Origin of the sequence: Nonomuraea composti, from assembly GCF_012034275.1 — a bacterium.
Taxonomy (GTDB): domain Bacteria; phylum Actinomycetota; class Actinomycetes; order Streptosporangiales; family Streptosporangiaceae; genus Nonomuraea; species Nonomuraea composti.
Genome location: NZ_JAATEP010000021.1, coordinates 114,151 through 170,339 on the forward strand (window position 1 = coordinate 114,151; position 56,189 = coordinate 170,339).

The following is a 56,189-nucleotide window of genomic DNA, read 5'->3' on the forward strand; positions in this document are numbered from 1 at the left end:
CGTCATCAAGATCAACGACCCGCTCACGGACAGCGCCAGGTTCGTGCGTACCGACCGGCTGAACACCCAGACCCAGGAGTCGTACCGCGGCCGGGGCCACGGGCACGGCTGACCTGGGCCGTCACTGAGGCGGCGCGAACCCGCCCGGAGTCGCCTTCGGCGGCTCCGGCGCGGGCGCGGGCGGAGCCGGCGGCATGGTGTACGGCCCCGGCTGCGCGTACGTCGGGGGCGGCGGCGGGAGCGGCACCGGCTGCCCGGACGGCGCCGGCTGCGCATACGGCCCCTGTGCGGTGTACGGCCCCTGTGCGGGGTACGGGCCTTGCGGGGCGTACGGGCCCTGGGCGGCGTACGGGCCCTGCTGGGGTTGACCGTTGCCCAGGCGTTGCGCGAAGCGGGCCTGCTCGCGGCGCCGCCGCTCCGCCAGCACGGCGCTCAGGTACGCGTGCGCCGGCACCCCGCCGGGGGCGGCGGGCGAGACGAAGGCCGCCATCTGGGTGGCGATCCGCACCCCCATCTCGTGCTGCACCTGCGGCGTCAGGTCATGCCAGCGCGTCAGGTATTGACGGGCCGCCTGCGCCACCTCGTCGGGCAGCTGGGAGAGCTCCAGCGTGGCCGCCCAGCTCGCCAGCTGCGGCGGCATGACGATGACCTGCCCGGAGTCGCGCGGCGCCCGCTCGGAGATCACGATCGTGCCCGCGAACACGTCACCGAGCCGCTTGCCCCGCTGCGAGACCAGCGACGCGATCAACGCCGGCGCCCCCGAGAACATCCAGAACTCCACGACCCCGGCCAGCCCCCGGAACAGCGCCTGGCGGAAACGCTCGGGGCTGCCGTCGTCGCCGACCACCCGCAGCCCCAGCGCGAGCTTGCCGAGGGTGCGGCCCCTGCTGAGAGTCTCGAAGATCACCGGATAGCCGACCAGCACCAGCACGACCAGGACCACCATCACGGCCCCGAACATCGCGACGTCGGTGACGGCGGCGAACGCCCCTAACAGCGCGTAGGCGGCGATCAACACCGTGAGCTGCACGGCCATGTCGATGATGATCGCCAGGGCCCGGGAGGGCATCTGGGCCACCCGCACTTCGACGACGACCGCGTCGCCGGTCACAACCTCCGACATATGTGGAGCCTAACGGCAATGTCCAGGTGAACGAGCGGCCAGAATGTTCGGGTGGACATCGATGCGTTCGTCACAGCACACCGCCCCGTGTGGGACCGGCTCGACCACCTGGTCAAGAACCGCTCCTCGCTGACCGGCACCGAGGTGGACGAGCTGGTGGAGCTCTACCAGCGGGTGGCCACGCACCTGTCCATGGTGCGCTCGTCGTCGAAGGACCCTTTGCTGGTGGGCCGGCTGTCGGCACTGGTGGCCAGGGCCAGGTCCGCCGTCACCGGCGCGCACACGCCGGCCTGGCGCGAGGTGACGCGCTTCTTCACCGTGTCGTTCCCCGTCGTGGCCTACCGGGCGCGGTGGTGGTGGCTGGCCGTCACGGCGGCGTTCCTGGTGGTGTCGTGGGTGATGGGCGCCTGGGTCGCGGCCAACCCCGACGTGCAGGCCACGATCGCCAGCCCCGACGAGATCACCCAGCTCGTCAACGAGGACTTCGCCGACTACTACTCCGAGAACCCGGCCGCCTCCTTCGCCGGCCGCGTCTGGACGAACAACGCGTGGGTGGCGGCCCAGATGATCATGTACGCCGTCCTGCTCGGGCTGCCGATCCCGTACGCGCTCTACGCCAACGCCGAGAACGTCGCCGTCTCCGGCGGCCTCATGGCCTCCAGGGACAAGCTCGACATCTTCTTCGGCCTGATCCTGCCCCACGGGCTGCTGGAGCTGACCGCCATCTTCCTCGCGGCCGCCGTGGGCCTGCGCCTCGGCTGGACCGTCATCGACCCGGGGCCGCGCCGCCGCATCGAGGCGCTGGCCGAGCAGGGGCGGGCGGTGATGAGCGTGGCGATGGGGCTGGTCGTGGTGCTGTTCGTGTCGGGCCTGATCGAGGCGTTCGTCACCCCGTCGGGGCTGCCCACGTGGGCGCGCGTCGGTATCGGGGTGCTGGCCGAGGTGGTCTTCATCGCGTACGTCATCGTCTTCGGACGGCGGGCCCTGCGCGAGAACGAGACCGGCGACATCGAACGCGCCCCAGACGTCGCCCCGACCGCCTGACCCCGCCCCTCCCCGGCGAGGTCTCACGCCCCCTCCGCCGTACTCCGGCGAGGTCCCACGCCCCCTCCGCCGTACTCCGGTGCGGTCCTTCAGGGAAAGGGGGCGGCGGAGGCGCGGCCGGGAGAGGGCGGCCGGCCAGAGGCGCCGAGCTGGAGGCACCTTGGGCGGCGGCACCTCGGGCGGCGGCGCCTCGCGCGGAGGCAGCGAGCCCGGCGCGTCAGGGCGGCGGCGGTGAGCCGGACGCGTCGGGGCGGCGGCGAGCGGGCCCCCGGACGGGGACGGGGCGGAGGCCCCGGGGCCGGGGCGGGTCAGAGGCGGCCGGCGGCCTTCAGGGCGAGGTAGGCGTCCGCGAGCGCGGGCGCGATGTCGTCCGGGGGCGCGTCCACGACCTCGACCCCGTGCCGTCGCAGCCGGGCCGTGATGCGGCGGCGCCCGAGCTGGGCCTGTTCGGCCGCCGCCGCGTCGTACACCTCGTCGGCCGATCCGCGCCGTCCCGACATGGCGGCCACGGACGGGTCGGACACGCCGGCCACCAGGACGAGGTGGCGGGAGGAGAGCCGCGGCAGGACGGGCATGAGGCCCTCGTCCATGGCGGCCGGGTTGAGGTCTGTGAGCAGCACGACGAGGCAGCGGCGCTTGGCCCGCGACAGGATGGCGGCCACCATGCCCTGGGAGTCGGCCTCGACCAGCTCCGCCTCGATCGGCGCCATCACGTTGACCAGCGACGACAGCAGCTCGGTGCGGGAGGCGCCGCTCACCCAGGCGCGTACGGCGCGGTCGTGGGCGAGGAAGTCGACCTGGTCGCCGGCCCGGGCGGCCAGGGCGGCGAGCAGCAGGGCGGCGTCCATGGACCAGTCGAGGCGCGGCCAGCCGGGCGCGGGCCGGGGGTCGGGCCGCACGAACAGGCCGCCGCCGCCCGCCTCGGCGCCCGCCATGGGGATCGGCGCGGCGCCCACGCGTCCGGCGGAGGTGCGGCCGGTGTCGAGGACGATCAGGACGCGGCGGTCGCGTTCGGGCCGCCAGGTGCGGACGACGACGTCGTGGCGGCGCGCGGTGGCCCGCCAGTCGATGGAGCGCACGTCGTCGCCCACCACGTACTCGCGCAGGGAGTCGAACTCGGTGCCCTGGCCGCGCACGAGCGCCGGGTGCTGCCCGTCGAGCTCGCGCAGCCGGGCCAGCCGGGAGGGCAGGTGCTTGCGCGACAGGAACGGCGGCAGCACGCGCACGGTCCACGGGGCCTGGTGGTTGCCCTGGCGGGCGGCCAGGCCGAGCGGGCCGCGCGAGCGTACGGTGATGGCCACGGAGGAGCGGTCGCCGCGCCTGGTCGGCGTGAGCGTGACGATGATCTTGCGGCGCTCGCCGGCGAGCACGTCGAGTTCGGCGACCCGGGGGTGCACGCCGGCCGAGGGCGGCCAGGCGTCCCTGAGCAGGCCGCGTACGCGCCGGCGGCCCGGGTTCTCGACCACGAGCTCGATCGTGGCCTGCTGGCCGAGGCGTACCAGCGTGTCGCCGGAGCGGTGGAAGCGCAGCGGCTGCACGGCGCCCGCGAACACCAGGTCCACCACGATCGCGGCGGCCAGTAGCAGGCAGACCCCGGCCAGCGCGGCGCCGGGCTGGGGCGCGAACAGCACCACCACGATCCCGACGGCCGCGACCAGCCCGGCCCGTCCGGTCAGAGCCATCCCCGTACCCCGCTTCCCGAGAAGCCTCCCGCGCCCACCGCCAGATCTTCCAGGACGGACATCAGCGGGGGACCGGGACCGAGGCCAGGATGCCGTCGAGCAGGCCGTCGGCGGTCGCCCCCTCCAGCTCGGCCTCGGGCCGGAGCTGCACGCGGTGCCGCAACGCGGGCCGGGCCAGCGCCTTCACGTCGTCGGGCGTGACGTACGGCCGCCCGGACAGCCACGCCCACGCCCGCGAGGCCGCCAGCAGCGCCGTGGCGCCCCGCGGTGAGACGCCGAGCTGCAGCGACGGGGAACTTCGGGTGGCGCGGGCGACGTCCACGATGTAGCCGAGCACCTCGGGCGCCACGTGCACCTTCGCCGCCGCCTCCCGGCCCGCCGCGAGGTCCTCCGCCGAGGCGACGGCCTTGATCTCGGACAGGTCGCGCGGGTCGAAGCCGCGCGCGTGCCGGTCGAGCACGGAGATCTCCTGCTCGCGCGGCGGCAGCGGCACGGTCAGCTTGAGCAGGAACCGGTCGAGCTGGGCTTCGGGGAGCTGGTAGGTGCCTTCGTACTCGACGGGGTTCTGGGTGGCGCACACGACGAACGGGTCGGGCAGCTCGCGGGCCGCGCCCTCGACGCTGACCTGCCGCTCCTCCATGGCCTCCAGCAGCGCCGCCTGCGTCTTCGGGGGCGTGCGGTTGATCTCGTCGGCGAGCAGCAGGTTCGTGAAGACGGGGCCCTCGCGGAACTCGAACTCCGCGGTCTTCGCGTCGTAGATCAGCGACCCGGTGACGTCGCCCGGCATCAGGTCGGGGGTGAACTGCACCCGCTTGAAGTCGAGCGACAGCGCCGATGCCAGCGTGCGGACCATCAGGGTCTTGGCCACGCCCGGGACGCCCTCAAGCAGCACGTGCCCCCGGCACAGCAGCGCGATGACCAGCCCGGTCACGACGGCGTCCTGCCCGACGACGGCCTTGGCCACCTCGGCGCGCAGCGCGCCCAGCGCCTCCCGCGCGGAGTCGCCGTTGCCCACGGGGCCGCCGGTCGGCACCCGGTATGTCTCATCAGAGTTCACTGATCTGCCTCTCCATGAAGTCCAGATATCCGGCCAGCCCGACGAGCTCCGCGTCGTCCGCCGGTGGCGGGCCGTAGAGCGCGGCGCCGACCTGCTGCGCGTCCTGTCCGGTACGGGCGGCGAGCGCCGCGACGATCTCGTGGCGGCCCGCGCCGGACGCCAGCCCCAGCCTGGGGGTGAGCCGGTCGATCGTGCCGGCGCGCAGCGCGTCGGCCGCGCGTTCCCTGGCGCGCCTGGCCCGGTAGAGCCGGCCGCGCCCTTCGACGGTCTCGGAGGCCCTGACGATGACCGGCAGCTTCTCGGTCACGACGGGGCCGAGCCGCCGGCCGCGCCAGAACGCGGTGACGATCACGGCGATGATCGCCATGTAGACGGCCCAGCGGATGTTGCCGGGCATCAGGTCGTACATCGACTTTCCGCGCTCGCCCGGCAGGTCGAGCGGGGGCGGCGTGGCGGGGCGGACGAGCCAGGTGACGGGCTTGCCGGTGCCGATGAGGTTGAGGGCGAGCGCGGCGTTGCCGTCCTCGGCCAGGCGCTGGTTCGTCATGAAGCCGCCGTCGCCGATGACGGTGATGACGCCGCTCGCGTACGGGAAGCTGACCAGCGTGTGCCCGTCGCCGGCCGGGTAGCAGGCGGTGGCGCCCGACGGGCCGCGCAGCGAGAGGCCGCCCAGGTAGGCGCTGCCGGCGGCGGTGGCGGCGGGCAGCGCGCACTCGGGCTCGCGGGAGCGCGTCCTGGCCTGTTCGGGCTCGGTGCGCACGCCGGGGGCGAGCGCCTCCAGGCCCAGGACGCCGCCGACGATCACGCGGTCGCCGGGGATCCTGGCCAGGGCGAGCTCGTCGACGTACGTGGTGTCGGTGACCAGCAGCAGCCGGTTGCCCGTGGCGGCCTTGGCGGCGGCGGCCTCGACGGAGTCGACCCGGTCGACGGTGACGCCGCGGTCGCGCAGCAGCTCGGCCAGCGCTTTCGAGCCGGACAGCGAGGTGTCGTCGGGGTCGAGGTAGCGGGCCGGGGCCGGCGCGGGGCCGAGTAGCACGCCCAGGACGGCGATGAGCACGACGAGCCCGCCCAGGAGCACGATCATCCGGCTGGAGCGCCACGCGGAGCGGGCGGTGGGGGAGGTCGGGTAGGACTGCCCGGGCGGCGACGGGGGGGCGGCGACGCTCATGCGCGGCCCTCTCCCGCCGCGGTCGCGAGCGGCACCGGGCGGGCCTGGCGCAGGCGCTCGTCGAGGCCGGTCATCGTCTCGTACGCCTCCCGCGTCCCTTCCACACCGCCGTAGGTCACGTCGTCGAACGAGCGGGCGGCGGCCGCGAGTTCCTGGGCGAACGCGGGCAGCGCTCTGGCCGCCTCGGCGGCGAGCTCGTCGGCGGTGCGTCCGGGCATGCCGTCCACCAGCGCGCGCTCCTCAAGGTCGCGGGCGATGGCGCGGAGCCGTTCCTGGACGGCCTGGGTCCAGCGGCCCTCCTGGGCCAGCCGCTCGGCCGCCTGCCGGTGCTCGGCCGCGCTGAGCGCCCGCGCGCCGAACAGCCCGCCGGGCGCCGCCGCGTTCCTGCGGGCCGTCTTGCGCAGCCGCCACACGATCAGCGCGATGATCCCGACGAGGATCAGCGTGATCACGATGGCCGCGATGACGCCGCCCGCCGAGCCGCCGCCGGTGGCCACGTCGATGAGGTCGCCGAGGAACTGCTCGATGTACCGGTAGATCCGGTCGAACAGCGCTTCCTTCGCGTATTCGGGTTTGAGGAGCTCTTCCGCGGCCTTGCGCGCGGCCTCCTCCCGGTCGATCGGGCTCACGACCTGGCGGAGTTGGACGGGTGCCACAGCTCGTCGGCGGAGGCGTGCACCCAGCCCTGGCGCTGCTGCTCGATGGCCGCCGTCTGCAGCACGAGGTCGAACGCCTCGCTGCGCATGCGGCGGTCGGCGTACAGGAGGCCGGAGACGCCCGCCTCGAACGGGTAGGTGAACATCGACCCGAGCGTGCCGCCGATCGCGATCAGCACGGCCGACACGATGGGCGTGGCCGCGCCCGCCCCGAACATCCCGAACATCGTGCCCGCCAGCGTGAACGGCAGCGTCAGCAGGCCCGCGACGAGGCCGACGAGGACGGAGGTGAGCAGCAGGATGCCGAACACCCGCCAGAAGTCGCCGCTGACCAGGTGCCACGAGCGGCGCATCGCGTCGACCGGGCCGCGCCCCTCAAGGACCACGGCCGGCGAGGCGAACGCGAAGCGCGTCCTGAAGAACAGGTAGTAGGCGAGGTAGACGACGATGAACACCAGCGTCAGCCCGAGCAGCCAGAGGCCGGCCTCGGGGCCGGAGGCGTTCATGGCGATCGCCACCAGGAGCAGCACGAAGACGACCAGCGGCACGATCATGATGGCGGCCATCATGCCCACCACCCCGAACAGCGCGGGGACCCGCCCCTTGACGAGCCGCCACGCCTCGCCGGCGCTGATGTTGCCGCCGAAGACGGCCCGGCCGAGTATGCGGGTCAGCACGCCGGTCAGCAGCGTGACGACGACGAACGAGATCGCGGAGGAGATGATCGTGGGGGCGTACTGGCCGAGGATGCCGGAGACGCTGTAGAGCTCGCTCTCGGCGGCGGCGACGGTCTCGGGGTCGTCGAGCGGGCTGGGCAGGGCGTCGAGGAGGAACGCCTGCCCGATGGCCACCGGCACGGAGGCGAGCAGGGCGGCCACGGCCGACAGGCCGAGCACGGCCTTCGGGTTGCTGCGGATCAGCTTGATCGTGCCGTCGAGAATGTCGCCGAGGCCCAGCGGGCGCAGCGGGATGATGCCGGGGCGCAGCGCGGGCGGCGGCATATGGCCATATCCGGGCTGTTGCTGTTGATAGGGCGGATACGGTGTTTGTGGCCCGGGTCCGTAAGGCGCCTGCTGGGGCTGAGGCGGCGGGGGTGGTTGCTGCCCGTACGGCTGGCCGTAAGGCACCTGCTGTTGCGCGCCGGGCGCGGTCCACGGGGAGGCCGGCGGGGCGCTGTAGGGCGGGGGCTGCTCGGCCGACCAGCCTGATGGCGTCTCGGGCGTGGGACCGTGACCGTCTGACATATCCCAATCCTGGCACGGTGGGCGGGGCATTGGTGTCACAGAGAGGATTCGCCGCATCATCTTGCCCGCATTCACGGAGGAATCCGGGCAAGGTTCGCGTCCGGGGATGGCCGAAAGTCGCTCCGTTACCGCAGACTGAGATTGCGGTCGCGGGGGCGGACCTAAAATTCGCCTTTTGCAGGGCTCAGGTCACACTCATGGGGCAACCAAGGGTAACCTTCAGCGATCGTGCGGGTATGTCCCACAATGCGTAGAACGAATGAGGGGCCATGAAAGGTCGCGTGCTGGTCGTCGACGACGACGCCGCTCTCGCCGAGATGCTGGGGATCGTGCTGCGAGGGGAAGGCTTCGAGCCGTCATTTGTCTCCGACGGCGACAAGGCCCTCGACGCGTTCCGGGATACACGCCCGGACCTGGTGCTGCTCGACCTGATGCTGCCGGGGGCCGACGGCATCGACGTCGCGCGCAGGATCAGGGCGGAGTCGGGGGTTCCCATCGTCATGCTCACCGCCAAGAGCGACACGATCGACGTCGTGCTCGGTCTGGAGTCGGGCGCCGACGACTACATCGTCAAGCCGTTCAAGCCGAAGGAGCTGGTGGCCAGGGTGCGGGCGCGGCTGCGCCGTACCGACGAGCCCACCCCCGAGATCCTGCAGATCGGCGACATCACCATCGACGTGGCCGGCCACTCGGTCAAGCGCGGCGAGGAGACGATCAACCTCACGCCGCTCGAGTTCGACCTGCTGGTGGCGCTGGCCCGCAAGCCGCGCCAGGTGTTCACCCGCGAGGTCCTGCTGGAGCAGGTGTGGGGCTACCGGCACGCGGCCGACACGCGGCTGGTCAACGTGCACGTGCAGCGGCTCCGCGCCAAGATCGAGAAGGACCCCGAGCACCCCGAGATCGTCGTGACGGTGCGCGGCGTGGGCTACAAAGCCGGTCCCGCCTAACCCTCGCCCCACCCGGCCGTGCCCCCGACGAAGAAGAAGAGAACCCGCAGACGGACGCTCCGCCAGATTCTCGGCGGCGTCCGCCGGCGGCTTCGCCGTGCCGCCGGCCGCACCCGCAGCGTCTGGCGGCGCTCGCTCCAGCTCCAGGTGGTCACCAGCACGCTGGTGATCTCCGTGATCGTCGTCGTGGTGCTCGGCACGTTCCTGTTCCAGCAGATCAACAAGTCGGTCGTGGAGAGCAGCCAGCGCTCGGCCGCCAGCGAGGCGTTCGCCGACCGGCTGCAGATCGCCGACGCGCTGGCCCCCGAGACCGACGACCCCGCCAAGCAGGCCGACGGCGGCAAGCAGGGCTCGGGCAACGCGCTCGACGAGGTCATGGACACCGTCACCGGCTCCGGCGAGAACGGCTCCGAGAAGCGCTACGAGGTGCTGGTGCTCAACCGCACCACCCCCGGCCAGTCGCGGGCGTCGGGCAGCGTCGTGGCCGACAACGTGCCGCAGTCGCTGCGGCTGACGCTCAAGCGCAACATCGACGCGTACAAGTTCGACGACGTCAGCGGCACGATCCAGGCGATCAGGTTCCGTGGCGAGAGCCAGCCCAGGCTGACGTACGTGATCGGCGGCATCGTGCACCTGACCACCAACGGCCGCACGTACGAGGTGTACCACTTCTTCCCCTTCGACGACGAAGAGGAACTGCTGTCCAACGTCCGGCTGGCCATCGTCGTCGTCGGCCTCGGGCTCGTGCTGCTGCTGGCCGCCATCGCGTACCTGGTCGCCCGGCAGGTCGTCACCCCCGTCCGGCTGGCGCGCCAGGCCGCCGAGCGCCTCGCCTCCGGCAAGCTCGACGAGCGGCTCAAGGTACGCGGCGAGGACGACCTCGCCCGGCTGGCGAACTCGTTCAACGAGATGGCCGCCAACCTCGCACTCAAGATCCACCAGCTTGAGGAGCTCTCCCAGGTGCAGCGGCAGTTCGTCTCCGACGTCTCCCACGAGCTGCGCACGCCGCTCACCACCGTCCGCATGGCCGCCGACCTGCTCTACGACGCCCGCGAGGACTTCGAGCCGATGGCCGCCCGATCGGCCGAGCTCATGCAGGCCCAGCTCGAACGGTTCGAGTCGATGCTGGCCGACCTGCTGGAGATCAGCCGCTACGACGCCGGCGCCGCCACGCTCGACCTGGAGCCCGTCGACATCCGCGACGTCGTGCTGCGCGCCATCGGCGACTCCGAGGCGCTGGCCGAGCGGCACTCCACCCGCTTCGAGCTGCGCCTGCCCAACGAGCCGTGCATGGCCGAGATCGACAACCGGCGGGTCGAGCGGATCCTGCGCAACCTGCTGTTCAACGCCATCGAGCACGGGGAGGGCCGCGACATCGTGGTCACCGTCGGCGCCGACCGCGACGCCGTGGCCGTCGCCGTCCGCGACCACGGCATCGGGCTCAAGCCCGGCGAGGACACCATGGTCTTCGACCGCTTCTGGCGGGCCGACCCGTCGCGGGCGCGCACCATCGGCGGCACCGGCCTGGGCCTGGCCATCTCCCGCGAGGACGCCGCCCTGCACGGCGGCTGGCTCCAGGCGTGGGGGCAGCCGGGCGAAGGCTCCCAGTTCAGGCTCACGCTGCCGCGCAACGCCGGCGTCGACCTGAAGGGCTCGCCGCTGTCGCTGGTGCCGCCCGAGATCGAGATGCGCCGCACCTGGCGCAGCGCCATGACGCCCGTGCTGCTGCCCGCCTCCGCCGACGGGGCCGACCATGACGAGGACTAGACGTAGGAGGCGGCTCGGCGTCGTGCTCGCCGTCGTGGCCGCGACGGTCCTGGCCGGCTCCGGGTGCAGCGTCATCCAGGTGACCGGCCCGTACACCGTCAACGACAACCAGGGCGGCGGCGACCCGCTCAACAAGCCGTTCCAGCGCATGATCGCCATCGCGCCGCAGCCCGGCTGGGGCCCCGAGGACACCATCAGGGGGCTGCAGGCCGCCATGGCCGCCTACGCCGACGACCCGTCCGTCCTGGCCGGGTACCTGACGCCCGAGGCGCGCGCCAAGTGGACGGCCGCGGGGCCCGTCACGGTGATCCAGGACGCGTACGAGGTCGCGGTGCCGCCGCCGCGGGAGTCCGAGACGACCGTGAAGGTCTCGCTCAAGGGGCACTACGTGGCCCTCATCAACGAGGACGACTCGTACAAGCCGACGGCCGGGCCGTGGGAGCGCCCCTTCGAGCTGGTCAAGATGCCCGAGGGCTACCGCGTCAGCAACCTGCCCCAAGGGCTGCTGCTCACCGAGTCCGACGTCGCGCGCGCGTACCGGCCGACGAACCTCTACTACGTCAACCGCAGCACCCAGGACCGGCTCGTCGTCGACCGCGTCCGCCTGCGGCTCAAGACCACCGAGACGTTCGCCCAGACCGTGCTCGAACGCCTGCTCCAGCCGCCGACCGAGGCCCTGCGCGGCGCGGTCACCTCCAGCTTCCCCGCCGGCACGAAGATCGAGTCGATCAGGTCCGGCGAGGACCGCGTGATCATCAGCCTCTCGGGGCCGCTCAGCAGCCTCGACCTGACCGCCACCACGACCCTCACCGGCCAGATCAGGAACAGCCTCAGCACGAACGAGATCGCCAAGGGCCGCACCATCGAGATCGTCGTGGACGGCGAGACGTACACCACCGACCGGCCCGACTCCGACGACCGCTGGCTCGACGACGACGTCGGCGACAGCGCCTACTACGTCAGCAAGGGCGCCGTCCACTACCTGACCAAGGAGGGCCGGGGCGGCGCCGTCGCGGGCGCGGCCGGCGAGCAACGCGACGGTTACGACCACTTCGCCGTCTCCGCCGGCCCCAACCCGCTCATCGCCGCCCGTACCTCCACCGGCATCTCCGTCGCCGGGATCGCCCCCGAAGGGGTCTGGCAGGAGGTCATCAGGGGCGACGACCTCACGCCGCCCACCTGGAACCGCGACGGGTCCCTGTGGACCTACGACGGCAAGAACGGCGTCCTGCTGAAGTACGACCCGAGCAGGAACCGCGTGGAGCCCGTCGAAGTGCCCGAAGAGCTGGACAAACTGGACGTCAACCAGTTCAGGATCGCCAGGGACGGCGTGCGCGTGGCTGTGACCACCGGCGAGGAGACCGTCCAGATCGGCGCCCTCACCGGTGAGGGCGCCGGCACCAAGCTCGGCAACCTCCAGTTCCTGACCACCACCGACACCGGCAACGAGATCCGTGACATCGCCTGGCGCGACGACGAGCACCTGCTCGTCCTGGTGGAGGGCACCGCCGGGCAGACGCTCAACGAGATCAACGTGGGCGACGGCGAGACCACCGGGGTGCCGCTGAAGGACCGGCTGCAGTCGGTGGCGGCGTTCAAGGACCAGGTGCTGGCCGAGGTGGCCACGGACAACGGGAACAAGCTGATGGTGCTCAACCAGGACCAGCAGACGTGGACCGCGAAGATCGACAGCGACGCGGGCACCCCCTTGTTCCCGTTGGGGTGACCCGGTCACGCCGCTCGTTGTTCGTTCGTTCCTGCGTGCCTGCGTTCCTGCGTTCCTGCGTGCGTAGCGTCAGCGGGGCGAAACTGTCGGTGGCGACCGGCATGCTGGGCGCGTGCTGAAAGCCGTACTGGACCTGGTCCTTCCCTCCGCCTGCGCGGGCTGTGGCGCCGCGGGCGCGTCGTGCTGCCCGAGGTGCTTCGGCGCCCTGACCGCCGCGCCCGCCGAGCGCGGCCCGGTGCCGCGGCCGCCCGGGCTGCCCGCGTGCTGGGCGGCGGCGCCCTATGAGGGGGCGGTGCGCAGGATGATCGTGGCGTACAAGGAGCGTGGCGCGGTCGCCTTGGCCGGGGTGCTGGCCGAGGCGGTGACGCGCACGCTGCTGGTGGCGCTGGGGCAGGCGGGGGAGTGGGTGGGCGGCCGGTTCGCCGTCGTGCCGGTGCCGAGCGCGCGGGCGAGCGTGCGGGGCAGAGGTCATGATCCCGTCGGGCGGCTGGCGGTGCTGGTGGCGGGGCGGCTGCGGGCGCTCGGGTGGGGCGCCGAGGCGTGGGCGGGGCTGGGGCAGGTCCGGAGGGTGGCCGACCAGGCGGGCCTGAGTCGCTCTGAGAGAGCCGCCAACCTCGGAGGGTCACTCCAGGTCCTGCCCCTCGCAAAAGGCCCGCCAGCGCCGCTTGCGCTGCTCCTGGACGACATCGTGACGACCGGCGCCACCCTCGCCGAGGCCGCCAGGGCCCTCCGAGCTGCGGGGATCGCCGTGCCGCTGGCCGTGACCGTGGGCGCGACACGCCGAAGATCTTGAATTCTCATGGTCACGTTCGGTAAAGAAAGATCCAAATCGGGAGCCTAGCCCGGAGGTTAGATGTCACTTCCCCTAGACCGGCACCGGGGCTGCTCAGCGGACCGGAGACCCGTAGGCATAAGGGTTGCCGATCGGTTAAACAGGGCATCGGAAGGCGCTTTCCCGCCTGGTCAAGGTCACGCAGGGTGATCCACCGGTCGAGGGTCAGGCTGACATTCGTGCTGGATGCGGATAGCGTTCCTACATGGCACCCGTTCGGGTCCGTGGTTGCGCAGAGTCGGGGGTCCCGGCTCTGCTAGCCGATGCCAGCCGCAGGCAAAACGGTCCACGTAAGGCGACTCTTTGTCGACCGATCACGGTGCGGCTTAGGGGTAAGTCCTGCCTTCCCGGGGGTCCAGATGTCCCCCGTCAGGAGAGAAGGGCAGTAGTGGCAACAGAGCTGCGAAACCCTCAGCAGGCGGATGTGGGGTCGAAGACCAGGTCGGCCGGGCGGGTGCCTTCCGAGTTCCCGGTGACGCAACGTCGGAAGAGGGTAACGGTGACAGGAAGGCAGACAGAAGACCCCGTCCGACGTGCACGTCGTCGGGCGCTCTTGCTCAGTCGTTAGACCGAAAGGGGGGCTGTTGCATGGACATCATCGTCAAGGGCCGGCACACAGGAGTTAGTGATCGGTTCCGAGACCACGTGACGACCAAGCTGGCCAGGATCGAACGTCTGGACAACAAACTCATCCGAGTCGATGTGGAGGTGTCCAAGGAGCGTAATCCGCGCCTCGCCGACCAGCGCGAGCGCGTCGAGCTCACCATTCACTCCCGAGGGCCGGCCATCCGGGCCGAGGCCTCGGCCGACGACCGATTCGCAGCCCTCGATCTAGCCCTCGACAAGCTGGAAGGCCGCCTCAGGCGACTGGCCGACCGGCGCAAGGTCCACCACGGCAACCACTGCCCGCCCTCGGTGGCGGAGATCACCGCGACGCTTCCCGCCGCCACCGATCTGGCGCCCCGTACCCAGCCCGACGTCCCCAAGCAGGCCGAACCCGACGAAGACGAGCTGCAGCAGAAGAGCGACCAGCTCTACGACGACATCGTCCCGATCGAGATGGACGGCGACGGCCCGCTCATCGTCCGCGAGAAGTTCCACAGAGCCGAGCCGATGACCATCGACCAGGCCCTGCTCGAAATGGAGCTGGTCGGACACGACTTCTACCTGTTCCGTGACAAGGAGAGCGGCCAGCCGTGCGTCGTCTACAACAGACGCGGCTACAACTACGGCGTGTTGCGGCTCGTAGAGCCCTGATCGCGCGCTAAAAGATCTTCTCGACCACCCGAGAACCGCGGGTACGTGCCATCATGGCGGTGCAACGGCTCTGGCCCCCCGACGAGGAGGAGACGTGAGCGAGCTCAGTCAGGTAGGGATGAGCGAGCGAAGCGAGGCAATGGCAGGCGCGAAGCCGATCGTCATGAGGCTGGTCGTCACGAGGTCCGTCAAGGAGGCTTCGTGACCGAGTCTGGCGAGGCCCGCGCTCAGGCGAGCGAGCCGATCCGCGTGCTGATCGTCGACGATCACGAGCTGATCCGGCGGAGCCTGGCGTTGGCGCTGGCTGCCGAGCCCGACATCGAGGTGGTCGGTGAGGCGAGCGACGGGCAGGAGGCGGTCGAACTGGCCGATCGCCTCATGCCTGACGTCGCCCTCATGGACGTACGCATGCCCCGGCAGGACGGGATCGAGGCGACGAAGGGCATCAAGGCCTCCGTCCCCAGCACCCGCATCATCATGCTGACGGTCAGCGACGAGGAAGAGGACCTCTTCGAGGCCATCAAGGCAGGAGCCACCGGCTACCTGCTCAAGGACGTCCAGATCAACGACGTCCCCGCCGCGGTGCGCGGCGTGCACGAAGGCCAGTCGTTAATCAACCCGGCGATGGCGGCCAAGCTCATCAGCGAGTTCGCCAACATGAGCCGCAAGGAGGCCGAACGCCCGCCCCAGCTCCCCGTCCCCCGGCTGACCGACCGGGAGATGGAGGTGCTGCGGCTCGTCGCCAAGGGCATGAACAACCGGGAGATCGCCAAACAGCTCTTCATCTCCGAGAACACCGTGAAGAACCACGTCCGCAACATCCTCGACAAGCTACAGCTGCACTCGCGGATGGAGGCCGTGGTTTACGCGGTGCGGGAGCGCATGCTCGAGATCACCTGATCCCTCCACGCGCTCCCGCCTTCCCTCAAGGCGAACCCCGGCGTCGTGGGTGCGCGCCTTTGAAGTGGTCGCAGGCGCGCGTCACTCCGGTGGCGCCAGCACGCCATGATGCGCATCCCGCGCGGCCGGCCCCGTCACCGGGGCGCCTGTGCCTTCGAGACGGCCCGTGCTGTGGCCTTCACATGACGCGAGACGAGCCCTGCCCAGGCGCCTGTGTCTTCCCCAGGCGTGCCTGCGCCTCACTCCGGCCCCCGCTCGCGTGCACGACCCGGGACACGCCCCTGCACCAGGTGTGGCGAGCCCCCGCGTAGACTCCTGCGCCTTCTCCAAGACTTACCGGCGCCCTACTGCCGCGTAGGTCTCCGGCTCGGCCGTGCGGGTATCGAGCCCGGGCCGCCGCCTTGCGATCCCGCTGCCTTCGAGCACGTCGCGCGGCACGCACCGTACCTCGTGCGCAAGGACCTGCCCCGTGCCCGCGCACGCGAACGGGCCGCCCGCAACCGAGGGCGTGCGGCCCCTCGCCAAGCGTGTGCGTGCGACCCCAGCCAGGCGTGCGCCCGGCCCGAGCCGGCGCGTGTGAGGCTCGGGCACGAGCACGTGAGGTGGCTCGGCCACGTGAAGTGGCTCAGTCGCGTGACGTGACTCGGCCACTGTGAGGTGGCTCAGGTGCCGTTCAGGATGGGGAGCAGCTCCGGAGGGTCGGTGCGTTCGACGCGGACGGTGTCGCAGCCCACCCACTCGGCCGCCGACCACAGAGCCTCGCTCAGCGCGTCGGCCCACTTGGCGGGGGACAGGCCGGGCTCCAGGTGGACCTGCCTGGCCACCAGCGTGGAGCCCTCGCGGGCCGGGTCGACGCGGCCGATCAGGCGCCCGCCCGCCAGCACCGGCATCGTGAAGTAGCCGTGCACGCGCTTGTGCTTGGGGACGTAGAGCTCGAGCGTGTAGGTGAAGCCGAAGACGCGCTTCGTGCGCTCCCGGTGCCAGATCAGGGAGTCGAACGGTGACACGAGCGTGGTGCGGTGGCGGCCGCGCGGCTCGGATTCCAGACCGGCGGGGTCGGCCCAGGCGTTGCCCTGGCCCTTCTTGCCCGGCCAGCCGGCGACGGTCACGGGCACCAGGCCCGCCGCGCCGCTGAGCAGGACCTCGTCGAGGATCGCGGCGTGCCGGCCTCTGAGGCGAAGGAAGTCGAGCAGGTCGGTGCGGTTGGCCACGCCCAGGGAGCGGCCGGCGATGCCGGCCAGGCGTACGATGCACTCCTCGTCGGACAGGTCCTCGGCCAGGAGGTCGGCGGGGACCACACGCTCGGCCAGGTCGTAGACGCGGCGCCAGCCGACGCGGCGGCTGCACACCAGCTCGCCGATGTCGAGCAGCCACTCTAGGCCGATCTTGGAATCGGACCAGTCCCACCACGGGCCGCCGTTCTTGGCGCCGCCCACGTCGGACGTCGTCAGCGGGCCCGACTCGCGGACCTGGTCGAGCAGCTTGTCCACGTTGTCGGGCACCTCGTGCCAGCGGAACTTCCGCTCCCGGTAAGCCCGGCGGCGGAACGAGTAGAGCGGCCAGTGCTCGATGGGCAGGATGCAGGCGGCGTGACACCAGTACTCGAAACTTTGGGCCGGATCGTGCCAGTAGGCGCGCTCGACCTTCGACCGGCCCACCGCGCCCAGCCGGGCGTAGGCGACCAGCTCGTGCGACCGGGCCAGGACCGAGATCGTGTCGAGCTGCACGGCGCCCAGCCTGCGGAGCATGGCATGCACTCCGCCCTTACGCGCGTCGGCGCCGATGAGACCCTGGGCACGCAGGATGATCCGGCGGGCTTCGTCGGCGGACAACTCAGTCACACCGGTCATGCCCGCGCCTCCATATGGCGATGCATGCGAGCAATCTAGCGACGAGCACCGACAAATTCGGCCCCCACCCACCCCCGCCCCCCTCACACCGGGGGCGGGTGGGTGATGCCGGGCCATGCGAGGCGCGGCTGGAAGGGCGAGAGCGTGAGGCATGGGGCCCGAGACATGAGGTCGCGAACGGTGCCGGAGAGAGGTGCCATCGCGCGAATGGGGGCGACCGGCACCGGAGCACGAAGGGGCGGGGCACGAACGAGCAGCGTCCGGGCGCGGGGAAGGGGGCCCCGGGCGTGAATGGCGCGGCGCGCGGTGGCGCGGCGCGAAGCGCGAGGGGGCAAGTCGTGGGGGAACGCGCAGGGCGGGCGCGGGAGGCTGGGGACTGAGGTGCGTGGGCGCGAAAGGTGCCCGAGCGAGGTGCATGCGCGAGGGGGCGGGCATGGAAACGGCGGGCGGCCCGTCAGAGGGGCGCCCGCCGTAAGAAGCGTGTGCTAGCGGTGATCCTCAGCGCGCATGCCCACCCGCGGTGCGTCGATCACGACGTCGGTGAAGATGTCGAAGACGAGGGCGAGGATGCCGCCGACGACGAACAGACCGGCGCCGATCCAGACGAGCGTCCAGTTGGCGGCCGTCAGGCCGAAGCCGGCCACGACGGTGCCCACGAGCATCACCGTCACCGCGAGCCAGGAGGACGCGCGCCCGCCGTGGCTGCCGAGATTCTCCGTATGCTCCGACTTCTTCCCCTCAACCATGACAAATCCTTCCTTTGCCGGATATCCCGCTATTGGTGCGAGCCGGCTCTCCACCGGCATACCCTCTGCCTTGTCCCCATTCTCCCAGACGGGTTCTGCGCCCTCGTCGTCACGGTGGCTGTGTCTGGTTGCGGAACCGCCTACGATGGCTAACGGGGAAGTTTGTCTCGGCCTCTCCTCCTGGCGGCGCCGCCGGGGTAGACCTGCGAGGAGCTTTACATAAAGTGGCAGCCATTCTCGACAAGATCCTACGTGCCGGCGAAGGCAAGATCCTGCGCAAGCTCAAGCGGATCGCAGACCAGGTCAACTCCATCGAGGACGACTTCACGAGCCTGTCCGACGCGGAGTTGCGTGCGCTGACGGACGAGTTCAAGCAGCGCCATGCCGATGGCGAAAGCCTTGACGATCTGCTTCCCGAAGCGTTCGCGACCGTGCGCGAGGCGGCCCGCCGCGTGCTCGGCCAGCGGCCCTACGACGTGCAGATCATGGGCGGCGCGAACCTTCACATGGGCAACATCTCCGAGATGAAGACCGGTGAGGGCAAGACGCTGACCTGTACGCTGCCGTCCTACCTCAACGCGATCGCGGGCAAGGGCGTGCACGTCGTCACGGTCAACGACTACCTGGCCAAGCGTGACGCCGAGACCATGGGCCGCGTGCACCGCTTCCTCGGCCTCGAGGTCGGCTGCATCGTCTCCGGCCAGGCGCCCGACGAGCGCCGCAAGCAGTACGAAGCCGACATCACGTACGGCACGAACAACGAGTTCGGCTTCGACTACCTGCGCGACAACATGGCGTGGTCGCTCGACGAGTGCGTGCAGCGCGGGCACTTCTACGCGATCGTCGACGAGGTCGACTCGATCCTCATCGACGAGGCCCGTACGCCGCTGATCATCTCCGGCCCCGGCGAGCAGTCGGGCAAGTGGTACACCGAGTTCGCCAAGATCGTCCCCCGTCTGCGCAGGGGCGTCGAGGCGAAGAACCCGGGCGAGGAGAGCACCGGCGACTACATCGTCGACGAGAAGAAGCGCACGGTCGGCATCCTGGAGTCGGGCGTCGAGAAGGTCGAAGACTGGCTCGGCATCGACAACCTCTACAAGCCGGAGCACACCCACCTCGTCGGCTTCCTGAACAACGCGCTCAAGGCCAAGGAGCTGTTCAAGAAGGACAAGGACTACATCGTCGCCGACGGCGAGGTCCTGATCGTCGACGAGTTCACCGGCCGCATCCTGCACGGCCGCCGCTACAACGAGGGCATGCACCAGGCCATCGAGGCCAAAGAGGGCGTGAAGATCAAGGACGAGAACCAGACTCTCGCCACGGTCACGCTGCAAAACTACTTCCGTCTCTACAGCAAGCTGGCCGGCATGACCGGCACGGCGGCCACCGAGGCGAACGAGTTCCACCAGACGTACAAGCTGGGCGTCGTCCCGATCCCGACGAACCGCCCGATGATCCGCAAGGACCAGCCGGACGTCGTCTACAAGACCGAGGATGCCAAGTTCGACGCGGTCGTCGAGGACATCAAGGAGCGCTACGAGCGCGGCCAGCCGGTGCTGGTCGGCACCACCTCGGTGGAGAAGTCGGAGCGGCTGTCCAAGGCGCTCAAGCGGCGCGGCGTGCCGCACGAGGTGCTGAACGCGAAGAACCACGCGCGTGAGGCGTCGATCATCGCCGAGGCGGGCCGCAAGGGCGCCGTCACCGTCGCCACCAACATGGCCGGTCGCGGCACCGACATCATGCTCGGCGGCAACTCCGAGTTCCGCGCCGACCTCGAGCTGCGCCAGCGCGGCCTCGACCCGGTCGAGACGCCGGAGGAGTACGAGAAGGCCTACCCCGAGGCGCTGGAGAAGGCCAGGGCCGCGGTCAAGGCCGAGCACGACGAGGTCACCGAGCTGGGCGGCCTCTACGTCCTCGGCACCGAGCGGCACGAGTCGCGCCGCATCGACAACCAGCTCCGCGGTCGTTCCGGCCGTCAGGGCGACCCCGGCGAGTCGCGCTTCTACCTGTCGCTCGGCGACGACCTGATGCGCCTGTTCAACTCGGCCAGGGTCGAGATGATCATGACCAGGCTGCAGATCCCCGACGACCAGCCGATCGAGTCCGGCATCGTCTCCAAGGCCATCGCCTCCGCCCAGCACCAGGTCGAGCAGCAGAACTTCGAGATCCGCAAGGAAGTTCTGAAGTACGACGAGGTGATGGACCGCCAGCGCAAGGTCATCTACGCCGAGCGCCACCGCGTCCTGGAGGGCGCCGACCTGCACGAGCAGGTGCGCGGCTTCATCGGCGAGGTCATCGACGGCTACGTCGCGGGCGCCACGGCCGAGGGCTTCGCCGAGGAGTGGGACCTCGACAAGCTGTGGAAGGCGTTCGGCGAGCTCTACCCGGTCTCCGTCCGGATCGACGACCTCATCGAGGAGGCCGGCAGCCGCGAGGAGCTGACCGCCGAGCTCATCAGCGAGAAGATCAAGGCCGACGCGCTGGCCGCCTACGACCGGCGCGAGGAGGAGTTCGGCGCGGAGACCATGCGCGACCTGGAGCGCCGCGTGATCCTCTCCGTCCTCGACCGCAAGTGGCGCGAGCACCTCTACGAGATGGACTACCTGCGCGAAGGCATCGGCATGCGGGCCTACGCGCAGAAGGACCCCAAGATCGAGTACGCCCGCGAGGGCTTCGAGATGTTCGCCGCGATGCTCGAAGGCATCAAGGAGGACTCCGTCGGCTTCCTGTTCAACCTCGAGGTCGAGGTGCAGGAGAACCCGATCGTCGAGGAGGAGGACGCCGTCCTCGCCGAGACCCGCTCGATCATCGCCCGCGGCCTGCGCGGGCCCGAGCGGCCGGCCGAGCTGGAGTACTCCGCGCCCGGCGAGCAGGGCGAGGTCGAGCACGTCCGCGTCCGCACGACCCAGGCCGAGCGGGCGGCCTACGGCAACGTAGAGCGCAACGCGCCGTGCCCGTGCGGGTCGGGCAAGAAGTACAAGCGCTGCCACGGCGACCCGAAGAACGCCGCCTGACCCAGCAGCCAGGCCGGGTCTACGCGCCCGTGTCCACTCGAGGGCATCGAGTGGACACGGGCGCTGCTCGTTACCGAGGTCGCCGGCGGTTCCAGTGTGCTGCCGCCGCCCGGGCGAGTGTGGTCACAGGCCGAAAGAGGGTGCGGCGGCGGCCGGGATTTCGGTGTTGATCATGCCGTTTCGAATTCGGTGCACAGCCATTGGCTGCCGTGGCGTTCCAGGCGGAGGGCGAGCACGTGGTTGCGGTCGCCGCAGTGGACGAGCGCGCACATTTCGATGGCGCCGTCCCGGGGCTGCTTCATATGGACGCTCCCGGTGAACGGCGGCCTGTTGGCGTGTATCATTTGGCCCGCGCGGACCAGGGCCTGGTAGGCGCGGTCGGTGAATCGGTCCGCCAGGATCTGGGGCGGGCGGCGGCCGGCCAGCACCTCTGCCAGGGCCTGGGTCAGGTGGCGCAGCTTGCGCTCGTCCGGTTGGGCGCCTGGCGGCCCCCACGTCAAGGGGGCCAGGGCCAGCGCGCCGTCGATCCCGATCTCCGGGGACATGGGCTCCTCCGATGCTCTGCGTCGAAAAAAGAGTTGATATAAGGAGTTTTCGGCTGGGCTCAGGAATACAAAGGGCGCCGACTTGTGTGCCGGGCGGCGAAAATCATCCATTCTTGTGGAGAATGTCGGGCGGGCCGGAGGGGTTTCGGCCGGGGGTGGGAAGGGTTTAGGGCTCGCGGCCGGGGGTCGGGAGGTCGAGCCGGCGGATCAGCACGGTGAACAGCGCGTAGTAGAGCAGCAGGTACGCCAGTCCGAACGCGATGATCCAGCCGAGGCCGTGCGTGTTGGACTTGCTGGCGTTCAGGAGCAGGTCGATGGCGCCGCCGGAAAAGGTGAAGCCGAGCCGGGCGCCGAGCGCGGCCATCAGGGCCATGGACAGGCCGGTCAGCAGGGCATGGGCGGCGAAGAGGGCGGGCGCGACGAAGATGAACGCGAACTCCAGCGGCTCCGTGATGCCCGTGACGAAGGCCGTCAGCCCGGCCGAGAGCAGGATGCCGCCGACGGGTTTCCTGCGTTCGGGAGGGGCGGCCCGCCACATCGCCAGCGCGGCCCCCAGCAGGCCGAACATCATGACGGGGAAGAAGCCCGTCATGAAGATGCCGGCCCCTTGCTCGCCGGCGAAGTAGCAGTTGAGGTCGCCGGCCGCGTCCCGGGTGGCGCCGTTCACGCCCGCGTGGCACTCGGGCAGGGTGAACCAGACGATCGTGTTGAGCACGTGGTGCAGGCCGATGGGGATGAGCAGGCGGTTGGCCATCCCGTAGATGCCGGTCCCGGCCGTGCCGTGGGCCGAGAGCCAGTCGCCCGCCTGCGCGAGCCAGTCGCCGACCGGCCGCCACGCGAGGCCGAACAGCACGCCGAGGAGCAGGGCGGCCACGGCGGTGATGATCGGGACGGAGCGGCGTCCGCCGAAGAAGGCCAGCCAGGACGGCGGCTTGACGCGGTGGAAGCGCTGCCAGAGGAGGGCGGCCGTGAGGCCGACGAGGATGCCGCCGAGGACGCCGGTGGGGTTCGGGGCGCCCCGGTCGAGGGCGGGGACGCCGCGCTGGAGGAGCACGGTGACCTTGTCGTGGACGGCGCCGTGCCCGGCGTCGAAGAAGAGGATCTTGGTGACGTGGTCGAAGACGAGGTAGCCGACCAGGGCCGCGAGCGCGGTGGAGCCGTCGGACTTGCGGGCGAAGCCGATCGCGACGCCGACGGCGAACAGCAGCGGCAGGTTGTCGAACAGGGCGCCGCCCGCCGCCGCCATGACGTTGGCCACGGGCAGGAGCCAGGGGAGCGTCCCGCCGAGGCCGTCGGCGCCGAGCAGGTCGTCCTGGCCGAAGCGGTAGAGCAGCCCGGCGGCGGGCAGCACCGCGATCGGCATCATGAGCGAGCGGCCGATGCGTTGCAGCACGGAGAAGGCCGACGACAGGCGGGACGGCGGCGGGGCCTGGTCCTGCACGGTCACCCCCCACGTGCGCGGTTACGTGGGGGTTCGCACCCTTACTACCCTGGGCTCGATCGCCGGGAACCCGCGCCTAGGTCTCGCCTGAGTCGAGATCGGGCTCGGGTTCGCGTCCTGGCGTCATGATGTCGAGCCGGCGGATCAGGAACGTGAACACGACGTAGTAGATCACGCCGTAGACCAGGCCCAGGGCCAGGATGCCGGGCAGGTTCTCGGTGTTGGACTTGCTGGCGTTCAGGAGCAGGTCGAGCAGGCCGGCGGAGAAGCCGAAGCCGAGCTGCCCGCCGATCAGCGTGGTCAGCGCCATCGCCAGGCCCGTCAGGATGGCGTGCACGACCAGCAGCAGCGGCGCCACGAAGATGAACGCGAACTCGATCGGCTCCGTGATGCCCGTGACGAACGAGGCCAGCGCCGCCGACAGCATGATGCCGCCCACGGTGGCGCGCCGGTGCGCGGGGGCGGCCCGCCACATGGCCAGGGCGGCGGCCGGCAGGGCGAACATCATGACGGGGAAGAACCCCGCCATGAACTGGCCGGAGTGCGGGGCGCCGGCGAAGTAGCAGTTCCAGTCCCCGCCGAGCACCTGGCCGCCGACGTCGCACTGCGGCACCACGTACCAGACGACGGAGTTGACGAAGTGGTGCAGGCCGAGCGGGATGAGCAGGCGGTTGATCAGGCCGTAGATGCCGGTGCCGACGGGGCCGATGGCGGCCAGGGCCTCGCCGGCGTGGCGGATCCACTCGCCGATCACCGGCCACAGCCAGCCGAAGACCACGCCCATGAGCAGGGCCACGATGGAGGTGATGATGGGCACGAAGCGCCGGCCGCCGAAGAAGGCCAGCCAGGACGGCAGCTTGATGCGGTGGAAGCGCTGCCACAGGAGCGCCGCGACCAGGCCGATGACGATGCCGCCGAGCACCTTCGTGGGGTTCTGGATGCCGTTGTCGACGATCTCCCTGATGCCGTGGGGCTCGACGACCTTGACGGCGACGGTGTCCTTGATGTCGGAGCCGAAGAACATGGCCTTGGTGACGCGGTCGAAGACGAGGTAGCCGACCACGGCGGCCAGCGCGGTGGAGCCGTCGGACTTGCGGGCGAAGCCGATCGCGACGCCGACGGCGAACAGCAGCGGCAGGTTGTCGAACAGGGCCGCCCCGGCGGCGGCCAGCACGTGGGCGACCTCGTTCATCCAGGCCATCCCGGCGACGTCGGCCAGGCCGCCCGGCTCGGCGCCGTTGGAGCCGAGCATGTCGGGCTGGCCGAAGCGTTGCAGCAGGGCGGCGGCGGGCAGGGCGGCGATGGGCAGCATGAGGGAGCGGCCGAGCCGCTGGAGCACGGTCATCACGCGAGCGAACGGCGAGGGCCGGGCGGCGGTGGCTGGAGAGGTCTCGTTCACGGGTTCGTTCGCCTGTGGAAGCGCGGGTTCGGGAGCGTGCTCATTCGCGTGCTCGTTCGCGTGCTCGTTCACCGGGCGGTCCTCCGAGGCGTGGAAGTGCCGGGAGTCATGGAGGGGCGCCACACCCGGCTCGGCCTGGTCCGGTGGGGCGTCAGGGGTGCGGCCTCAGCCGCGCCTGGAGGGCATTTCGAGGCTGGTGCGCAGCTGGTAGCGGTCGGCGCGGTAGGTGGACACGCCCAGCTCCGCGCAGACCCCGCCGGAGAACGACCGGCGCTGCAGCAGCAGCACGGCCCCGCCGCGCGGCAGCTTCAGCAGGTCGGCGTCGCTCGGGTCGGCGATGCCGCCGTCGATGGCCAGCTCCCCGGCGTCCATGACGAGCCCGTAGCGCCGCTCCAGCAGCTCGTACAGGGACCGGTCGGACAGGTCGTGGTCGGCGAGGTCGGGGGCGAGCTTGACCGGGATGTGGGCCCGTTCGATGGACAGCGGCTCGCCGTCGGCGGTGCGCAGGCGCTCGATGAAGTGCACCTCCTCGCCCGGCGGGATGCCCAGCTCCTTGGCCAGGTGGGCGCTGGCCCGCACGATGCGGCGATCGAGGTCGCGGGAGCCGGGGATCATGCCGCGCGCCCGCATGTCGTCGGTGAACGACGTGAGCTGGAGCGCCAGCTCGATCTTCGGCCGGGCGACGAACGTGCCCTTGCCGGGCACCCGGTGCAGCCGGCCTTCGGACACGAGGTGGTCGACGGCCTGCCGCACGGTCATCCTGGACAGGCCGAAGCGCTGGCAGAGCTCGCGCTCGGACGGGATGGCCGCGCCGATGCCGAACTCGTCGCTGTCGATGAGGTCCAGCAGGATCTCGCGAAGCTGGAAGTACTTGGGCACCGGGCTGTCCGGATCGATGTGCGCCACGGATCCTCCCCTCGTCTCTCTCTGGGCCATGGGCTATGGTTCGTACTGGTCTAGTCCGGACTAGACCACATGTCGCGAAAGACGGTCAAGTCTGAACCGTAATGACCCGAGGGATGAGCCGAAGATGACCACCAAGATGCGCAGCGAGATCGCCGAGCAGCCGACCGCGCTGCGGGCCACGCTCGACTCCCTGCTCCCCAAGATCGGCGAGATCCAGGCCATGGGCGAGCGGACCCGCCAGTTGCTGTTCATCGCGCGCGGCACCTCCGACAACGCAGCAGTGTACGGGCGTTACCTGGTGGAATCGCACGCCGGACGCCTGTCCGCGCTGGCCGCCCCGTCGATCGCGACCACGTACAAGCGCAAGCTCGACCTCGACGGCGTGCTGGCCGTGGCCATCTCGCAGTCGGGCCGCACCGAGGAGATCGTCGAGACGCTGGCCTGGGCGAAGGACTGCGGGGCGCGCACCGTCGGCGTCACGAACGGCGGCGCGGACAGCCCGCTGGCGCAGGCCGCCGACGTGGCCCTGTGCACGGTGGCGGGCGAGGAGAAGGCCGTGCCCGCGACGAAGACGTACACGACGCAGCTCGCCGCGCTGGCCGTGCTCGCGATCGGGCTGGGCGCCGACGTCGACGCCGACGAGCTGCGGCGGGTGCCCGACGCGGTGGAGAAGCTGATCGCGGAGCCCGGCGACATCGAGGCCGTCGTCGAGGGGCTCGCGGACAAGCCGGGCGTGGTCGTGTCCGGGCGCGGCCTGGCGTTCTCGACCGCGCTGGAGACCGCGCTCAAGCTCAAGGAGGCCTGCTACCTGCACGCCATGGGCCTGTCGTACGCCGACCTGCTGCACGGCCCCATCGCCGTGGTGGACGCCGACACGCCGGCGCTGCTGGTGGCCGCCGAGCACAGCCCGACCCTCCAGGGGACGATCGCGCTGGCCGAGCGGGTGGTGGCCGCGGGCGCGGCGGCGTACACGATCGGCGGGGGCACGGCGCTCGCGCAGGCGGGCACGGCCGCGCTGAACGGCCCCGACCTGCCCGAGTGGCTGGCCCCGATGGGCCTGATCGTTCCCGGGCAGCTGCTCACCGAGGCGCTGGCCCGCAGGCTCGGCATCGACCCCGACGCGCCGCGCGGCCTGAACAAGGTCACCCAGACCGACTGATCTAGCCTGGTCAGAGTGCTAATCCTAGGGAGGACCCGATGGCGGCGGACGTGAACGCGATCATCGCCGCGCTGGGCGGCGCCGACAACATCATCGAGATAGAGCCCTGCATCACCCGCCTGCGGACGGAGGTGCGCGACGCCTCGAAGGTGAACCAGGCGGCGCTCAAGGCGGCCGGCGCGCACGGCGTGATGGCCGCCGGCAACGTGGTGCAGGTCGTCGTCGGGCCGGAGGCGGACACGATCGCCAGCGACATCGAGGATGTCATCGGCTGAAGGCGAGACCATGACGACTGTTCTCGCCCCGATGGAGGGGACGGCTGTGGGGTTGGCGGCCGTGCCCGATCCGGTGTTCTCCGCGGGCATGGTCGGGCCGGGAACGGCGATCGACCCGCTGAGGGGGCCAGGCAAGGCCGTGGCCCCCATAGCGGGAAAGATAATGAAGCTGCACCCGCACGCGTACGTCATCGTGGGAGACGACGGCAAGGGCGTGCTGGTGCATCTGGGCATCGACACGGTCCAGCTCAAGGGGGCCGGCTTCCAGCTCCTGGCCGCTGAGGGCGACAGGGTGAGCGCCGGGCAGCCGGTGGTGGCGTGGGACCCGTCGGCCATCGAGGCGGGCGGCCGCTCGCCCGTCTGCCCCGTCGTGGCGCTCGACGCGCTTTCGGAGGAGCTGACGGGGGTAGCTGAGGGGGCGGTGCACGTCGGGGATGAGCTTTTCAGGTGGGGATAGCGGCCGTTCGCCCGAGACGGGCCGCACCCGGCACAATGAACGGGTTGCCCGTGTTTACCGCGATGACAGACGAAGGTCCGGCCGGTCTGGACCGGCTCGAGAAGGAGGAGCAGCAAGATGGGTGAGCGCAAGGTCACCGTGGCGGCGGAGGTAGGGCTGCACGCCCGTCCCGCGGCGACGTTCGTCCAGCGGGCCAAGCTGGCCCCGATGGACATCACGGTGGCGAAGACCCACGGCGGTGGTCCGGTCAACGGCAAGAGCATCCTCGCGATCATGGCGCTCGACGTCCGTCAGGGCGAGTCCGTGGTGATCAGCGCGGAGGGTGAGGGCGCCGACGAGGTGCTCGACGAGCTGGCGAAGATCGCCAGTACGCCATGAACCTCCGGGGGGTGGGGGTCAGCCCGGGCATCGGGCACGGCCCCTCTTACGTCCTGACCGTCTCCGTGCCCGAACCCCCCGAGGGCGCCACCTACACCGGTGAGGCGGAGCGGGAGAAGGAGCGCGCGATGGCCGCGCTCACGCAGGTCGCGGGCGAGCTGGAGGCCCGCGGCAACCAGGCGGGCGGCGAGGCCGAGGAGATACTCAAGGCCCAGGCGCTGATGGCCGAGGACCCCGGGCTCGTCGTGAAGGTGCGATCGCTGATCGACCGCGGCCTGGCCGCCCCCAGGGCGGTCTTCGAGGCGTTCACGAAGTACCGCGACGTGCTGACGGGGTCCGGCGGGTATCTGGGCGAGCGGGCCGCCGACCTCGGCGACATCAGGGACCGGGTGATCGCGCTGCTCAACGGGCAGGCGATGCCGGGGCTGCCGGTGGCGCCCGAGGAGCCGTACGTGCTGGTCGCCCGGGATCTCGCGCCCGCCGACACGGCGCTGCTGTCCAGGGACGACGTGGTCGCGTTCGTCACCGAGGAGGGCGGCCCCACCAGCCACACCGCGATCATGGCCAGGTCGATGGGCGTGCCCGCCGTCGTGGCCTGCCCGGGTGCCACGCGCATCCCGCCGGGCGTGCCGGTGATGGTGGACGGCACCTCGGGAGAGGTGCGGCTGGAGCCGGCCGCGTCCGACGTGGCCCACGCGGTCGGCGCCGCGACCGCCCGGCAGGCCGCGCTCGCGACCTGGACGGGGCCGGGCGGCACCGCCGACGGGCATCCCGTGCCGCTGCTGGCCAACGTGGGCGGCCCGGCCGAGCTCGACGCCGCCGTGGCCGCCGGGGCGGAGGGCATCGGCCTGTACCGCACCGAGTTCCTCTTCCTCGACCGGCCCGAGCCGCCCTCCGCCGAGGAGCAGGAGCACGCCTACCGGGCGGCGCTGGAGGCGTTCCCCGGAGGCAGGGTGGTGGTGCGCACGCTGGACGGCGGCGCGGACAAGCCGCTGGCGTTCCTGCCCGCGGCCACGGAGCCGAACCCGGCGCTCGGGGAGCGGGGCCTGCGCCGGTTCGCGCGGTACCCCGAGGTGATGGACGTGCAGCTCGGCGCCGTGGCGGCGGCCGGCGGCGCGTCGGTGATGGCGCCGATGGTGGCCACGGCCGAGGAGGCCGCCTGGTTCGCCCGGGAGTGCCGCGACAAGGGGCTGACCGACGTCGGCGTGATGATCGAGATCCCGTCCGCCGCGCTGCGGGCCGCCGACCTGCTCGCCGTGGTCGACTTCGTCTCGATCGGCACCAACGACCTGAGCCAGTACTCCTTCGCCGCCGACCGCCAGCTCGGCGCCGTCAGCGCGATGCACGACCCGTGGCAGCCCGCCCTGCTCGACCTGATCGCCGCCACCGCCGTCGCCGCGGCGCGGGCCGGCAAGCCGTGCGGGGTCTGCGGCGAGGCCGCGGCCGATCCCGCGCTGGCCTGCGTGCTGGTCGGCATGGGGGTCTCGACGTTGTCGATGGCGCCCTCCGCGCTGGCCGCCGTACGCGCCGGGCTCGCCGCGCACACGATGGAGCAGTGCGAGGCGGCGGCCGAGGCGGCACGGGCACCGTCGTCGGCGGCCGACGCGCGGGCGGCGGCCCGCGCCCACCTGCCGGGGCTCGACCGGCTGGGGCTGTAGCGGGCCACGGAGGGGTCGTCGGCTGGATACCTTTGGAGTCATGCTGAGGCGGATCGGTACGACAGGACTCCTGGTGATCGCGCTCACCGCGTGCGGCGGTGGCGGCGGCTCGGCGGAGGTGGAGCCGACCGGAGGCAAGGCCGCCCCGCCCGCGCAGACCACGCCGGCGGCCCCGGCGACGACGCCCGCCCAGCAGAGCGCGGTGGCGCGCGTGCTGGCCGGGCTGAGCGTCGAGGAGAAGGTCGGCCAGCTCTTCATGCCCGTCCTGTACGGCACCGCCGCCGACACGGTCTCCGGCGAGAACCAGGCGAGATACGCCGCCCGGACCCCGGCCAAGGTGATCGAGAAGTACCACCTGGGCGGCGTGATCCTGTTCCCGCAGAACGTCAAGAGCGTCGGCCAGGTCGTCGGCCTGACCAACGGCCTGCAGCGGGCGTCGAAGGAGGTGCCGCTGCTGGTCGGCACCGACCAGGAGAACGGCCTGGTCTCCAGGATGTCCGCCCTCATGACCGACTTCCCCGGCGCGGCCGAGATCGGCGCGACCAAGGACACCGCGCTGTCGAGGGAGGTGGCGAAGGCGACCGGCGAGGAGCTGCGCGCGCTCGGCGTCAACCTCGACTTCGCCCCCGTCGCCGACGTGAACGTCAACCCGCGCAACCCCGTCATCGGCCGCCGCGCGTTCGGCGACGACCCGCAGAAGGTGGCCAAGATGGTGGCCGCGGCGGTCAAGGGGTTCGGCGACGCGAAGATCGCCGCCGCCGCCAAGCACTTCCCCGGGCACGGCGACACCACCGTCGACAGCCACACCGGGCTGCCGGTGATCAGGCATTCCAGGTCGGAGTGGGAGCGCATCGACGCGCCGCCGTTCAAGGCCGCGATCGGCGCCGGGGTGGACGTCGTCATGAGCGCCCACCTCGTCTTCCCCAAGCTGGACCCGTCGGGCGACCCGGCGACGCTGTCCAAGCCCATCCTGACGGGGCTGCTGCGGGACAAGCTCGGGTTCAAGGGCGTCGTCTCGACCGACGCGCTCAACATGGCCGGGGTGCGCAAGAAGTACAACGACGGGGAGATCGCGGTGCGGGCCGTGCTCGCCGGGGCCGACCTGCTGCTCATGCCGAACGACCTGCCCAAGGCGTACGACGCGGTGCTGGCGGCGGTGAAGTCGGGCCGCATCTCGAAGGCGCGCCTCGACCAGTCGGTCACCCGGCTGCTCACGCTCAAGCAGGCCAGGGGGCTGCTGACCGAGGCGCCCGTGGCGTCGGCGGAGCGGGCGGCCGAGGTGCTGCGCTCGTCCGAGCACCGCAAGCTGGCCGCCCGCGTCCGTGATTGACGGAGTGACTAGTGCGAGCCGTGCAGGCCGCTCGCGATGTACATCGCGGCGAGCATGGCGAACAGGAACGCCTGAAGGAACTGGATGAACATCTCGAAGGCGGTGATCAGGACGGTCACCGCCACGCCGAGCACGCCCAGCGGCGCGCCCAGCGGAGAGAGCTGCTCGAACAGGAACCAGAACCCCACCGAGCTGAAGAACGCCACCAGCAGGTGGCCTGCGAACATGTTCGCGAACAACCGGATGAAGTGGGTGAACAGCGAGGTAAGGAACACTTCGGCGAGGATGAGCGGGGCGTAGATGCCGTACGCCCAGCCCGGCAGGCCCTCCAGGTGGATCACGCCGCGCAGGTAGCCGCGCACGCCGTGATGGCGGACGCCGAGGTAGACCTTGATGACGTACACCGAGACGGCCAGGACGGCCGGGAAGGCGATGTGCGCGGCGATGGGGAACTGGATGAACGGGATGACGCCCATCAGGTTCCAGATGAGGACGGTCAGGAAGATCGTCAGGAGCAGGCCCATCCAGCGGTCGGTGTCCTTGCCGAGGTTGGGCCGGGCGATCTGGTCGCGTACGAAGTCGTAGGCGTACTCGCCGAGGCTCTGCCAGCCCTGCGGCACGATCTTCGGCTTGGCGAACGCGGCCCAGCACACGGCGATGGCGATGACCGAGCTCAGGAGGGCGATGGGGACCGGTTTGGTGAACCATTCCGGCCCGCCCGGGATGATGGGGGCGAACTGGAAGAGTTCGGAGCCCGGAGCGGTCCACTCTTCAGGGGAGGTGATCAGGATCGTCGTCCGCACGGCGGTCCCTTCTGGGTAGCGACTTACGCTGGAAGGACACCTTAACCGGCGATTCAGGACACCCCTTTTATAGGGTTTTATCCCTTTATAAATGGGTCTACCCGGGTAAAAGTCATAAGCGTGACGCTCTACCCTAGAACGATGGTTACGGGTGTGCTCATCGACTGGGGCGGCGTCCTGACGACCAGCCTCTCCGACTCCATCGCCCGATGGATCGCGGCCGACAGGATCGACGCCGAGCGCTACCACGCCGTGATGCGCGAGATGATCGACCACGCCTACCGGGGCGGCGACGGGGAGAGCCTGGTCCACGCGCTCGAAAGAGGCGAGATCGAGGGCGCCGCCTTCGAACGCGACCTCGCCGCCCGGCTGCTCACCGTCGACGGCGTCCCGCCGGTCGCCGAAGGGCTGCTGGAGCGCATGTTCGCCGGCTTCGACCGGGTCGAGGCCATGTACGACATGCTGCGCGACGTACGCGGCAACGGCGTCAAGACCTGCCTGCTGTCCAACTCCTGGTCCAACACCTACCCCCGCGACGACTGGGACGAGATCTTCGACGCCGTCGTGATCTCCGGCGAGGTCGGCATGCGCAAGCCCGAACGCCGCATTTTCGAGCACGCGCTCGCCCGGATCGGCCTGGCCGGCGAGCAGTGCGTGTTCATCGACGACATCGAGGCCAACATCCTCGCCGCCCGCGAGCTCGGCATCGCGGGGATCCACCACCGCGACGCGGCCGGCACCATCGCCGAGCTGGAGAACCTCCTGCGGCTCACGTTGCGGAAGTGACCCGCCGACGCCGTGGTGACCAGGCACTATGAGTAGGGTGGCGATGCCTGGTGAGGCAGGCACTCCCACCGCGTTGGAAAGGTACGTCATGCGCGTCTATCTGCCGTGCACTCTTGCGGCCCTGGCCGCGGCGGTCGAGGCGGGAGAGCTGGGCCCCGCCCCGCTGACCGGCTATGCGGTGACGCCCGCCCTGATCGAGTGGTACGCCTCGGGCGACACCGAGGAGCTCGAATACGTCGCGCTCACCGACGCCGCCCGCGCCTCCCTGCGCATGCTGGCCGCCGAACGCGGCGAGGGCGGCAAGGGGGCGCCGCGCCGGGTCGTCGTCGCCGCCGAGGTGCCCGAGCGCTCCGCCACCGTCGGCACCAACCTGGAGGACCGCGCCCGCGTCCGCCTCGCCGAGCCGATCCCGCTGGCCAAGGTGGCCGCCGTGCACATCGACGACGAGTACGCCGTACCCGACATCGAGGCCGCCATCGCCGCGCTGCCCGCCTCCGACGAGGGCGACGACGACGCCCGGTTCACCGTCGACGGCGCGGAGGCGCACGAGCTCATGTGGTACGCGACCCAGGAGATCCCTGACCTGCTGCGTTCATAACGGTGCTATTACGGACGGGCGTGGTCCTTCACAGTGCCTAGCCGGATCTCGCTAGGGTCACGACCCAGCACGAATTGTCTGACAGAAGGAGTCGGTTCCACGTGATGCGTCGAGTCGCAGCGATCGCTGTAGGTGCGGTGGCTCTCCTGGCGCTGGCGCCCGCGCAGGCCCAGGCGGCCGCGCGCAAGCCATATGACCACCAGGACCCCTACCGGTCGGGCTGCGGCAACTCGGCCAGGGTCGTGAAGACCGCCAAGATCAACAGCCGGGCCAACGGGGAGGTCGGCACGATCAAGCTCATGTGGTCCGGCAAGTGCCAGACCAACTGGGTCGAGGTCAGGACCGCCACGTCCGTCCACGGCACCATCAACCTCTACACCGCCGACGGCCGGTCCGACTCGTTCCGGTTCAAGGCCGGCAACGGCGGCCGCCACTGGGGCGACATGCTCTGGGCCAAGGACATGTGCGCCTGGGGCAGCACCAGCGTCCAGTGGGGCGGCGGCAACGGCGGCCAGAACGGCCAGGGCACCACGGGCAAGGCCTGCAAATAAACGAGCGCGAGGGGCTGCGGCGGCGCCGTCGCAGCCCCTGGTTCATCGGATTGTCACACCGGCCCTCTAGGCTGGAAGTGACATGACGAAGCACATCATCTGGGATTGGAACGGCACGCTCTTCCACGACTCCGAAGCCGTGGTCCAAGCCACCAACGCGATCTTCAAGCCGTACGCGCTGCCCGAGCTCACCCTCGACGGCTTCCGCGCCGTCTTCACCCGCCCCATCTGGGTGGCCTACGAGCGCCTGCTCGGCCGCCCGCTCAACGAGGGCGAGTGGGAGCAGCTCGACGACGGGTTCCACGAGCACTACTTCCGGCTCTGCGACGTGTGCGAGCTCGCCGCCGGCGCCGAAGTCATCCTCTCCACCTGGACGGGCACGCAGTCGCTCTGCTCCATGGCCCCGCACCAGCACCTGGTGCCCAAGGTCGAGTCGTTCGGCATCACGCGGCACTTCACCCGCATCGACGGCCTCACCGGAGCCACCGGCGGCGAGAAGGCCGCCCACATGACCGCCCACATCCAGGCCATCGGCGTCGACCCCGGCGAGATCCTCGTCATCGGCGACAGCGTCGACGACGGGCTCGCCGCCCGCCACGTCGGCGCCAGGGCGGTCCTCTACACCGGCGGCATGACCACCAGGGCCGAACTGGAAGAAACCGGGCTCCCCGTCGTCGACCGGCTCACCGACGCACTCGACTACGCCTGAAATCGGCCCGGCGCGGGCCGTAACCTTGGAGGGACCCCTCAGGAGGCAGCCATCAACCGCCTTGTGCTGTGGAACGTCGACCTCACCCTCGTCGACGTCGCCATCGTGACCCGCGACGCCTACGCCGAGGCGTTCCGCCTCGTCACCGGACGGCCCCTCGTCAAACTCGTCCCCCCGCTCGGCCGCCCCGACTCCGAGATCGTCTTCGAGACCCTCGCCGTCAACGGCATCGTCGCCGAGGACGACCACCTGCCCCGCTTCCTGTCCGCCCTCGCCACCGCCTTCGCCGACCGGCGCGGGCGGCTCGCCAAGGAAGGACGCATGATGGCCGGGGCCAAAGACGCGCTCAAGGCCGTCTCACGGCTCGACGGCGTCGTCCAGACCGTCCTCACCGGCACCATCAGGGCCAACGCCGTCCACAAGCTGAAGGCGTTCGGGCTCGACCGGTACGTCGACTTCTCGCTCGGGGGGTACGGCGAGGAGGTCTACCCCAAGGCGACCCTGCTCCAGGTGGCGCAGTCCCGCGCCAAACAGCGGCTCGGGACGCCGTTCACGGCCGCCAACACGGTCGTGATCGGCGACTCCACCCGCGACGTCCAGGCCGCCCGGATCGGCGGGGCGGGGATGATCGGGGTCGCGTCGGGGCGCTCCATGGCCTCGGAACTCCGCGAGGCGGGTGCCGACATCGTCCTGCCGGACCTGTCCTCCGCCTCGGAGGTGGTGGCCGCCGTCACGGCCCTGACGTCCCGCATGGACCGCGCGGTCCACTAAGCGACCCCACCGCGCCCGCCATGCCGCGCCCCGCCGCGCCCCGCCCCGAGCGGCAGCGCCCGCCCGGCAGCGCCACGCGCGGTAACGCCCGCCGCGTCGCGCGGGCCTCGCCTCGCGCCCGGCCCCACGCCCGCGCCTCGCGTTCGGACGCCGGTCGCGCCCGCGCCTCGCCGCGCCCCTGCGCCCGGTGGCCGGTGCCAAGAGGCTTGCCGGAGTACGGCGGGCTCGTGGGGTGCGGTGGGGGGTGGCGTGTGGCCTGCGCCGGGGTGTGGTGGCGGTGTGGCGCGCGCACGTCGGGGTGCGGGTCCTGGGGTGGGGTGGGGGGTGTCTCGCCGTACAGACGGGCGGGATCAGGGGAGGGCGGTGAGGAAGCGGGCGGCGATGGGGGCGGCGACGGCGGAGCCGGCGCCGCCGCCCTCGACGATGACCGAGAACGCCAGGTCCCCCTTGTAGCCGATGAACCACGAGTGGGCGGGGGGTTCCTTGCCTGAGCCGTATTCTGCCGTGCCCGTCTTGCCGGCCGTGCCGGCGGGGAAGCTGACGCCGTGGGCGGTGCCGTCGGTGACGACGGCGGGCATCAGGCGGCGCAGGGCCTTGACGACGGCGGGCTCCAGCGGGCGCGGGTCCGTGGGCTGGGCGTTCGGGATGGGGGAGCCGGTGACGAGGCGGGGCGGGATGTAGGAGCCGCTGGCGATGGCGGCGGCGACGGAGGCCATGTTGAGCGGGCTGGCCAGGACGCGGCCCTGGCCGATGGCGGCGGAGGCGAGGTCGGTGTCGTCCTTGGGGTCGGGGAACTCGGCGCGTACGGCGGGGACGCCGGGCGTGATCGGGTTGCCGAAGCCGAAGCTCTTGGCGACCTGGCCGAGCTGGCCGCCGTTCAGCTCGGCGACGCTCATCTCGCCGAACGTGGTGTTGCACGAGTGCGCGAACGCGTCGCGGAAGGTCAGGGTGCCGAAGTCCTCGTAACCGGCGTTGTGGAAGGGGAAGCCGCCGATGTTCTTCTGGGCGGGGCAGGTGACCCGCTGGTCGGGCTGGACGCCGTCGGCGACGAGCGCGGAGGCGGTCACGACCTTGAACGTGGAGCCGGGCGGGTACTTGCCGAGCAGTGCCCGGTTGAAGCCGCCGGGCGCGTTGACGACGGCCAGGATCTCCCCGGTGGAGGCGCGCAGCGCGACCAGGGAGGCGGGCTTCTTCTCGCCTCGTAGTGCCGCGGCCCCCGCCCGGTGCACTTCGAGGTCGATGGTGGTCTGGATGGGCTTGCTCCCGCCGGGCGGGGCGGCGACGGTCTTGATGCGCCGGTCGCCTTCGTAGAGGTCGATCCTGGTCTGGGACGCGGTGCCGAACCGGTCGGGAAAGGTCTGTTTCATGCCTTCGACGAGTTGCTGCACCGAGCCGGGCGCGCTGGCGTTGTTGAGGTCGGTGCCGTCGGCGGCCAGGACGCGTACGGGGTCGGCCCGCTGCTCGACCAGCCGCAGGGACAGGCCCTTCTTGAGGAGGGGGTGGAGGGTGGCGGGCGTCCAGGTCACCTTCCAGGTGCGGTCGCGCTGGACGAGGTGGAGCTCGCCGTCGTACTGCCAGGGGCGCGTGCCGGTGAGGCCGGCGTGGAAGGGGACGGTGTCGCCGTCCGTGGGCTCGCCGGGCCGGAAGGCGGCCTTGGTGGCTTTGAGGTCGGTGAGGAAGCGCCGGTGCCGGCGTTCGAAGTCGGCGGGCGGGTCGGCGACGAGCGCCCGCATCGCCGGGTAGTTCTGGGCGGACCAGGCCGCCAGGTACTGGCGGGCGGTCTCCTCGGGCGAGCCTTCGACGCGCAGCGCCCAGATGACGCCGCCCGCGGCGAGGGCCGGGACCAGGAGTGCCGCCACGATCCACGGCCACCGCCTGCGGCGCCGTCTGCCGTAGATTCTCCCCGTTTGTGGTGCCATGACGGGAAGAACACCAGAGCCGCCAGTGTGGTGTCCAATACTGATATGGGCGGATTCCAGATATAAATCTGGATATAGTGGCTGGTCATGGACCTCGTCCGGCATCTGCGCTACTTCATCGTGGTCGCGGAGGAACTGCACTTCGGCAACGCGGCCATCCGGCTCGGCATGGCGCAGCCGCCCCTCAGCCAGCGCATCAAGCGCCTGGAGGAGGAGCTCGGCGTGCGACTGTTCGACCGCTCCGCCCGCCAGGTGCGGCTCACGGAGCCAGGCCGGCTGCTGCTGAGCGAGGCCCGCGAGATCGTCGGCCGGGTGGACCGGCTGCACGAGCTGGCCAGGCAGGGCGGCCGCGGCACGGTGCTGCGCGTCGGCGTGCCGCCCGACCTGGCCGCGACGGTGCTGGCCGCCCTGGTCGCCGCCTTCCGCGAGAGCAGCCCCGAGGTACGGCTCGCGCCCGCCGAGGTGTGGACCGCCGACCAGGTGACGGCCCTGGCGGAGGGCACGATCGACGTCGGCCTCGTCCGCCATCCGGTGGCCGCGCCTGGCCTGACGTTCGGGCAGGTGCTGGTGCAGGCGCAGGGCGTGCTGCTCGCGGAGAGCGACCCGCTGGCCGGCGTCGGCGAGGTGCACCTGGCCGACCTGGCGGGCCGCGAGCTGCTGATGCCGCCCAAGGAGGGCGAGCCGGGCTGGCGCGCCGAGGTGCTGACGGAGTGCCGCCGGCAGGGCTTCGTGCCCGCGCAGGTGCATGAGGGCGCCGGGCTGGGGCTGGTGCTGGCGGGGGCGGCGGTGGCGTTCGGGCCGCGGATGGAGCTGCCGGGCCTGGCCTGGAGGCCGCTGCTAGGCTCGCCGATCACGAGCCGCGTCTCCACCGCCTGGCGCGCGGCCACGCCCGCGGTCGGCGACTTCTCGGCCGCGGCCGCACGTACCCTGAAGGAGAGCGCCGGGATGACCGACGAAGGCGCCGCACCCGTGCGGCGGGTCAGCCGCAGGCCGGGGATGCTGGCATGAGCACGCCGGCCTTCGACCAGCTGTTCCGGGCCGCCGGGGTCACCGGCTGGCTGTACGCGGCCGACGTCGACACCGGGCACGACGTCGGGCACGGCGCCGACGAGCCGATGCCCACGGCCTCCATGTTCAAGGTGCCGCTGCTGGTGGCGCTGTGCCGGCGGGCCGACGCCGGGCTGCTCGACCTGACCGAGCGGGTCACCGTGACGGCCGCCGACCGGGTGGGCGGGCCGACGGGGCTGTCCTCGATGCTCGACGACGTGACGATCTCGCTGCGCGACCTGGCGTACCTGATGATCGCCCTCAGTGACAACACCGCGGCCGACAAGCTGCTCGGCAGGGTGGGGTTCGAGGCGATCAACACGATGCTGGACGCGTTCGGGCTGGAGGGGACGCGGGTCGTGCAGGGCTCGGGGGAGATGCTCGGCAGCATGGACGTGGACACCGGGCACGCGTGGCCGTTCGTGGATCCCGACGACATCGCCCGCCTGAGCGTCCTCGACCCGTCCCGGACGAACCGCAGCACCCCGCGCGAGATGGTCCGCCTGTTCGGGATGATCTGGCGCGACGAGGCGGCCTCCCCCGAGTCGTGCGCCTGGATGCGCGGGGTGCTCAACATGCAGGTGTGGCCGCACCGCATGGCCTCGGGTTTCCCGTACGACGACGTCGCCGTCAGCGGCAAGACGGGCACGATGCCGACGCTGCGCTGCGAGACGGGCGTCGTCGAGTACCCCGACGGCGGCCGGTACGCCGTGTCGGTCTTCACCCGCTCCTTCAGCACCGCGCTCAACCAGCCGCGCGCCGACGCGGTGATCGGCACTGCCGCGCGTATGGCGGTGGACCACCTACGGAGGTAGCAAGTTATGGGGTAGGCCGGGTATGACATTCCCCCGAACGGGCGACAGGATGAGGCATATGGTTGCTGAGGGCGAGCTTCTCTGGGAGCCGAGCGAAGAGATCGTCGAGTCCGCCAGGCTGACCCACTACCTGCGCTGGCTGGGCCGGCCCGTCGACTACGAGGCCGCGTGGCAGTGGTCGGTCGACGAGCCCGCCGCGTTCTGGACGTCGATCTGGGACTACTTCGAGGTGATCGGCGACCGCGGCGACGGGCCCGTGCTGTCGGGCGCGATGCCCGGGGCCACGTGGTTCGCCGGCGGCTCGCTCAACTACGCCGAGAACGCGCTGCGCCGCACCGGCGGCGGCACCGCGGTCGTGTTCGTCTCCGAGGACGGCGGCCGGCAGGAGCTGACCTGGGACGATCTGCGCGAAGAGGTCGCCAGGGTGCGCGCCGGCCTGGTCAGGCTCGGCGTCGGGCGCGGCGACCGGGTGGCCGGCTACCTGCCGAACATCCCGCAGGCCCTCATCGCGTTCCTCGCCACCGCCTCGCTGGGCGCGATCTGGTCGGCCGGCTCGCCCGACTTCGGGGTGCCGAGCATCGTCGACCGGTTCAAGCAGATCGAGCCCAAGGTGCTCATCGCCGTCGACGGCTACCTCTACAACGGCAAGAGCTACGACCGCTCGGCCGCGGTCAACGAGATCGCCGCCGAGCTGCCCTCGCTGCGGGCGACCGTGTGGATCCCGTACCTGGCGGCGGCCGAGGAGGGCCGCGCGCCCCAGCAGGCCGAGCCGGCGCCGGGGCACGCCCGCGAGCTGCCGCGCGGCGAGGTGATCGGCTGGGAGGGGCTCCGGGCCGAGGCGGGGCCGCTGGAGTTCGAGCGGGTGCCGTTCGACCACCCGCTGTGGATCCTCTACTCCAGCGGCACGACCGGGCTGCCCAAGCCGATCGTGCACGGGCACGGCGGCGTCGTGCTCGAACACCTCAAGTCGCTCGCCTTCCACCAGGACCTCGGCGAGGGCGATGTGTTCTTCTGGTACACCACCACGGGCTGGATGATGTGGAACTACCTCATCGGCGCCCTCCTGGTGGGGGCCGCGCCCGTGCTCTACGACGGGTCGGCCACCTATCCCTCGCCGGCCGCGCTGTGGCGGATCGCCGCCTCCGAGGGCGTCACGTACTTCGGGGTCGGGGCGCCGTACATCATGGCCTCGCTCAAGGCCGGCATCCACCCCGAGGGGCGGGAGCGGCTGCGCGGCGTCGGCTCCACCGGCTCGCCGCTGCCGCCCGAGGGGTTCGCGTGGGTGGCCGCCGAGCTGCCGGGCGTGCCGATCGGGTCGTTCTCCGGCGGGACGGACGTGTGCACCGGCTTCGTCGGCGCCACCATGCTGCATCCGATCAGGGCGGGGATCATCCCGTGCCGGTCGCTGGGGGCGCGGGTGGAGTCGTACGACCCGCAGGGCAAGGCCGTCGTCGGCGAGGTGGGGGAGCTGGTGCTGACCCGGCCGATGCCGTCGATGCCGGTCATGTTCTGGAACGACCCCGGCGGCGAGCGCTACGCCGAGAGCTACTTCGACGTCTACCCCGGCGTGTGGCGGCACGGCGACTGGATCAAGATCAACGAGGACGGGAGCTGCGTCATCTACGGCCGCTCCGACTCGACGCTCAACCGCGGCGGCGTCCGCATGGGCACCAGCGAGTTCTACCGGGTCGTCGAACGCTTCCAGGAGATCGCCGACAGCCTCGTCATCGACACGGGCCAGCTCGGGCAGGAAGGGCGGCTGCTCCTGTACGTGACGCTCGCCGAAGGCGCCGAGCTGACCGAGACGCTGGAGCGCGGGCTCTGCGACGCCCTGCGCCAGGAGCTGTCGCCCCGGCACGTGCCGAACGAGATCCGCGTCGTCCCCGGCATCCCCCGGACGCTGTCCGGCAAGAAGCTCGAAGTGCCGGTACGCAAGATCCTGCTCGGCACGCCCGTCGAGGACGCCGCCAACCCCGACGCCATGGCCAACCCCGAGGTGCTGCGCCACTTCACCCCATGAGGAGGGTGACCTTGCCGCGCAGGTCGCCCGCCTCCGCCCTGCGGTGGACGCGGGGGAGGGCGGGCAGGGGGTGCGACTCGGCGATCTCGACCGTGAGCCTGCCCTCGTCGATCAGCGCGGCGAGGGCCGTGAGCTGGGCCGGGTCGTAACGCATCACGAAGTGGCCCTCGCCCCCGGCGATCGAGACGGTGACGGGGCTGGCCGGGGCATGCGCGGCCGGGATCAGGTTCAGGAGCACGTCCACGTCGGCGGGCAGCGGCGTCGTGGTGTAGTCGATCACCTCGTCGGCGCCGAGCCGCCGGACGGCGGCGGCGCTGCGCGGGCTCGCCGTCGCGATCACGTGCCCGCCCGCCAGCTTGGCGAGCTGCACGGCGAACGTGCCCACCCCGCCACCCGCCCCGTTGACCAGCACCCGCCGGCCGGGCTCAATGCGGGCATGCTCGTGCACCGCCTGCCAGGCGGTGAGCCCGGCCACGGGGACGGCCGCCGCGTCGGCGAGCGGGATGCTCCGGGGAGCCCTGGCCAGGACGTCCGCGGGCGCGGCGACGTACTCGGCCGCCGCGCCGTCCACCATCCCGAACACCCGGTCACCCGCCGCCAGGTCACTGACGCCCGCGCCGGTCTCGGCGACCGTGCCGGACACGTCCCAGCCGAGCGTGTGCGGCAGGCTCGCGCGGAACACCTCCGGCAGCAGCCCCGAGCGCAGGCCCACCTCCGACGGGTTGAACGCGGTCGCCGCCACCTCCACCAGCACCTCCCCAGGGCCGGGACGCGGGACCGGCACCTCCTCGACGCGGATCACGGACGCGTCCCCGAACTCGTGGATCCGCGCCGCCCGCATGGACGACCGCGCACCGGCGGCCGGGCGCGGCCGCCGGAACGCGTCGGCGTGCTCCTCCCCCCACTCCCGGAACGTGCGCGGAGCGGCCTTCGTGACGTCCTCGACCGCCGGCGTGACCGGTGCCGGTCGGCGCGCCAGCTCCGCCTGGGCGCGCAGCACCTCCTCCACCGCGCCGGCCGGCCAGCCTCCGGCCAGCAGGGCGGTCCTGGCCAGCTCGGGCGCCTGCTCCTCCCACCGCGCCGGGATCCCGGTCACCTCGGAGACGATCCGCACCTGGTCCTCCTGGGACAGCGTCTCGGGGCCGGTCAGGGTGTGGGCCGCGCCGTGGTGCCCGGCGTCCAGCAGCGCCCGGACGGCCACGGCCGCGACGTCCCTTTCGTGCACCACCGGCTGGCCCGCCGCCCCGTACGCGCCCCGCACCACGCCCGCCCGCACCTGCCGGGCCCACCGCAGCGCGTTGGCCGCGAAGGCGTGCGGGCGCAGGAACGTCCAGGTGCCCGCCGCCTCCTCCACCAGCCGCTCGACCTCCCGCTCGGACCCGCGCCGCGCCGCCGACGACAGGTAGACCACGTGCCGCCCCGCCAGCGCGCGCAGCACCTCGCGCGCGCCGCCGGCGGTGGCGAACGGCCACACCAGCAGCACCGACGTCACCCCGTCCAGCGGCGGCAACGTCCCGGGGTCACGCAGGTCGCCGTCCTTCCCGCTCAGGGCGACCACCTCGGCCCCGGCCTCCCGCAGCAGCGCCACCGCGTGCCGCCCCACCGTGCCGGTCGCCCCGGTCACCAGAATCCGTCCCATGCCTGCTCTCCTCTCGTCCGCAGGACCACCGTAGAGAGGGGCGGCGAGATGGCCAATGCGTTCCCATCTCGCATTCATACGTCAGCGTCTTCCGCGCTAGAGTGCGCCGTATGGACGTGCTCAGCGACGTGATCGCCGTCATGCGCACCGGCCGGCCCCGGTCGGCCCGCGTCGAGTGGCGCGCCCCCTGGGGGCAGAGGTTCCCGGCGGCGCCCGGGTCGGCCGGGTTCCAGGTGGTGCTGCGCGGGGCGGCCTGGCTGATGCCGCCCGACGGGCCGCCGGTCGCGCTGTCCGCCGGAGACGTGCTGTTCTTCCCGCGCGGGCACGGCTACGCCATGGCCGACAGCCCGTCCACGCCGGTCACCGAGCCGCAGTGCGACCCGTACACCGACGAGAGCGACCTGTTCGCCTCGGCCTCGATCGCCTCGGCCTCGATCGACGGGCAGGGCGGCCCGGCCACGGTGCTGCTGTGCGGCGGCTACCGGCTCGACCCGAGCCGGGCGCACCCGCTCCTGCGCGACCTGCCCGACCTCATCCACCTGCCGGCCGCCCCCGGGCTGCACTCCGGGGTGCGGGCCGCGGTCGAGCTGCTGGGCGCCGAGATCCACCAGCCCGGGCTGGGCGCCGACACGATCGTGTCGTCCCTGCTCGACATGCTCCTGCTCTACATCCTGCGGGCCTGGTTCGCCGCCGAGCACGGGCACTGCGAGGTCACCGGCTGGGCCGCCGCCCTGGCCGACCCGGCCGTCAGCGCGGCCCTCGACGCCATGCACCGCGACCCCGCCCGCCCCTGGTCCGTGGCCGAGCTGGGCGCGCGGGCCGGGCTGTCGCGGGCCGCGTTCGCGCGCCGGTTCGCCACGCTCGTGGGGCAGCCGCCGCTGGCGTACCTGACCTGGTGGCGGCTGTCCAGCGCGGGCCGGCTGCTGCGGGAGACGGACGCGCCGCTCAACGAGATCGCCGCCCAGGTCGGGTACGGCTCGGAGTTCGCCTTCGCCAACGCCTTCAAGCGCGAGTACGGCGTGGCACCGGGCAAGTACCGCCGCACGGCCTGCCCGCCTCCGGCGGCGGCCCCCGCGATGGAGCGCCAGCCGGTCAGCCGCGTTCGCCGGGCACGACCAGCCCCGATTCGTACGCGGTGACGACCGCCTGGGTCCTGTCGCGCAGGCCGAGCTTGTTCAGCACGCGGCTCACATGGGTCTTCACCGTCTCCTCGGTCACCACCAGCCGGTCGGCGATCTCCAGGTTCGACAGGCCCTCGGCCACCAGCCGCAGGACCTGGGTCTCGCGCGGGGTGAGCGCCGACAGGCCCGCGTCCGGGCGGCCCCGCCGGGCCGGCAGGCGGGCGAACTCGCTGATCAGGCGGCGGGTGACGGCCGGGGCCAGCAACGCGTCCCCTGCGGCGACCACGCGGACGGCGTCGAAGAGGCGCTCGGCCGTGACGTCCTTGAGCAGGAAGCCGCTGGCGCCCGCGCGCAGGGCGTCGTAGACGTACTCGTCGAGGTCGAACGTGGTCAGGATGAGCACCCTCGGCCCGCCAGGCCCGGCCAGCACCCGGGTGGCCTCGATGCCGCTCATGACCGGCATGCGGACGTCCATCAGCACGACGTCCGGTGACAGGCCCCGGCACACCCGCACCGCCTCCGCCCCGTCGGCGGCGGTGCCGACGACCTCGAAGTCCGGCTGCGTGTCCAGCAGCTCGGCGAACCCCGTGCGGACCACCAGATGATCGTCGGCGATGACGACGCGGATCACGAGGCGTCCCTGCCGGGCAGGCGGGCCTCGACCAGGAACCCGCCGCCGGGCGCCGCCCCGGTGCGCAGCTCCCCGCCGACGGCCGCCGCCCGCTCCCGCATGCCGGCCACCCCGTGCCCGCCACCCGTGCCGACCGGCTCGTGCCCGCCGTCCGCGCTTGGGCCGCCTGGCTCCAGGTGCGGCGGGCCGGGGCCGTTGTCGCGGATGAGGAGGTGGAGGGTGTCGCCGGTGTAGTCGAGCTCCACGTCCACCGCCGCCCCCGGCGCGTGCCGGCGGGCGTTGGTGAGCGCCTCCTGGACGATCCGGTACGCGGCCAGCTCCACACCCGGATCCAGCTCCACCGGCGCGCCCCGCAGGATCAGCCGGGTGCTGCTGCCCGACGCCTCGCGGGCCTCGTCCAGCAGCTCGTTCAGCTCGTCGAGGCGCAGGCCGGGCTGCGGACGCCAGGCCGGCTCCGCCTCCGCGTCCTCGCGCAGGACGCCGAGCAGCCGGCGCATCTCCGTCAGCGCCGCCCTGGCGGTGTCGCCGATCGCCAGCAGCCGCTCCGCCCCCGCCGCAGGCATGCCAGGGACGGCCAGCCGCGCCGTCTCGGCCTGGACGGCGACCATCGAGATGTGGTGGGCCACCACGTCGTGCAGCTCCCTGGCGATGCGGGCGCGCTCGCCCCGGGCCGTGTGCTCCAGGAGGCTGTCGGCGATGACCTGCCGGGCGGCCGTGTCGGCCCTGGCCTGGTGGCGGGCGCGGCGGGCGATGCCGGCCAGCGCCGCCGCCGGGGCCAGGCAGCCGAGCAGCAGCGTCAGCAGGCGTACCGGGCCCTCGGACGCGCCCGTCACCTCCGCCACCACCGCCAGCACGGGGAACGGCGCGGTCAGCGCCACCGCGCGCCACGGCGGCCCGCCGAACCGGTAGGCGGCTATGAGCTGGGCGGCCAGCCCCGCGAAGGTGAAGGTGTGGAACGCGGTGACCGACAGCAGGCTCGTCCCCGTGACCAGGAGCCCGGCCGTGACCGGCTGGCCCCAGAGGAACGCGAGCGGCAGGGTGGTGGCCAGGGCGAGCAGCGGGAGGACGACGGCCTGCGGGGTCGGCACACCGGGCCCGCCGGTGCCGCGCGGCAGGCCACGCGGCTCGGACGCGCCCCCGGCCGGGGCACTCCGCGGGTCGCGGGCGGCGCGGCCGGGCTCGCCCGCCGTGTCGCCGCCCGGAGGCGCGGAAGTGCCCGTAGTGTCGGCGCCGCCCGAGGGCGACGGCATGGCCGGCGCCGGGACGGTCTCGGTGTCCGAGAGGGACAGGCCGGAGCCGGGTGGGGCCTGGGCGATCGCCTGGGCTAGGCCGGCCAGCGTCAGCAGCGCGACGAGCGCGAGCGGCGCGGACCGGGCCGCGGCGAGCCGCCGCACCGGCCGCGCCCACGCCCGGAGCCGCCGGGACGTCCCAGCCACCTTCCCGAGCCGCCGGACCGGCCGCGTCTCGTCCCGGTCGTACGCTCGCTCCACGGACCTCATTGTTTCCCCGCCACCCCTCACCTGGCATCCCTCCCAGGAGGGACGGGCGCTCCCGGGCACGAGTGAGGCCGAGGATCGCTCCTGGGCGTGACGACCGCCGGGGGCGCCGCTGCCTAGTGTCCTGGACATGGAAGCAACCATCGAAGTCGCCGGGCTGCGCAAGCGCTTCGGCCGGACGACGGCGCTGGACGGGATGACGTTCACGGTGCTGCCCGGCCAGGTGACCGGGTTCGTCGGGCCGAACGGCGCGGGCAAGTCCACGACGATGCGCGTGGTGCTCGGCCTCGACGCCCCCGACGAGGGGCACGCGCTCGTGGGCGGCCGGCCGTACCGGAGCCTGCGGCGCCCGCTGGCGCACGTCGGCGCGCTGCTCGACGCGGGCGCGCTGCAGCCGGCCCGGACGGCGCGCGACCACCTGCTGTGGCTGGCGCACTCGCAGGGGCTGGGGGCGGGGCGCGTGGACGAGGCGCTGGAGCTGGTGGGGCTGGAGGGGGTGGCGCGGCGCCGGGCCGGCGGGTTCTCGCTGGGCATGCGGCAGCGGCTGGGGATCGCCGCCGCGCTGCTGGGGGATCCGCCGGTGCTCATGCTGGACGAGCCGTTCAAAGGGCTGGACCCGGAGGGCATCGTGTGGATCCGCGGGCTGCTGCGCTCGCTGGCGGCGGAGGGGCGGGCCGTGCTGGTGTCCAGCCATCTGATGAGCGAGCTGGAGGACACCGCCGGCCACCTCGTGGTAGTGGGGCGCGGCCGGGTGGTCGCGGACGTGGCGGTGTCGGAGCTGATCGCCGCGGCCTCGGCGGACCGGGTGACGCTGCGCACGGCGGACCGCTCGGCGGCCATGTCGGTGCTGGCGGGGGCCGGGGCGACGGTGGCGGCGAGCGAGCGGGACACGCTGGTCGTCTCCGGGATGGCCCCCGGGAGCGTGGTACGGCTGCTCGGCGCGCACCAGGTGCCGTTCTCGGAGGTGAGCGCGCACCGGGCGACGCTGGAGGAAGCGTACCTGGAGCTGACCAGGGACGCCGTGGAGTTCAAGGGGGCGGCGCGATGAGCTTCCGCCACGTGCTCCTGGCGGAGTGGACCAAGCTCAGGACGGTACGCGGCTGGGTGGCGGGCCTGGTGGCCGTCAGCCTGGTGGTGGTCGGGCTCGGCCTGCTCTTCGCCACCGGCAGCACCTCCTCGTGCAGCAAGGGCAAGGTGGAGGTGCCCTGCCCGACGCCGCCGCTGGGCCCGGACGGCACGGCGGTCGAGGACCGCTTCTACTTCGTCAGCATGCCGCTGGACGGCAACGGCTCCATCACCGCCCGGGTGAACTCGATGAGCGGCCAGATCCGGCTGCCCGACGCCACGCCGGGCGTGCGTAACGTCGTCTCCGGCACGGTGCCGTGGGCGAAGGCCGGCCTCATGGTCAAGGAGAGCACCGAGCAGGGGTCCGCGTACGCGGCGGTGATGGTGACCGCCGCGCACGGCGTGCGCATGCAGCACGACTTCACTCACGACGTGGCGGGCGGCGCGCAAGGGGTGGCGTCAGGGAGGCCGCGCTGGCTGCGCCTGAGCCGCACCCAGGACACGATCACCGGCGAGGAGTCGCCCGACGGCAAGCGGTGGACCAAGGTCGGCACGGCCCGCCTGGAGGGGCTGCCCGCCAAGGTGCGGATCGGCCTGTTCGCCGCCTCGCCCGGGGACGTGCGCGTGGAGACCAACCCGCTCGGCGGCACCGCCGCGGCCGGCCGCTTCAGCGAGGTCACCGCGCTCGTGGACGAGGTCAGCGTGAGCGGCACGACGTCCGGCACCTGGGCCCAGAACGACATCGGCGTCGACTACGACGTGGACGGCACCCCGCACCACCCCGGCAGGCTCGTCAGGAGCGGCGGCACGTTCGCCATCACGGGGGTCGGCGACATCGCGCCCAACACGACCGAGGGCACGGTCGAGCGCACGCTGACCGGCCTGCTGATCGCGCTGGTCGTGGCGATCGTGGTCGCGGTGCTGTTCGTCACCGCGGAGTACCGGCGCGGGCTGATGCGCACGACGCTGCTGGCCAGCCCGCGGCGCGGCCGGGTGCTGGTGGCCAAGGCCGTCGTGGCGGGCGGGGTGACGTTCGTGGCGGGGCTCGTGGGGGCGGCCGTCACGGTGCCGCTCGCGGTGCGGATCCTGCGCGGCAACGGGATCTTCACGCTGCCGGTGGACCCGCTCACGCAGGTGCGGGTGATCGCCGGCGCGGCGGGGGTGCTGGCGGTGTCCGCGGTGCTCGCCCTGGCGCTCGGCGCGCTCTTCCGGCGCAGCGCGCCCGCGGTCATCGTGGCGATCGTGGTGCTCGTGGTGCCGTACGTGCTGGCCACCGCGTCCATCCTGCCCGACGAGGTGTCGCGGTGGCTGCTGCGGGTGACGCCGGCGGCCGGGTTCGCGATCCAGCAGAGCGTGCCCGCGTACGAGCACGTGATCTCGCACTACGTGCCCGCCATGGGGTACTTCCCGCTGCCGCCGTGGGGCGGGTTCGCGGTGTTGTGCGCGTACGCGGCCCTGGCGCTCGGCCTGGCCGTGCGCCGCCTGAACGGGAGGGACGCGTGAGACGCGAGCTGGACGGGGGCGACGCGTTGAGGCGCGAGCTGGACGGGGGAGACGGGTGAGGCGGGAGTTGCATGCCGAGTGGACCAAGCTGCGCACGGTGGCCGGGCCCGGCTGGTTGGTGCTGGGGATCGTCGTGCTGACCGTGGCGGGCAGCGCCGCCGCGGCCGGTGCGATGGAGTGCCCGTCGCCGGGGTGCGGGCAGGACGCGACCCGGATCGGCCTGTTCGGGGTCCAGCTCGGGCAGGGGCTGGTGGCGCTGCTGGCCGTGGTGGCGGTCTGTGCCGAGTACAGCACGGGCATGATCCGCACCACCCTGATCGCGATGCCGCGCCGGACGGCCGCGCTGGCCGCCAGGACGGGCCTGCTCGCCGGGCTGGCGCTGGCCGCCGGGACGCTCGGCGTGCTCGGCTCCCTGCTGGTGGCGCGGCTGCTGCTGCCGGGCAACGGCTTCACGCCCGAGCACGGCTACCCGCCGTTGTCGCTCGCCGACGGGCCCACGCTGCGGGCGGCGGCCGGGTCGGTGCTCTATCTCGGGCTGGTCGCCGTGCTGAGCGCGGGGGTGGCGACGGCCGTACGGGACTCGGCGGCGGCGGCGGGGGCCGTGCTGGGGCTGCTCTACCTCTTCCCGGTGATCGTCCTGATGATCAGGAACGAGGACGTGCAGCGCCTGCTCTGGCGCATCTCGCCCATGAACGCCGGCCTGGCCGTCCAGGCCACCACGAGCCTGCCCACCATGCCGATCGGCGCGTGGGCGGGGCTCGGCGTGGCCGCCGCGTGGGCGGGGGCGGCGCTGCTGCTCGGCGGGTGGCTGCTCCGCAAACGGGACGCCTGAAGCGGCAGGCCGCTGCTCCGCGGGCGGGACGCCTGAAGCGGCGGGTCGTCGAGCGGCGGCCGTCTGCCCCCTGCGCGGACGAGACGCCTAAATACGAAATACCCGATTTTGGCGGGATCCGGTTATTAGCCGGGGCTTTGCTTGATAAAAGCCATGAATTCTCGGCGGGGCGGGTAGGCGTTGATTTATGAGGATAAAGCTTCAAACAATGGCCGCCCTTGGTGTCATGGCCGCCGCCGTCTGCGCATTCCCGGCCCCCGCCTTGGCCGACCACACGGACCAGGTCGCGTACACGGAAGGGGTCGTGCTGAAGCCCGGAGACCGGGGCGAGGCCGTCAAGGTGCTGCAGGAGCGGCTGCACCGCGGCCGCTACTACTTCGGCAAGATCAACGGCGTCTACGACGACCAGACCAAGATGGCCGTGTGGGCGCTGCAGAAGCACCGCAGGATGATGCCGCAGGGCGAGGTGGGCCCGAAGGTGTGGTCGGCACTGGACCGCACGGCACGCCGGCGCCCCCTGGTGCCGAACGGCGGCGCGAACCGGGTGGAGATCAGCCTGCGCGACCAGCTCCTGACCGTCTACCGCGACCGCAAACCGGCCCTGATCACGCACATCTCCTCCGGCGCCGAGGTGCGCTACTGCGAGGACGGCCGCTGCGGCAACGCCATCACCCCGGTCGGCGACTTCCGCGTCTCGCGGCGGGCTCCGGGCTGGACGGTCGGGCGGCTCGGGTCGATGTACAACTCGCTGTACTTCGTGGGCGGCATCGCCATGCACGGCTCGACCAAGGTGCCGCTGCGCCCGGCCTCGCACGGGTGCGTCCGCGTGCCGCTGACGACGTCCAAGCGGCTGTTCGAGATGGTGAAGGTCGGCGAGCCGGTCTACGTGCGGGGCTCGATCATGTGACCTACAGGCCCTGCGGGAGCCGGAAGAGGCGGTTCGGGTCGTAGGTGGCCTTCACCTCCGCCAGCCGCTCGGCGTTCGGCCCATAGTACGAACTCCGCCAATTACTCAGATCCGGGTCGATGTAATTCACGTAGGCGTGGTCACCGAAATAGCCGGCCATGTCGCCGTGCAATTGCCGCAACCACCTCCGATCCGTCCCCTTCGCGTAATACTGCACGCTGAAAAGCGCCGCGCGATGCGGGAACGCGGTGGCCGACGGGGCGACCCGGCCGATGGCGCCGCCCATGGCGTCCAGCAGCACCGAGTGCCGCCCGCCGCGCGCCACGCCGTCCACCAGCGCCCGCACGCCCTCCGCGGGCAGCCGCCGGTAGGCCAGGTGCGACTTGGCGGCGAACGTCTCCCTCCGCTGGCGCCGGCACTCCGACACCGGCATCGACGCGCACCCGCCCATGATCTTCATCGCGTCGAGGTAGGAGGTCGTGCGCACCGAGCGGGACGACGGCCGGCCGGCCCGCTCGACGAACGGGGCCAGCAGCCGCTCCAGCGCGGCGCGGCCGCCCGTGTGCACGCCGACCACCGCCACGTCCAGGTCGCGCTCCTCGCGGCCCAGGTGCAGGGAGGACCACAGCTCGTCCGGCGCGGACGGCGCCCACGCCTGCCACGCCTTCACCACCGCCCCGGCCCTGGCCCACGGCCAGTGCAGGAAGAAGACGGTGAGGTCGTTCGCCTGATGCGTCCTGAACGTGAACGACACGGCCACGCCGAAGTTGCCCCCGCCGCCGCCCCTGCTGGCCCAGTAGAGCCCGGCGTGGCGGCGGGCGTCGCACGTCAGCACCCTGCCGTCGGCCGTGACCAGGCGTACCGACTCCAGGACGTCGCACGTGAGCCCGTACTTCCTGGACACCACGCCGATGCCGCCGCCCAGCGCGAGCCCCGCGATGCCGACCGTCGGGCAGGAGCCCGCGGGGATGCTCACGCCGTGCCGGGCGAGCCGGTCGTAGACGTCGATGAGCTTGGCGCCCGCGCCGACCGTGGCCCGGCCGGAGGCGTAGGCGACGCGGTTCATCCTTGAGACGTCGATCACCAGGCCGGTGCCGGTGGACCAGCCCGCGTAGGAGTGGCCGCCCGACCTGCTGGTGACCGGCACCCCGTGGGCCCGCGCGAACGCCAGGGACGCCGAGACGTCCGCCGCGCTCGCGCAGTACGCCACCGCCTGCGGCCGGACGCCGTCGAAGGCCGGGTTGTTGAGGCGGCGGGCGGCGGCGTACCCGGCGTCGCCGGGCAGCACGAGCGTGCCCGCCAGCCGCCCCCGCAACCTGGACCAGTCAGGCGGCGGCGTCACACCGCCCCCGGATCCAGCGGCCCGAGCGGGCAGCGCGAGAGGCGCCAGCGGCGCGAGTGCGGCGGCGTGCAGAAAGGCCCGGCGGTCCATGGCGCCTCCCCCGAGATCGTGGTGACCTCTCGTGAGACGCGCGGCCGGTCCGCCGGGTTCGTCACATTTCCCTGCCGATCACGCACGTGCCCTGCCGATCACGGGCGCGATGCCGATCATGCCCGTCGATCACGCGCGTGCGATGCCGATCATGCCCGTCGATCACACGCGGGCGATGCCGACGCGGCCGAGTCGCGGCACGCTCTCTCCCGCCTTCTTCAGCACGCCGTCCTTGACCAGCCGCAGCGGCCGGCCCGCGGGTTTGGGCTCGCCGCCGTGGTCGCCGCCGTTCGTCTGGGCCAGACGCAGGGCCAGCGCGGGGCACATGTCGACGGCCCGCCGCGCCTCCTTCGCCATGAAGCCGGGGATCTTGCGGAACGACGGGAACCCGTAGTCGTCCAGGTCCACGAACTCCGGGAGCAGGTGGGCGCACAGCCCGTGCCCGGCGCAGCGGGACCAGTCGACCTCCAGCCGGTACTCGGGCTCGGCCTCGCGCTCCGGCATGGGCAGCACCCCGCGCACGGGGCGGCCGCAGGAGCCCTGCTCCAGGTGCTGGGCGATCTCGACCTCGAACGCGTCCAGCGCCGACAGCACGAACTTGGCGGTGCCGTCGGGGTGGAAGCAGGCGCCGCGCCGCTCGACGCCGCGCACGCAGCGCCGTACCGCGTCGACCGAGCCGGTGCCCTCGACCAGCGCGTACATGGCCTTGGCGATGTCGGGCAGGCCGAGCCGGCACGGCCCGCACTGCCCCGCGGACTCGGCCGCGAGGTAGGCGGCGACCCGGGCGGCCTCGCCCAGGGCGCAGGTGGACTCGCCGAGCGGGACGATGATCCCGGCCCCGAGCGTGGCGCCGGCCTGCTTCATGCCCTCGCGGGAGAGCACGGCCGTCTCGACGACGTCCGCCGGCAGCCAGGCGCCGTGGTAGCCGCCGATGAGCACGCCGTCGCCGATGTCGGCCTCGCAGAGGCCGAGCACGTCCGACAGGTACGTGCCGGTCGGCGCCTCGATGACCGCTCCGTGGGCGGCGCCGCCGCTGACGGTGAGCAGGATCGTGCCGGGCTCCTTGGCGGTGCCGACCTCGGCGTACTTCTCGGGCCCGTACTCGGCCAGCAGGGCGAACTGCGCGTACGTCTCCGTGTTCGACAGCAGGGTGGGCAGCCCGTCCACGCCGCTGGTCGCGGCCCGCTTCTTCCTACCCGGCGGGATGCCCTCCTCCCCGTTCACGGCCTTGACGAGCGCGCCGCCCTCGCCGGAGATGAACCGCTCCTTGATCCCGACCACCCTGATCGGGACCCGGCTCTCGGCCCCGCCGGAGACGTTGGCGGCGCGGCGCTCGTTGACGGCGGCGGTCACGGACGCCTCGGCGACCTCGCCGCCGGCCGTGGCGACGACCACCTCGCGGGCGCCGAGCGCCTCGGCCGCCAGCACGGCGCCGTCCAGCACCAGGTGGGGGTTGCGGGTGAGGAGCATGGCGTCCTTGGAGCTGGCGGGCTCGCCCTCGGCGCCGTTGACGAGCACGACGCACTCGCCGCCGGAGCGGGCCGCGTCGGCCACGGCGCGCAGCTTGCGGGCGAACGGGAACGCCGCGCCGCCGCGGCCGCGCATGTCCACCTCGTTGGCGTACGAGATGAGCTCGCCCAGCTCCCTGGGCTCCACGAGGCCGTGGAGCGTGCGGTGGGCGGGCAGGTCGAGGCGACGGCAGTGGTCCAGCCCGGCGGTCAGCCGGGCCGGACCCATGCGTAACACCCGTGGCACTCTGGCCGGAATCACAGTCGCTCCTTGGGACGTGCGGGCAGGACGGTGGTCATCCTGCCTCCCGGTATCTGCGGCGGGCCTCGGCGAGGCTCACGGGCGCCTTGACGGCTGCCGCCCCGGCCGCGACCGGAGCCTTCTGCGCGACCTTTTGCGGGCGTTCTGCGGGCACGCCCACGGCGGCGGGAGCGGTCACCGCCGGCCCGACGACCTGTTCGGGTACGATCGGCGGCCGCCGCAGCGTCGCCAGCACGCGGACGACCAGCGCGCCGCCGACCGCCGCCATGCTGGCCACGTACGACCAGGCCACCCAGCCGGCCGGCGGGCGGCCGGCCGTCAGTCCGTGCATGATGCCGACCGGCCAGGCCAGGTACGCGGCGGAGTGGAGGATCCGCCACATCCACGGCCTGGTCCGCGTCGCGAACCGCCCCCTGAGCATTCCCGTCACCACTGCCACGACCATCAGGTCGAAGGCCAGGGTGCCGAGCCCCACGTAGACCCCGGCGATCGGCACGACCGCGGCCCCCGCCGGCACGTGCCCGAGACTGATCATGAGGGTGATGTGCGTGATCAGGTACGCCAGCCCGATGAGCGCGGTGGCCTTGTGGGCGAGCTGTGCCCTGACCCGGTTGGCCGGTGACAGGAAGACACGTTCGGTGGTGAGCAGGCCGAGCGCGACGGTCGCGGTCAGCAGCACCAGGGCGAACACGCCCGCGTAGAACTCGAGGAAGCCGACCCCTCGGCCGAGCAGCGCGATCCCGCGTTCCGTCCTGGTCAGCGCGAACACTGACAGCACGACGGCGGCGACGGAGGCGCTGGCCCCCAGCCGGACGTTCCTGGTGTCCAGCAAGGTGGGGGCGTGCCTGGGGTGTCGTCTGTGGAGCATCTATTTCCCTCCAAGGTCGGGTGAGGGTGCGACTCGGAGAGCTGCGTTGCCCTTGAGGGGCGAACGGTCAGGTCAGCAACGGCGTCCGCGGTTGATGCATGAGACGACGAACTGCATCAGCCGGTCGGGCATCACGTTGGCGAAGTCGGCGTGGTCGGTGACCGGGTTGTGCTTCTGTTCGGGGAAGGCGTCCACGGCGTACGAGGGACCCTGCGGCACGGTGTACGCGAGTGTCATGCGTAGCTGCGGAATCGCCCTGGTGCCCTGGGGGCAGGCACCACCCTGGCCGGGGAAGACCACGTGCGTGCGGTGATTGGCGCTGTCGGTGTTCTGACCGTCCCAGCAGCTGGGGAAGTCCAGAATACGGAGGACCTGGCTGCCGCGCGGGCAAAGCGTGTATTTGTCGGGACTTATGCGATTTTGGAATCCCGAGCAGCTCCAGCCGGCCTTGGCGTTGGCCGCGCCGTTCGTGGCCGCCTTGGCGTCACCGGTGATGATCCGCAGGAACCTCGGCATCGCGACCACCCGGGAGGCGGCGTTCCCGCGGAACTGCAGCGTCACCGAGCGGGCCCGCAGCACCTGGCCCACGTTCCCGTCCGGGTCGTCGACGTTCTGGTCCACCTTGCGGTCCCTGAGCACGGGCCAGAAGTACGTCGACCTGTCGTTCAACCGGCAGGTCGTGCCCGCCGCCGCCAGGCTCTCGTCGGTGGAGAACGCGTCCGTCGACACGTTGCCCACGTAGTCGTGCAGGTGGTGCGCGCCGTTGCTCACGCCCGGGGCGACGATGAAGTTGTCCGGGTTGTTGTGGCCGTTACGGTTGGTGCCGCACTGGGAGACGAACGTGCCGCGCGAGCCGTTCCGGCCGGTGCGCGCGTTGTCGTTCACCGGCGCGACCTGGCGGATGTCCACGAAGTCCTCCGGGAACGGGCCCAGGTCGGCGCACTCCTCCTCGCCGGCGCCCGTACCGGTGGGCGAGGGCGAGGCGGTCGGTGAGGCTGTGGGGGAGGCGGTGGGGGAGGCGCTCTGTGTCGGCCGGCCGCCGTTCCCGCCGCGTCGGCGCGAGAACGTGTTCGCGCTCTCCTCCGGCGTGGCCTGGGGGTCGTTCGCCTGCTCACCGTTCCCGGAGTCGCCGTTCCCGGAGTCGCCGTTCCCGGAGTCGGCGGACTCGGAGCTGGTGGACTCGGGGGGCTGCGCGGGGTCGAGCAGCGCGATGCCGCCACCCTGCGGAGCCTGCTGGTCTTGCTGCTGGCCCTGCTGGCCCTGCTGGTCGTTCTGCTGGCCCTGCTGGTCCTGTTGCTGGCCCTGCTGGTCCTGCTGCTGCCCCTGATCCTCCTGCTGCCCCTGCTGGTCGTTCTGCTGGTCCTGCTGCCGGCCCTGGTTCCGGTTGCGGTTCTGCTGCTGGGTCTGGCTCGCCTGAGGTGACTGACCGGCCTCCGCCGGATCGCAGTGGTCGGCCAGAACCGGGCCGACGCCGATGACGGCCGCCGACACCAGGCCACCCGCGACCACCGCCATGGTGGTCACGGCCGCGGCCATGCGTCTGGATCTCATGATGTCTGTCTCCTCTTTTCGACCGCCAGTGCGACGGGTGGAGCGGGTGAGGGCGCCGGCGGCTCGGGCAACTGGTTGTGGTCGACCAGACCGGTGGACTCCAGGTAACTCATGTGGCGCATCACGTAGTTGATGCCTTCCTGGGCGAACTTCCTGATCTCGGAGTTGCGCGTCCCGGCCCGTACGCCCGCCACGACGGTGAAGACCTTGCCGTGCGCGGCACGCAACAGGTTCGCGAAGTCCTTGTCGAAGGCGGGACCGCTCTCGGCCGCGAGCTGCGCCATCCAGCTCTGCTGGTCGGCGTTGGGCTCGTCGGGCAGTGCCACGCCGAGCTTCTTCGCGGTCTGGCGGGTGATCAGGTCGAGATCCTTGTGCTCTTCCATGATCAGCTTGCCGACTTCCTTGACACGCTGGGACTCGGCGCGGGTCTGGGCGTACTCGCCGGCGGGCATCTCCCAGAGGCCCGCCTGACGCACCTTGATCAGCAGATCGCGGTCGGCGGCCGTGAGCGGCCCCGACGAGGTCTGCGTCCACTGGGCGGCCGCGGGATCGATCGCCGGCGGCATGACCAGCGCGATCGTCACGGCGGCGGCCAGAACGAAGCCGCCGAGCATGAACAACTCGCCGCGCAAAAGCCTGTGCATGGTCGGAGGTACGCGGCAGTACCGGGCCAGGTTCACGCATGGCCGGGAATAGTTAGAAATGACTGGAGTTATCGGAGTGGCTACCGCTTGGATAACGAAGGTGTAAAGATGTGCCCCGTGCTAGGTCACCTCGACGGCAGGTTCGAGAGT

The 56,189-nt window shown here is 72.0% G+C and carries 51 protein-coding genes (2 of these 51 only partly in view); 29 read left to right on the forward strand and 22 right to left on the reverse strand.

Going from position 1 to position 56,189, the window contains the following annotated elements:
- Window positions 1-112, forward strand: the final stretch of a protein-coding gene (locus HCN51_RS28065; RefSeq protein WP_168013199.1) for an LVIVD repeat-containing protein. Its footprint begins 1,277 nt before the window's first position; the window shows 112 of its 1,389 coding nt (coding positions 1,278-1,389); its start codon lies off the left edge, out of view; the stop codon is at window positions 110-112.
- Between the two features lie 9 nt (window positions 113-121).
- Here the strand turns inward: HCN51_RS28065 and HCN51_RS28070 are convergent, their stop codons facing one another.
- Complete coding sequence (locus HCN51_RS28070) at window positions 122-1,123, reverse strand: RDD family protein (protein ID WP_168013201.1); 1,002 nt, start codon at window positions 1,121-1,123, stop codon at window positions 122-124.
- 51 nt (window positions 1,124-1,174) lie between these two features.
- Between HCN51_RS28070 and HCN51_RS28075 the strand changes: the two genes are divergently transcribed.
- The gene (locus HCN51_RS28075) at window positions 1,175-2,167 is read left to right on the forward strand and encodes a stage II sporulation protein M (protein ID WP_080042864.1); all 993 of its coding nucleotides are present in this window, start codon (window positions 1,175-1,177) and stop codon (window positions 2,165-2,167) included.
- Between the two features lie 308 nt (window positions 2,168-2,475).
- On the opposite strand, the gene HCN51_RS28080 is transcribed toward HCN51_RS28075, so the two are convergent.
- The 5 genes from HCN51_RS28080 to HCN51_RS28100 all read right to left on the reverse strand — a co-directional run bounded on the left by HCN51_RS28080 (window position 2,476) and on the right by HCN51_RS28100 (window position 7,731).
- On the reverse strand, window positions 2,476-3,849 hold the full coding sequence (locus tag HCN51_RS28080; protein ID WP_168013203.1) for a DUF58 domain-containing protein: 1,374 nt from the start codon (window positions 3,847-3,849) through the stop codon (window positions 2,476-2,478).
- A 61-nt stretch (window positions 3,850-3,910) separates the two neighbouring features.
- Window positions 3,911-4,882, reverse strand: coding sequence for an AAA family ATPase (locus HCN51_RS28085; protein ID WP_080042862.1), 972 nt, complete (start codon window positions 4,880-4,882; stop codon window positions 3,911-3,913).
- A 13-nt stretch (window positions 4,883-4,895) separates the two neighbouring features.
- Window positions 4,896-6,074: a DUF4350 domain-containing protein gene (locus HCN51_RS28090; RefSeq protein ID WP_168013205.1), complete on the reverse strand. Its 1,179-nt coding sequence runs from the start codon at window positions 6,072-6,074 to the stop codon at window positions 4,896-4,898.
- A complete protein-coding gene (locus HCN51_RS62405) occupies window positions 6,071-6,703 on the reverse strand; it encodes a DUF4129 domain-containing protein (RefSeq protein ID WP_168013207.1) in 633 nt (210 codons plus the stop codon). Before HCN51_RS62405 ends, HCN51_RS28090 begins: the two co-directional genes overlap by 4 nt.
- On the reverse strand, window positions 6,700-7,731 hold the full coding sequence (locus tag HCN51_RS28100) for a DUF7847 domain-containing protein (RefSeq protein ID WP_240973318.1): 1,032 nt from the start codon (window positions 7,729-7,731) through the stop codon (window positions 6,700-6,702). Before HCN51_RS28100 ends, HCN51_RS62405 begins: the two co-directional genes overlap by 4 nt.
- A 512-nt stretch (window positions 7,732-8,243) precedes the next feature.
- Here HCN51_RS28100 and mtrA point away from each other — a divergent pair.
- The 6 genes from mtrA to HCN51_RS28130 all read left to right on the forward strand — a co-directional run bounded on the left by mtrA (window position 8,244) and on the right by HCN51_RS28130 (window position 15,403).
- Window positions 8,244-8,921, forward strand: coding sequence for an MtrAB system response regulator MtrA (gene mtrA, locus HCN51_RS28105; protein ID WP_043620615.1), 678 nt, complete (start codon window positions 8,244-8,246; stop codon window positions 8,919-8,921).
- 18 nt (window positions 8,922-8,939) lie between these two features.
- Window positions 8,940-10,688: an MtrAB system histidine kinase MtrB gene (mtrB, locus tag HCN51_RS28110; RefSeq protein ID WP_168013209.1), complete on the forward strand. Its 1,749-nt coding sequence runs from the start codon at window positions 8,940-8,942 to the stop codon at window positions 10,686-10,688.
- The gene (locus HCN51_RS28115) at window positions 10,675-12,414 is read left to right on the forward strand and encodes an LpqB family beta-propeller domain-containing protein (protein ID WP_168013211.1); all 1,740 of its coding nucleotides are present in this window, start codon (window positions 10,675-10,677) and stop codon (window positions 12,412-12,414) included. Before mtrB ends, HCN51_RS28115 begins: the two co-directional genes overlap by 14 nt.
- Before the next feature lie 112 nt (window positions 12,415-12,526).
- Entirely contained in the window at window positions 12,527-13,207 is a 681-nt protein-coding gene (locus tag HCN51_RS28120) for a ComF family protein (protein WP_168013213.1), read from the forward strand.
- Between the two features lie 627 nt (window positions 13,208-13,834).
- A complete protein-coding gene (hpf, locus tag HCN51_RS28125; protein WP_080042855.1) occupies window positions 13,835-14,503 on the forward strand; it encodes a ribosome hibernation-promoting factor, HPF/YfiA family in 669 nt (222 codons plus the stop codon).
- A gap of 201 nt (window positions 14,504-14,704) precedes the next feature.
- Entirely contained in the window at window positions 14,705-15,403 is a 699-nt protein-coding gene (locus tag HCN51_RS28130) for a response regulator (RefSeq protein WP_043620599.1), read from the forward strand.
- A gap of 662 nt (window positions 15,404-16,065) precedes the next feature.
- Here the strand turns inward: HCN51_RS28130 and HCN51_RS28135 are convergent.
- On the reverse strand, window positions 16,066-17,253 hold the full coding sequence (locus HCN51_RS28135) for a winged helix-turn-helix domain-containing protein (protein WP_168013215.1): 1,188 nt from the start codon (window positions 17,251-17,253) through the stop codon (window positions 16,066-16,068).
- A 485-nt stretch (window positions 17,254-17,738) separates the two neighbouring features.
- On the reverse strand, window positions 17,739-17,999 hold the full coding sequence (locus tag HCN51_RS28140; protein ID WP_080042853.1) for an HGxxPAAW family protein: 261 nt from the start codon (window positions 17,997-17,999) through the stop codon (window positions 17,739-17,741).
- A gap of 224 nt (window positions 18,000-18,223) precedes the next feature.
- Between HCN51_RS28140 and secA the strand changes: the two genes are divergently transcribed.
- On the forward strand, window positions 18,224-21,013 hold the full coding sequence (gene secA / locus HCN51_RS28145; RefSeq protein ID WP_080042852.1) for a preprotein translocase subunit SecA: 2,790 nt from the start codon (window positions 18,224-18,226) through the stop codon (window positions 21,011-21,013).
- Window positions 21,014-21,183: 170 nt separating this feature from the next.
- Here the strand turns inward: secA and HCN51_RS28150 are convergent, their stop codons facing one another.
- The 4 genes from HCN51_RS28150 to HCN51_RS28165 form a co-directional block, all read right to left on the reverse strand.
- Window positions 21,184-21,558: an Rv3235 family protein gene (locus HCN51_RS28150; RefSeq protein WP_168013216.1), complete on the reverse strand. Its 375-nt coding sequence runs from the start codon at window positions 21,556-21,558 to the stop codon at window positions 21,184-21,186.
- 166 nt (window positions 21,559-21,724) lie between these two features.
- Window positions 21,725-22,999, reverse strand: a complete 1,275-nt coding sequence (locus HCN51_RS28155) for a PTS transporter subunit EIIC (protein WP_346433825.1) — start codon at window positions 22,997-22,999, stop codon at window positions 21,725-21,727.
- 76 nt (window positions 23,000-23,075) lie between these two features.
- Complete coding sequence (locus HCN51_RS28160) at window positions 23,076-24,344, reverse strand: PTS transporter subunit EIIC (RefSeq protein WP_168013218.1); 1,269 nt, start codon at window positions 24,342-24,344, stop codon at window positions 23,076-23,078.
- A 219-nt stretch (window positions 24,345-24,563) separates the two neighbouring features.
- Window positions 24,564-25,304: a GntR family transcriptional regulator gene (locus HCN51_RS28165; protein ID WP_346433826.1), complete on the reverse strand. Its 741-nt coding sequence runs from the start codon at window positions 25,302-25,304 to the stop codon at window positions 24,564-24,566.
- 124 nt (window positions 25,305-25,428) lie between these two features.
- On the opposite strand from HCN51_RS28165, the gene HCN51_RS28170 reads away from it, so the two are divergent.
- From HCN51_RS28170 to HCN51_RS28195, 6 genes are all read left to right on the forward strand, one after another.
- Complete coding sequence (locus HCN51_RS28170; protein WP_080042849.1) at window positions 25,429-26,463, forward strand: SIS domain-containing protein; 1,035 nt, start codon at window positions 25,429-25,431, stop codon at window positions 26,461-26,463.
- Window positions 26,464-26,501: 38 nt separating this feature from the next.
- On the forward strand, window positions 26,502-26,738 hold the full coding sequence (locus HCN51_RS28175) for a PTS sugar transporter subunit IIB (RefSeq protein WP_080042848.1): 237 nt from the start codon (window positions 26,502-26,504) through the stop codon (window positions 26,736-26,738).
- A 10-nt stretch (window positions 26,739-26,748) separates the two neighbouring features.
- The gene (locus HCN51_RS28180; protein WP_080042847.1) at window positions 26,749-27,195 is read left to right on the forward strand and encodes a PTS sugar transporter subunit IIA; all 447 of its coding nucleotides are present in this window, start codon (window positions 26,749-26,751) and stop codon (window positions 27,193-27,195) included.
- A gap of 117 nt (window positions 27,196-27,312) precedes the next feature.
- Window positions 27,313-27,573 (forward strand): HPr family phosphocarrier protein, encoded by a 261-nt coding sequence (locus HCN51_RS28185; RefSeq protein ID WP_080042846.1) that lies wholly within the window; start codon window positions 27,313-27,315, stop codon window positions 27,571-27,573.
- A complete protein-coding gene (gene ptsP / locus HCN51_RS28190; protein WP_168013223.1) occupies window positions 27,570-29,231 on the forward strand; it encodes a phosphoenolpyruvate--protein phosphotransferase in 1,662 nt (553 codons plus the stop codon). Before HCN51_RS28185 ends, ptsP begins: the two co-directional genes overlap by 4 nt.
- A gap of 40 nt (window positions 29,232-29,271) precedes the next feature.
- Window positions 29,272-30,561: a glycoside hydrolase family 3 protein gene (locus HCN51_RS28195; protein WP_168013225.1), complete on the forward strand. Its 1,290-nt coding sequence runs from the start codon at window positions 29,272-29,274 to the stop codon at window positions 30,559-30,561.
- Between the two features lie 8 nt (window positions 30,562-30,569).
- On the opposite strand, the gene atpB is transcribed toward HCN51_RS28195, so the two are convergent.
- Window positions 30,570-31,364: a F0F1 ATP synthase subunit A gene (atpB, locus tag HCN51_RS28200; RefSeq protein WP_168013227.1), complete on the reverse strand. Its 795-nt coding sequence runs from the start codon at window positions 31,362-31,364 to the stop codon at window positions 30,570-30,572.
- Between the two features lie 141 nt (window positions 31,365-31,505).
- Here atpB and HCN51_RS28205 point away from each other — a divergent pair, with 141 nt between their 5' ends.
- The 5 genes from HCN51_RS28205 to HCN51_RS28225 all read left to right on the forward strand — a co-directional run bounded on the left by HCN51_RS28205 (window position 31,506) and on the right by HCN51_RS28225 (window position 34,779).
- Window positions 31,506-32,150 (forward strand): HAD family hydrolase, encoded by a 645-nt coding sequence (locus HCN51_RS28205; RefSeq protein ID WP_168013229.1) that lies wholly within the window; start codon window positions 31,506-31,508, stop codon window positions 32,148-32,150.
- Between the two features lie 88 nt (window positions 32,151-32,238).
- A complete protein-coding gene (locus HCN51_RS28210) occupies window positions 32,239-32,748 on the forward strand; it encodes a DUF6912 family protein (protein ID WP_080042841.1) in 510 nt (169 codons plus the stop codon).
- Window positions 32,749-32,852: 104 nt separating this feature from the next.
- Entirely contained in the window at window positions 32,853-33,299 is a 447-nt protein-coding gene (locus HCN51_RS28215; RefSeq protein ID WP_168013231.1) for a DUF2690 domain-containing protein, read from the forward strand.
- 82 nt (window positions 33,300-33,381) lie between these two features.
- Window positions 33,382-34,008, forward strand: coding sequence for an HAD family hydrolase (locus HCN51_RS28220; RefSeq protein WP_168013233.1), 627 nt, complete (start codon window positions 33,382-33,384; stop codon window positions 34,006-34,008).
- A gap of 63 nt (window positions 34,009-34,071) precedes the next feature.
- Window positions 34,072-34,779, forward strand: a complete 708-nt coding sequence (locus HCN51_RS28225) for a haloacid dehalogenase-like hydrolase (protein ID WP_168013235.1) — start codon at window positions 34,072-34,074, stop codon at window positions 34,777-34,779.
- 350 nt (window positions 34,780-35,129) lie between these two features.
- Here HCN51_RS28225 and HCN51_RS28230 read toward each other — a convergent pair whose 3' ends face one another.
- Complete coding sequence (locus HCN51_RS28230; protein WP_346433827.1) at window positions 35,130-36,638, reverse strand: penicillin-binding transpeptidase domain-containing protein; 1,509 nt, start codon at window positions 36,636-36,638, stop codon at window positions 35,130-35,132.
- A gap of 147 nt (window positions 36,639-36,785) precedes the next feature.
- Between HCN51_RS28230 and HCN51_RS28235 the strand changes: the two genes are divergently transcribed.
- Genes HCN51_RS28235 through HCN51_RS28245 form a run of 3 tightly spaced genes read left to right on the forward strand, consistent with a single transcriptional unit; the run spans window position 36,786 to window position 40,580 of the window.
- Complete coding sequence (locus HCN51_RS28235) at window positions 36,786-37,706, forward strand: LysR family transcriptional regulator (protein ID WP_080042836.1); 921 nt, start codon at window positions 36,786-36,788, stop codon at window positions 37,704-37,706.
- Window positions 37,703-38,560: a serine hydrolase gene (locus HCN51_RS28240; protein ID WP_168013239.1), complete on the forward strand. Its 858-nt coding sequence runs from the start codon at window positions 37,703-37,705 to the stop codon at window positions 38,558-38,560. Before HCN51_RS28235 ends, HCN51_RS28240 begins: the two co-directional genes overlap by 4 nt.
- Window positions 38,561-38,618: 58 nt before the next feature.
- Window positions 38,619-40,580, forward strand: a complete 1,962-nt coding sequence (locus tag HCN51_RS28245; protein WP_168013241.1) for an acetoacetate--CoA ligase — start codon at window positions 38,619-38,621, stop codon at window positions 40,578-40,580.
- On the opposite strand, the gene HCN51_RS59830 is transcribed toward HCN51_RS28245, so the two are convergent.
- Window positions 40,570-42,219 (reverse strand): alcohol dehydrogenase catalytic domain-containing protein, encoded by a 1,650-nt coding sequence (locus tag HCN51_RS59830; RefSeq protein ID WP_240973319.1) that lies wholly within the window; start codon window positions 42,217-42,219, stop codon window positions 40,570-40,572. The two genes, HCN51_RS28245 and HCN51_RS59830, sit on opposite strands and share 11 nt — an antisense overlap.
- A gap of 110 nt (window positions 42,220-42,329) precedes the next feature.
- Here HCN51_RS59830 and HCN51_RS28260 point away from each other — a divergent pair, with 110 nt between their 5' ends.
- The gene (locus HCN51_RS28260; protein ID WP_168013243.1) at window positions 42,330-43,358 is read left to right on the forward strand and encodes an AraC family transcriptional regulator; all 1,029 of its coding nucleotides are present in this window, start codon (window positions 42,330-42,332) and stop codon (window positions 43,356-43,358) included.
- Here HCN51_RS28260 and HCN51_RS28265 read toward each other — a convergent pair.
- Together HCN51_RS28265 and HCN51_RS61525 are read right to left on the reverse strand one after the other, a co-directional pair.
- A complete protein-coding gene (locus HCN51_RS28265; protein WP_168013245.1) occupies window positions 43,312-43,971 on the reverse strand; it encodes a response regulator in 660 nt (219 codons plus the stop codon). The genes HCN51_RS28260 and HCN51_RS28265 overlap by 47 nt on opposite strands.
- Window positions 43,968-45,461, reverse strand: coding sequence for a histidine kinase (locus tag HCN51_RS61525; protein WP_206067966.1), 1,494 nt, complete (start codon window positions 45,459-45,461; stop codon window positions 43,968-43,970). Before HCN51_RS61525 ends, HCN51_RS28265 begins: the two co-directional genes overlap by 4 nt.
- A gap of 136 nt (window positions 45,462-45,597) precedes the next feature.
- Between HCN51_RS61525 and HCN51_RS28275 the strand changes: the two genes are divergently transcribed.
- The 4 genes from HCN51_RS28275 (at window position 45,598) to HCN51_RS28290 (ending at window position 49,774) form a co-directional block, all read left to right on the forward strand.
- A complete protein-coding gene (locus HCN51_RS28275; protein ID WP_168013247.1) occupies window positions 45,598-46,515 on the forward strand; it encodes an ATP-binding cassette domain-containing protein in 918 nt (305 codons plus the stop codon).
- The gene (locus HCN51_RS28280) at window positions 46,512-48,035 is read left to right on the forward strand and encodes an ABC transporter permease subunit (RefSeq protein ID WP_168013249.1); all 1,524 of its coding nucleotides are present in this window, start codon (window positions 46,512-46,514) and stop codon (window positions 48,033-48,035) included. The genes HCN51_RS28275 and HCN51_RS28280 overlap by 4 nt, the downstream gene beginning before the upstream one ends.
- Window positions 48,036-48,090: 55 nt before the next feature.
- Complete coding sequence (locus tag HCN51_RS28285) at window positions 48,091-48,867, forward strand: ABC transporter permease (RefSeq protein WP_168013251.1); 777 nt, start codon at window positions 48,091-48,093, stop codon at window positions 48,865-48,867.
- A 208-nt stretch (window positions 48,868-49,075) separates the two neighbouring features.
- Entirely contained in the window at window positions 49,076-49,774 is a 699-nt protein-coding gene (locus tag HCN51_RS28290; protein ID WP_168013253.1) for a L,D-transpeptidase family protein, read from the forward strand.
- 1 nt (window position 49,775) lies between these two features.
- On the opposite strand, the gene HCN51_RS28295 is transcribed toward HCN51_RS28290, so the two are convergent.
- From HCN51_RS28295 to HCN51_RS28315, 5 genes are all read right to left on the reverse strand, one after another.
- Window positions 49,776-51,206, reverse strand: a complete 1,431-nt coding sequence (locus tag HCN51_RS28295) for an FAD-binding oxidoreductase (protein ID WP_168013255.1) — start codon at window positions 51,204-51,206, stop codon at window positions 49,776-49,778.
- Between the two features lie 162 nt (window positions 51,207-51,368).
- The gene (locus HCN51_RS28300) at window positions 51,369-52,943 is read right to left on the reverse strand and encodes an NADH-quinone oxidoreductase subunit NuoF family protein (protein ID WP_168013312.1); all 1,575 of its coding nucleotides are present in this window, start codon (window positions 52,941-52,943) and stop codon (window positions 51,369-51,371) included.
- A gap of 67 nt (window positions 52,944-53,010) precedes the next feature.
- A complete protein-coding gene (locus HCN51_RS28305) occupies window positions 53,011-53,844 on the reverse strand; it encodes a hypothetical protein (RefSeq protein ID WP_168013257.1) in 834 nt (277 codons plus the stop codon).
- A gap of 72 nt (window positions 53,845-53,916) precedes the next feature.
- The gene (locus HCN51_RS28310) at window positions 53,917-55,395 is read right to left on the reverse strand and encodes a DUF1996 domain-containing protein (protein WP_240973320.1); all 1,479 of its coding nucleotides are present in this window, start codon (window positions 55,393-55,395) and stop codon (window positions 53,917-53,919) included.
- Entirely contained in the window at window positions 55,392-56,039 is a 648-nt protein-coding gene (locus HCN51_RS28315) for a DUF4142 domain-containing protein (RefSeq protein WP_080042823.1), read from the reverse strand. Before HCN51_RS28315 ends, HCN51_RS28310 begins: the two co-directional genes overlap by 4 nt.
- Window positions 56,040-56,147: 108 nt before the next feature.
- On the opposite strand from HCN51_RS28315, the gene HCN51_RS28320 reads away from it, so the two are divergent.
- A protein-coding gene (locus tag HCN51_RS28320) for a sigma-70 family RNA polymerase sigma factor (protein ID WP_206067967.1) crosses the window boundary here: on the forward strand, window positions 56,148-56,189 show its start. 513 nt of this gene lie beyond the right edge of the window; the window shows 42 of its 555 coding nt (coding positions 1-42); its start codon is at window positions 56,148-56,150; its stop codon lies off the right edge, out of view.

Coding starts and splice junctions, on each gene's coding strand:
- HCN51_RS28070 (WP_168013201.1), bottom strand. CDS start 1,123: ATGTCGGAGGTTGTGACCGGCGACGCGGTCGTCGTCGAAGTGCGGGTG.
- HCN51_RS28080 (WP_168013203.1), bottom strand. CDS start 3,849: ATGGCTCTGACCGGACGGGCCGGGCTGGTCGCGGCCGTCGGGATCGTG.
- HCN51_RS28090 (WP_168013205.1), bottom strand. CDS start 6,074: ATGAGCGTCGCCGCCCCCCCGTCGCCGCCCGGGCAGTCCTACCCGACC.
- HCN51_RS28100 (WP_240973318.1), bottom strand. CDS start 7,731: ATGCCGCCGCCCGCGCTGCGCCCCGGCATCATCCCGCTGCGCCCGCTG.
- mtrA (WP_043620615.1), top strand. CDS start 8,244: ATGAAAGGTCGCGTGCTGGTCGTCGACGACGACGCCGCTCTCGCCGAG.
- HCN51_RS28115 (WP_168013211.1), top strand. CDS start 10,675: ATGACGAGGACTAGACGTAGGAGGCGGCTCGGCGTCGTGCTCGCCGTC.
- hpf (WP_080042855.1), top strand. CDS start 13,835: ATGGACATCATCGTCAAGGGCCGGCACACAGGAGTTAGTGATCGGTTC.
- HCN51_RS28135 (WP_168013215.1), bottom strand. CDS start 17,253: ATGACCGGTGTGACTGAGTTGTCCGCCGACGAAGCCCGCCGGATCATC.
- HCN51_RS28140 (WP_080042853.1), bottom strand. CDS start 17,999: ATGGTTGAGGGGAAGAAGTCGGAGCATACGGAGAATCTCGGCAGCCAC.
- HCN51_RS28150 (WP_168013216.1), bottom strand. CDS start 21,558: ATGTCCCCGGAGATCGGGATCGACGGCGCGCTGGCCCTGGCCCCCTTG.
- HCN51_RS28160 (WP_168013218.1), bottom strand. CDS start 24,344: ATGACCGTGCTCCAGCGGCTCGGCCGCTCCCTCATGCTGCCCATCGCC.
- HCN51_RS28170 (WP_080042849.1), top strand. CDS start 25,429: ATGACCACCAAGATGCGCAGCGAGATCGCCGAGCAGCCGACCGCGCTG.
- HCN51_RS28175 (WP_080042848.1), top strand. CDS start 26,502: ATGGCGGCGGACGTGAACGCGATCATCGCCGCGCTGGGCGGCGCCGAC.
- HCN51_RS28180 (WP_080042847.1), top strand. CDS start 26,749: ATGACGACTGTTCTCGCCCCGATGGAGGGGACGGCTGTGGGGTTGGCG.
- HCN51_RS28185 (WP_080042846.1), top strand. CDS start 27,313: ATGGGTGAGCGCAAGGTCACCGTGGCGGCGGAGGTAGGGCTGCACGCC.
- ptsP (WP_168013223.1), top strand. CDS start 27,570: ATGAACCTCCGGGGGGTGGGGGTCAGCCCGGGCATCGGGCACGGCCCC.
- HCN51_RS28195 (WP_168013225.1), top strand. CDS start 29,272: ATGCTGAGGCGGATCGGTACGACAGGACTCCTGGTGATCGCGCTCACC.
- HCN51_RS28205 (WP_168013229.1), top strand. CDS start 31,506: ATGGTTACGGGTGTGCTCATCGACTGGGGCGGCGTCCTGACGACCAGC.
- HCN51_RS28210 (WP_080042841.1), top strand. CDS start 32,239: ATGCGCGTCTATCTGCCGTGCACTCTTGCGGCCCTGGCCGCGGCGGTC.
- HCN51_RS28215 (WP_168013231.1), top strand. CDS start 32,853: ATGCGTCGAGTCGCAGCGATCGCTGTAGGTGCGGTGGCTCTCCTGGCG.
- HCN51_RS28220 (WP_168013233.1), top strand. CDS start 33,382: ATGACGAAGCACATCATCTGGGATTGGAACGGCACGCTCTTCCACGAC.
- HCN51_RS28235 (WP_080042836.1), top strand. CDS start 36,786: ATGGACCTCGTCCGGCATCTGCGCTACTTCATCGTGGTCGCGGAGGAA.
- HCN51_RS28240 (WP_168013239.1), top strand. CDS start 37,703: ATGAGCACGCCGGCCTTCGACCAGCTGTTCCGGGCCGCCGGGGTCACC.
- HCN51_RS28245 (WP_168013241.1), top strand. CDS start 38,619: ATGGTTGCTGAGGGCGAGCTTCTCTGGGAGCCGAGCGAAGAGATCGTC.
- HCN51_RS59830 (WP_240973319.1), bottom strand. CDS start 42,219: ATGGGACGGATTCTGGTGACCGGGGCGACCGGCACGGTGGGGCGGCAC.
- HCN51_RS28260 (WP_168013243.1), top strand. CDS start 42,330: ATGGACGTGCTCAGCGACGTGATCGCCGTCATGCGCACCGGCCGGCCC.
- HCN51_RS28275 (WP_168013247.1), top strand. CDS start 45,598: ATGGAAGCAACCATCGAAGTCGCCGGGCTGCGCAAGCGCTTCGGCCGG.
- HCN51_RS28280 (WP_168013249.1), top strand. CDS start 46,512: ATGAGCTTCCGCCACGTGCTCCTGGCGGAGTGGACCAAGCTCAGGACG.
- HCN51_RS28290 (WP_168013253.1), top strand. CDS start 49,076: ATGGCCGCCCTTGGTGTCATGGCCGCCGCCGTCTGCGCATTCCCGGCC.
- HCN51_RS28295 (WP_168013255.1), bottom strand. CDS start 51,206: ATGGACCGCCGGGCCTTTCTGCACGCCGCCGCACTCGCGCCGCTGGCG.
- HCN51_RS28300 (WP_168013312.1), bottom strand. CDS start 52,943: ATGGGTCCGGCCCGGCTGACCGCCGGGCTGGACCACTGCCGTCGCCTC.
- HCN51_RS28305 (WP_168013257.1), bottom strand. CDS start 53,844: ATGCTCCACAGACGACACCCCAGGCACGCCCCCACCTTGCTGGACACC.
- HCN51_RS28310 (WP_240973320.1), bottom strand. CDS start 55,395: ATGAGATCCAGACGCATGGCCGCGGCCGTGACCACCATGGCGGTGGTC.
- HCN51_RS28315 (WP_080042823.1), bottom strand. CDS start 56,039: ATGCACAGGCTTTTGCGCGGCGAGTTGTTCATGCTCGGCGGCTTCGTT.